80 protein-coding genes and 1 tRNA gene (1 of these 81 running past the window's edge) are annotated in these 53,042 nt (G+C 64.9%); 75 read left to right on the top strand and 6 right to left on the bottom strand.

Annotated features, from left to right (window positions below; all coding sequences use genetic code 11):
- The 7 genes from QCD75_RS13460 to QCD75_RS13425 form a co-directional block, all read left to right on the top strand.
- Positions 1–792, top strand: the 3' portion of a protein-coding gene (locus tag QCD75_RS13460) for an aminotransferase class V-fold PLP-dependent enzyme (RefSeq protein WP_301229393.1). Its footprint begins 675 nt before the window's first position; the window shows 792 of its 1,467 coding nt (coding positions 676–1,467); its start codon lies off the left edge, out of view; the stop codon is at positions 790–792.
- A 95-nt stretch (positions 793–887) separates the two neighbouring features.
- Positions 888–1,664: a class I SAM-dependent methyltransferase gene (locus QCD75_RS13455; protein WP_301229391.1), complete on the top strand. Its 777-nt coding sequence runs from the start codon at positions 888–890 to the stop codon at positions 1,662–1,664.
- A gap of 265 nt (positions 1,665–1,929) precedes the next feature.
- A complete protein-coding gene (locus QCD75_RS13450) occupies positions 1,930–3,147 on the top strand; it encodes an Nramp family divalent metal transporter (RefSeq protein ID WP_441005486.1) in 1,218 nt (405 codons plus the stop codon).
- A gap of 10 nt (positions 3,148–3,157) precedes the next feature.
- Positions 3,158–3,871, top strand: coding sequence for a metal-dependent transcriptional regulator (locus QCD75_RS13445; protein WP_301229387.1), 714 nt, complete (start codon positions 3,158–3,160; stop codon positions 3,869–3,871).
- The gene (locus tag QCD75_RS22220) at positions 3,858–4,430 is read left to right on the top strand and encodes a Fluc/FEX family fluoride channel (RefSeq protein WP_367400658.1); all 573 of its coding nucleotides are present in this window, start codon (positions 3,858–3,860) and stop codon (positions 4,428–4,430) included. Before QCD75_RS13445 ends, QCD75_RS22220 begins: the two co-directional genes overlap by 14 nt.
- 62 nt (positions 4,431–4,492) lie before the next feature.
- On the top strand, positions 4,493–4,864 hold the full coding sequence (locus QCD75_RS13430) for a hypothetical protein (RefSeq protein ID WP_301229385.1): 372 nt from the start codon (positions 4,493–4,495) through the stop codon (positions 4,862–4,864).
- Positions 4,865–4,913: 49 nt separating this feature from the next.
- Positions 4,914–5,048 carry a hypothetical protein gene (locus QCD75_RS13425; RefSeq protein ID WP_282381717.1) on the top strand — a complete coding sequence of 45 codons (135 nt, stop codon included), beginning with the start codon at positions 4,914–4,916 and terminating at the stop codon, positions 5,046–5,048.
- A 101-nt stretch (positions 5,049–5,149) separates the two neighbouring features.
- Here QCD75_RS13425 and QCD75_RS13420 read toward each other — a convergent pair whose 3' ends face one another.
- From QCD75_RS13420 to QCD75_RS13400, 5 genes are all read right to left on the bottom strand, one after another.
- Positions 5,150–7,417 carry an ATP-binding cassette domain-containing protein gene (locus QCD75_RS13420; RefSeq protein WP_301229381.1) on the bottom strand — a complete coding sequence of 756 codons (2,268 nt, stop codon included), beginning with the start codon at positions 7,415–7,417 and terminating at the stop codon, positions 5,150–5,152.
- A 10-nt stretch (positions 7,418–7,427) separates the two neighbouring features.
- On the bottom strand, positions 7,428–9,065 hold the full coding sequence (locus tag QCD75_RS13415; RefSeq protein ID WP_301229379.1) for a serine/threonine-protein kinase: 1,638 nt from the start codon (positions 9,063–9,065) through the stop codon (positions 7,428–7,430).
- Positions 9,066–9,068: 3 nt separating this feature from the next.
- Positions 9,069–10,589 (bottom strand): zinc ribbon domain-containing protein, encoded by a 1,521-nt coding sequence (locus QCD75_RS13410; RefSeq protein WP_301229377.1) that lies wholly within the window; start codon positions 10,587–10,589, stop codon positions 9,069–9,071.
- A 417-nt stretch (positions 10,590–11,006) separates the two neighbouring features.
- Positions 11,007–11,381 (bottom strand): ImmA/IrrE family metallo-endopeptidase, encoded by a 375-nt coding sequence (locus QCD75_RS13405; RefSeq protein WP_301229375.1) that lies wholly within the window; start codon positions 11,379–11,381, stop codon positions 11,007–11,009.
- A gap of 16 nt (positions 11,382–11,397) precedes the next feature.
- Complete coding sequence (locus QCD75_RS13400; protein ID WP_301229373.1) at positions 11,398–11,862, bottom strand: helix-turn-helix domain-containing protein; 465 nt, start codon at positions 11,860–11,862, stop codon at positions 11,398–11,400.
- Positions 11,863–12,159: 297 nt separating this feature from the next.
- Here QCD75_RS13400 and QCD75_RS13395 point away from each other — a divergent pair, with 297 nt between their 5' ends.
- The 39 genes from QCD75_RS13395 (at position 12,160) to QCD75_RS13205 (ending at position 30,265) form a co-directional block, all read left to right on the top strand.
- Positions 12,160–12,369 (top strand): hypothetical protein, encoded by a 210-nt coding sequence (locus QCD75_RS13395; RefSeq protein WP_301229371.1) that lies wholly within the window; start codon positions 12,160–12,162, stop codon positions 12,367–12,369.
- Complete coding sequence (locus QCD75_RS13390; RefSeq protein ID WP_301229369.1) at positions 12,366–12,821, top strand: HNH endonuclease signature motif containing protein; 456 nt, start codon at positions 12,366–12,368, stop codon at positions 12,819–12,821. Before QCD75_RS13395 ends, QCD75_RS13390 begins: the two co-directional genes overlap by 4 nt.
- Positions 12,821–13,039: a hypothetical protein gene (locus QCD75_RS13385; protein ID WP_301229367.1), complete on the top strand. Its 219-nt coding sequence runs from the start codon at positions 12,821–12,823 to the stop codon at positions 13,037–13,039. The genes QCD75_RS13390 and QCD75_RS13385 overlap by 1 nt, the downstream gene beginning before the upstream one ends.
- A gap of 94 nt (positions 13,040–13,133) precedes the next feature.
- A complete protein-coding gene (locus QCD75_RS13380) occupies positions 13,134–13,373 on the top strand; it encodes a hypothetical protein (RefSeq protein ID WP_301229365.1) in 240 nt (79 codons plus the stop codon).
- Between the two features lie 133 nt (positions 13,374–13,506).
- Complete coding sequence (locus QCD75_RS13375) at positions 13,507–13,704, top strand: hypothetical protein (protein ID WP_301229364.1); 198 nt, start codon at positions 13,507–13,509, stop codon at positions 13,702–13,704.
- The gene (locus tag QCD75_RS13370) at positions 13,701–13,823 is read left to right on the top strand and encodes a hypothetical protein (protein WP_301229362.1); all 123 of its coding nucleotides are present in this window, start codon (positions 13,701–13,703) and stop codon (positions 13,821–13,823) included. The genes QCD75_RS13375 and QCD75_RS13370 overlap by 4 nt, the downstream gene beginning before the upstream one ends.
- Entirely contained in the window at positions 13,820–13,960 is a 141-nt protein-coding gene (locus QCD75_RS13365) for a hypothetical protein (RefSeq protein WP_301229360.1), read from the top strand. The genes QCD75_RS13370 and QCD75_RS13365 overlap by 4 nt, the downstream gene beginning before the upstream one ends.
- Entirely contained in the window at positions 13,957–14,235 is a 279-nt protein-coding gene (locus QCD75_RS13360; protein ID WP_301229358.1) for a hypothetical protein, read from the top strand. Before QCD75_RS13365 ends, QCD75_RS13360 begins: the two co-directional genes overlap by 4 nt.
- Positions 14,232–14,471, top strand: a complete 240-nt coding sequence (locus QCD75_RS13355; protein ID WP_301229356.1) for a hypothetical protein — start codon at positions 14,232–14,234, stop codon at positions 14,469–14,471. Before QCD75_RS13360 ends, QCD75_RS13355 begins: the two co-directional genes overlap by 4 nt.
- Positions 14,468–14,611 carry a hypothetical protein gene (locus QCD75_RS13350; RefSeq protein ID WP_301229354.1) on the top strand — a complete coding sequence of 48 codons (144 nt, stop codon included), beginning with the start codon at positions 14,468–14,470 and terminating at the stop codon, positions 14,609–14,611. The genes QCD75_RS13355 and QCD75_RS13350 overlap by 4 nt, the downstream gene beginning before the upstream one ends.
- Positions 14,608–14,802, top strand: coding sequence for a hypothetical protein (locus tag QCD75_RS13345; RefSeq protein ID WP_301229352.1), 195 nt, complete (start codon positions 14,608–14,610; stop codon positions 14,800–14,802). The genes QCD75_RS13350 and QCD75_RS13345 overlap by 4 nt, the downstream gene beginning before the upstream one ends.
- The gene (locus QCD75_RS13340; protein ID WP_301229350.1) at positions 14,799–14,969 is read left to right on the top strand and encodes a hypothetical protein; all 171 of its coding nucleotides are present in this window, start codon (positions 14,799–14,801) and stop codon (positions 14,967–14,969) included. The genes QCD75_RS13345 and QCD75_RS13340 overlap by 4 nt, the downstream gene beginning before the upstream one ends.
- Positions 14,966–15,331 (top strand): hypothetical protein, encoded by a 366-nt coding sequence (locus tag QCD75_RS13335; RefSeq protein ID WP_301229349.1) that lies wholly within the window; start codon positions 14,966–14,968, stop codon positions 15,329–15,331. The genes QCD75_RS13340 and QCD75_RS13335 overlap by 4 nt, the downstream gene beginning before the upstream one ends.
- A gap of 91 nt (positions 15,332–15,422) precedes the next feature.
- Positions 15,423–15,647 (top strand): hypothetical protein, encoded by a 225-nt coding sequence (locus QCD75_RS13330; RefSeq protein WP_301229347.1) that lies wholly within the window; start codon positions 15,423–15,425, stop codon positions 15,645–15,647.
- A 2-nt stretch (positions 15,648–15,649) separates the two neighbouring features.
- Entirely contained in the window at positions 15,650–15,910 is a 261-nt protein-coding gene (locus QCD75_RS13325) for a hypothetical protein (protein ID WP_301229345.1), read from the top strand.
- A gap of 165 nt (positions 15,911–16,075) precedes the next feature.
- Complete coding sequence (locus QCD75_RS13320; RefSeq protein ID WP_301229343.1) at positions 16,076–16,207, top strand: hypothetical protein; 132 nt, start codon at positions 16,076–16,078, stop codon at positions 16,205–16,207.
- A 230-nt stretch (positions 16,208–16,437) separates the two neighbouring features.
- Positions 16,438–17,190 carry a YqaJ viral recombinase family protein gene (locus QCD75_RS13315; protein WP_301229341.1) on the top strand — a complete coding sequence of 251 codons (753 nt, stop codon included), beginning with the start codon at positions 16,438–16,440 and terminating at the stop codon, positions 17,188–17,190.
- Entirely contained in the window at positions 17,187–17,738 is a 552-nt protein-coding gene (locus QCD75_RS13310) for a hypothetical protein (RefSeq protein ID WP_301229339.1), read from the top strand. The genes QCD75_RS13315 and QCD75_RS13310 overlap by 4 nt, the downstream gene beginning before the upstream one ends.
- The gene (locus QCD75_RS13305; RefSeq protein WP_301229337.1) at positions 17,735–18,961 is read left to right on the top strand and encodes an AAA family ATPase; all 1,227 of its coding nucleotides are present in this window, start codon (positions 17,735–17,737) and stop codon (positions 18,959–18,961) included. Before QCD75_RS13310 ends, QCD75_RS13305 begins: the two co-directional genes overlap by 4 nt.
- Positions 18,958–19,443 (top strand): single-stranded DNA-binding protein, encoded by a 486-nt coding sequence (gene ssb, locus QCD75_RS13300; protein ID WP_301229335.1) that lies wholly within the window; start codon positions 18,958–18,960, stop codon positions 19,441–19,443. The genes QCD75_RS13305 and ssb overlap by 4 nt, the downstream gene beginning before the upstream one ends.
- 100 nt (positions 19,444–19,543) lie before the next feature.
- Positions 19,544–19,852: a glutaredoxin domain-containing protein gene (locus QCD75_RS13295; RefSeq protein WP_301229333.1), complete on the top strand. Its 309-nt coding sequence runs from the start codon at positions 19,544–19,546 to the stop codon at positions 19,850–19,852.
- Positions 19,849–20,124 carry a hypothetical protein gene (locus QCD75_RS13290; protein ID WP_301229331.1) on the top strand — a complete coding sequence of 92 codons (276 nt, stop codon included), beginning with the start codon at positions 19,849–19,851 and terminating at the stop codon, positions 20,122–20,124. Before QCD75_RS13295 ends, QCD75_RS13290 begins: the two co-directional genes overlap by 4 nt.
- Positions 20,121–20,318, top strand: a complete 198-nt coding sequence (locus tag QCD75_RS13285; RefSeq protein WP_301229329.1) for a hypothetical protein — start codon at positions 20,121–20,123, stop codon at positions 20,316–20,318. Before QCD75_RS13290 ends, QCD75_RS13285 begins: the two co-directional genes overlap by 4 nt.
- Positions 20,318–22,837, top strand: a complete 2,520-nt coding sequence (locus QCD75_RS13280) for a DNA methyltransferase (protein ID WP_301229327.1) — start codon at positions 20,318–20,320, stop codon at positions 22,835–22,837. Before QCD75_RS13285 ends, QCD75_RS13280 begins: the two co-directional genes overlap by 1 nt.
- 334 nt (positions 22,838–23,171) lie before the next feature.
- Positions 23,172–24,248, top strand: a complete 1,077-nt coding sequence (dnaN, locus tag QCD75_RS13275) for a DNA polymerase III subunit beta (protein ID WP_301229325.1) — start codon at positions 23,172–23,174, stop codon at positions 24,246–24,248.
- On the top strand, positions 24,248–24,526 hold the full coding sequence (locus tag QCD75_RS13270; RefSeq protein WP_301229323.1) for a hypothetical protein: 279 nt from the start codon (positions 24,248–24,250) through the stop codon (positions 24,524–24,526). Before dnaN ends, QCD75_RS13270 begins: the two co-directional genes overlap by 1 nt.
- Positions 24,523–24,960, top strand: coding sequence for a hypothetical protein (locus tag QCD75_RS13265; protein WP_301229321.1), 438 nt, complete (start codon positions 24,523–24,525; stop codon positions 24,958–24,960). Before QCD75_RS13270 ends, QCD75_RS13265 begins: the two co-directional genes overlap by 4 nt.
- A complete protein-coding gene (locus QCD75_RS13260; protein ID WP_301229319.1) occupies positions 24,957–26,204 on the top strand; it encodes a DNA cytosine methyltransferase in 1,248 nt (415 codons plus the stop codon). Before QCD75_RS13265 ends, QCD75_RS13260 begins: the two co-directional genes overlap by 4 nt.
- A gap of 22 nt (positions 26,205–26,226) precedes the next feature.
- A complete protein-coding gene (locus tag QCD75_RS13255; RefSeq protein WP_301229317.1) occupies positions 26,227–26,640 on the top strand; it encodes an endonuclease domain-containing protein in 414 nt (137 codons plus the stop codon).
- A gap of 36 nt (positions 26,641–26,676) precedes the next feature.
- Positions 26,677–27,096 carry a hypothetical protein gene (locus QCD75_RS13250; protein WP_301229315.1) on the top strand — a complete coding sequence of 140 codons (420 nt, stop codon included), beginning with the start codon at positions 26,677–26,679 and terminating at the stop codon, positions 27,094–27,096.
- Between the two features lie 188 nt (positions 27,097–27,284).
- Positions 27,285–27,701, top strand: a complete 417-nt coding sequence (locus QCD75_RS13245; RefSeq protein ID WP_301229313.1) for a hypothetical protein — start codon at positions 27,285–27,287, stop codon at positions 27,699–27,701.
- Entirely contained in the window at positions 27,698–27,937 is a 240-nt protein-coding gene (locus tag QCD75_RS13240; RefSeq protein ID WP_301229311.1) for a hypothetical protein, read from the top strand. The genes QCD75_RS13245 and QCD75_RS13240 overlap by 4 nt, the downstream gene beginning before the upstream one ends.
- On the top strand, positions 27,934–28,125 hold the full coding sequence (locus QCD75_RS13235) for a hypothetical protein (protein WP_301229309.1): 192 nt from the start codon (positions 27,934–27,936) through the stop codon (positions 28,123–28,125). The genes QCD75_RS13240 and QCD75_RS13235 overlap by 4 nt, the downstream gene beginning before the upstream one ends.
- A complete protein-coding gene (locus QCD75_RS13230; protein ID WP_301229307.1) occupies positions 28,122–28,268 on the top strand; it encodes a hypothetical protein in 147 nt (48 codons plus the stop codon). Before QCD75_RS13235 ends, QCD75_RS13230 begins: the two co-directional genes overlap by 4 nt.
- Positions 28,265–28,648, top strand: a complete 384-nt coding sequence (locus QCD75_RS13225; protein WP_301229305.1) for a hypothetical protein — start codon at positions 28,265–28,267, stop codon at positions 28,646–28,648. Before QCD75_RS13230 ends, QCD75_RS13225 begins: the two co-directional genes overlap by 4 nt.
- A complete protein-coding gene (locus tag QCD75_RS13220) occupies positions 28,645–28,830 on the top strand; it encodes a hypothetical protein (RefSeq protein ID WP_301229303.1) in 186 nt (61 codons plus the stop codon). The genes QCD75_RS13225 and QCD75_RS13220 overlap by 4 nt, the downstream gene beginning before the upstream one ends.
- On the top strand, positions 28,827–29,435 hold the full coding sequence (locus QCD75_RS13215; RefSeq protein ID WP_301229301.1) for a hypothetical protein: 609 nt from the start codon (positions 28,827–28,829) through the stop codon (positions 29,433–29,435). The genes QCD75_RS13220 and QCD75_RS13215 overlap by 4 nt, the downstream gene beginning before the upstream one ends.
- A 192-nt stretch (positions 29,436–29,627) precedes the next feature.
- Positions 29,628–30,104: an HNH endonuclease signature motif containing protein gene (locus QCD75_RS13210; RefSeq protein WP_301229299.1), complete on the top strand. Its 477-nt coding sequence runs from the start codon at positions 29,628–29,630 to the stop codon at positions 30,102–30,104.
- A gap of 88 nt (positions 30,105–30,192) precedes the next feature.
- Positions 30,193–30,265: transfer RNA gene (locus QCD75_RS13205), tRNA-Leu, on the top strand.
- Between the two features lie 313 nt (positions 30,266–30,578).
- Here QCD75_RS13205 and QCD75_RS13200 read toward each other — a convergent pair.
- Positions 30,579–30,929 (bottom strand): hypothetical protein, encoded by a 351-nt coding sequence (locus tag QCD75_RS13200; protein ID WP_301229297.1) that lies wholly within the window; start codon positions 30,927–30,929, stop codon positions 30,579–30,581.
- Positions 30,930–30,958: 29 nt separating this feature from the next.
- Between QCD75_RS13200 and QCD75_RS13195 the strand changes: the two genes are divergently transcribed.
- The 29 genes from QCD75_RS13195 to QCD75_RS13050 form a co-directional block, all read left to right on the top strand.
- Complete coding sequence (locus QCD75_RS13195; protein ID WP_301229295.1) at positions 30,959–31,186, top strand: hypothetical protein; 228 nt, start codon at positions 30,959–30,961, stop codon at positions 31,184–31,186.
- Positions 31,183–31,488, top strand: coding sequence for an HNH endonuclease (locus QCD75_RS22215; protein WP_367400657.1), 306 nt, complete (start codon positions 31,183–31,185; stop codon positions 31,486–31,488). The genes QCD75_RS13195 and QCD75_RS22215 overlap by 4 nt, the downstream gene beginning before the upstream one ends.
- 910 nt (positions 31,489–32,398) lie before the next feature.
- Positions 32,399–32,896 carry a hypothetical protein gene (locus QCD75_RS13190; RefSeq protein WP_301229293.1) on the top strand — a complete coding sequence of 166 codons (498 nt, stop codon included), beginning with the start codon at positions 32,399–32,401 and terminating at the stop codon, positions 32,894–32,896.
- A gap of 8 nt (positions 32,897–32,904) precedes the next feature.
- Positions 32,905–33,225 carry a hypothetical protein gene (locus QCD75_RS13185; RefSeq protein WP_301229291.1) on the top strand — a complete coding sequence of 107 codons (321 nt, stop codon included), beginning with the start codon at positions 32,905–32,907 and terminating at the stop codon, positions 33,223–33,225.
- Positions 33,226–33,235: 10 nt separating this feature from the next.
- Positions 33,236–33,637, top strand: a complete 402-nt coding sequence (locus QCD75_RS13180) for a hypothetical protein (RefSeq protein WP_301229289.1) — start codon at positions 33,236–33,238, stop codon at positions 33,635–33,637.
- Between the two features lie 10 nt (positions 33,638–33,647).
- A complete protein-coding gene (locus QCD75_RS13175) occupies positions 33,648–35,156 on the top strand; it encodes a hypothetical protein (RefSeq protein ID WP_301229287.1) in 1,509 nt (502 codons plus the stop codon).
- Positions 35,157–35,168: 12 nt separating this feature from the next.
- Positions 35,169–36,755, top strand: a complete 1,587-nt coding sequence (locus tag QCD75_RS13170) for a hypothetical protein (RefSeq protein WP_301229285.1) — start codon at positions 35,169–35,171, stop codon at positions 36,753–36,755.
- Between the two features lie 2 nt (positions 36,756–36,757).
- Positions 36,758–37,498, top strand: a complete 741-nt coding sequence (locus tag QCD75_RS13165; RefSeq protein ID WP_301229283.1) for a VG15 protein — start codon at positions 36,758–36,760, stop codon at positions 37,496–37,498.
- Between the two features lie 69 nt (positions 37,499–37,567).
- The gene (locus tag QCD75_RS13160; RefSeq protein ID WP_301229281.1) at positions 37,568–38,194 is read left to right on the top strand and encodes a hypothetical protein; all 627 of its coding nucleotides are present in this window, start codon (positions 37,568–37,570) and stop codon (positions 38,192–38,194) included.
- Between the two features lie 24 nt (positions 38,195–38,218).
- The gene (locus tag QCD75_RS13155; protein ID WP_301229279.1) at positions 38,219–38,590 is read left to right on the top strand and encodes a head decoration protein; all 372 of its coding nucleotides are present in this window, start codon (positions 38,219–38,221) and stop codon (positions 38,588–38,590) included.
- 11 nt (positions 38,591–38,601) lie between these two features.
- Positions 38,602–39,621, top strand: coding sequence for a major capsid protein (locus QCD75_RS13150; RefSeq protein ID WP_301229277.1), 1,020 nt, complete (start codon positions 38,602–38,604; stop codon positions 39,619–39,621).
- Between the two features lie 58 nt (positions 39,622–39,679).
- Positions 39,680–39,982 (top strand): hypothetical protein, encoded by a 303-nt coding sequence (locus QCD75_RS13145; RefSeq protein WP_301229275.1) that lies wholly within the window; start codon positions 39,680–39,682, stop codon positions 39,980–39,982.
- A gap of 5 nt (positions 39,983–39,987) precedes the next feature.
- A complete protein-coding gene (locus tag QCD75_RS13140; protein WP_301229273.1) occupies positions 39,988–40,383 on the top strand; it encodes a hypothetical protein in 396 nt (131 codons plus the stop codon).
- Positions 40,383–40,757: a hypothetical protein gene (locus QCD75_RS13135; RefSeq protein ID WP_301229271.1), complete on the top strand. Its 375-nt coding sequence runs from the start codon at positions 40,383–40,385 to the stop codon at positions 40,755–40,757. Before QCD75_RS13140 ends, QCD75_RS13135 begins: the two co-directional genes overlap by 1 nt.
- The gene (locus QCD75_RS13130; protein ID WP_301229268.1) at positions 40,757–41,056 is read left to right on the top strand and encodes a hypothetical protein; all 300 of its coding nucleotides are present in this window, start codon (positions 40,757–40,759) and stop codon (positions 41,054–41,056) included. Before QCD75_RS13135 ends, QCD75_RS13130 begins: the two co-directional genes overlap by 1 nt.
- A 77-nt stretch (positions 41,057–41,133) precedes the next feature.
- Positions 41,134–41,457: a hypothetical protein gene (locus QCD75_RS13125; RefSeq protein WP_301229266.1), complete on the top strand. Its 324-nt coding sequence runs from the start codon at positions 41,134–41,136 to the stop codon at positions 41,455–41,457.
- Between the two features lie 53 nt (positions 41,458–41,510).
- Entirely contained in the window at positions 41,511–42,176 is a 666-nt protein-coding gene (locus QCD75_RS13120; protein WP_301229264.1) for a hypothetical protein, read from the top strand.
- Positions 42,177–42,263: 87 nt separating this feature from the next.
- A complete protein-coding gene (locus tag QCD75_RS13115; protein WP_301229262.1) occupies positions 42,264–42,422 on the top strand; it encodes a hypothetical protein in 159 nt (52 codons plus the stop codon).
- Positions 42,423–42,452: 30 nt separating this feature from the next.
- Positions 42,453–42,794, top strand: a complete 342-nt coding sequence (locus QCD75_RS13110; RefSeq protein ID WP_301229260.1) for a hypothetical protein — start codon at positions 42,453–42,455, stop codon at positions 42,792–42,794.
- Between the two features lie 50 nt (positions 42,795–42,844).
- Entirely contained in the window at positions 42,845–43,240 is a 396-nt protein-coding gene (locus QCD75_RS13105) for a hypothetical protein (RefSeq protein ID WP_301229258.1), read from the top strand.
- A 21-nt stretch (positions 43,241–43,261) separates the two neighbouring features.
- Positions 43,262–47,341: a peptidoglycan DD-metalloendopeptidase family protein gene (locus QCD75_RS22375; protein WP_441005484.1), complete on the top strand. Its 4,080-nt coding sequence runs from the start codon at positions 43,262–43,264 to the stop codon at positions 47,339–47,341.
- A 12-nt stretch (positions 47,342–47,353) separates the two neighbouring features.
- On the top strand, positions 47,354–48,331 hold the full coding sequence (locus tag QCD75_RS13085; RefSeq protein ID WP_301229256.1) for a hypothetical protein: 978 nt from the start codon (positions 47,354–47,356) through the stop codon (positions 48,329–48,331).
- Entirely contained in the window at positions 48,332–49,438 is a 1,107-nt protein-coding gene (locus QCD75_RS13080) for a Gp37-like protein (RefSeq protein ID WP_301229254.1), read from the top strand.
- Positions 49,438–50,373, top strand: a complete 936-nt coding sequence (locus QCD75_RS13075) for a hypothetical protein (RefSeq protein ID WP_301229252.1) — start codon at positions 49,438–49,440, stop codon at positions 50,371–50,373. Before QCD75_RS13080 ends, QCD75_RS13075 begins: the two co-directional genes overlap by 1 nt.
- A gap of 5 nt (positions 50,374–50,378) precedes the next feature.
- The gene (locus QCD75_RS13070; protein WP_301229250.1) at positions 50,379–50,795 is read left to right on the top strand and encodes a hypothetical protein; all 417 of its coding nucleotides are present in this window, start codon (positions 50,379–50,381) and stop codon (positions 50,793–50,795) included.
- Positions 50,796–50,799: 4 nt separating this feature from the next.
- Complete coding sequence (locus QCD75_RS13065) at positions 50,800–51,129, top strand: hypothetical protein (protein WP_301229249.1); 330 nt, start codon at positions 50,800–50,802, stop codon at positions 51,127–51,129.
- Entirely contained in the window at positions 51,126–52,010 is an 885-nt protein-coding gene (locus QCD75_RS13060; protein ID WP_301229247.1) for a peptidoglycan DD-metalloendopeptidase family protein, read from the top strand. The genes QCD75_RS13065 and QCD75_RS13060 overlap by 4 nt, the downstream gene beginning before the upstream one ends.
- A complete protein-coding gene (locus QCD75_RS13055) occupies positions 52,010–52,468 on the top strand; it encodes a hypothetical protein (RefSeq protein WP_301229245.1) in 459 nt (152 codons plus the stop codon). The genes QCD75_RS13060 and QCD75_RS13055 overlap by 1 nt, the downstream gene beginning before the upstream one ends.
- Positions 52,469–52,516: 48 nt before the next feature.
- On the top strand, positions 52,517–53,042 hold a 526-nt coding region (locus tag QCD75_RS13050), incomplete at its 3' end, for a hypothetical protein (protein WP_301229244.1).

The raw sequence follows: 53,042 nt of genomic DNA, 5'->3' as shown, positions 1-53,042 counted from the left end.
CTGGCGCCGCACCGGCGGATCGACATCGCCGCGGACGACGTCGACTATCTCGCCTTTTCCGGGCACAAGCTTTACGCCCCGTTTGGCGCCGGTGTGCTGATCGGCCGTTCCGACTGGCTCGACGCCGGCACGCCGCACCTGGCCGGCGGCGGAGCGGTACAGGACGCCCGGATCGATGCCGTCAGCTGGACCACCGGCCCGGCACGGCACGAGGGCGGTTCCCCGAATGTCCTGGGCGCCGCCGCCCTGGCCCGCGCCGCGCAGGTGATCGCCGGGCTGGACGTGGAGGAGTGGCACGCGCACGAAAACGCCATCCGGTCCTTCCTCGTCGAGGGACTCGCCGGCATCGACGGCGTCACCGTCCACCAGATCTTCTCCGACAGCGCCTCGTTCGATGCGCCCGCAGGAGCCGTACCGGACACGGGGACGGGCACGGGGACCATCGGCGTCGTGAACTTCTCGCTGGAAGGCTACGACGCGGGCCTGGTGGCGGCCTACCTGTCCGCTGAACACGGCATCGGGCTGCGCGACGGCCGGTTCTGCGCACATCCCCTGCTCCGGCGGCTCGGTCTGCCCTCCGGATCACTGCGGGCCAGCTTCGGCCTGGGGTCCCGGCTGGAGGACGCCGAGCGGTTGCTCGCCGGCATCCAGGAACTGCTCCGGTCCGGCCTCGGCTGGGACTACGTGGTGGACGCCGGACGCTGGGTGCCGTCCAACGACACCCGCAGCTACCCGCACTGGGCCCCCAACACACCGGGCACCGCCGGCGCGGCCCCCTGCACGCTGGACTAGCGCCCCGGCGGAGGACCCCTCCGGACAGGGACGCCGCGTCCCGCGTGCGGTAAATTCGAAAGGTACCCACCCGGACCTGTCGAAGGAGATCGCACGTGGCACGCGGCGGACCAAAACTGCACAGTGGCCCCAAACTGCATCACGAGCGGCGCCAGGAGCTGGGGCAAAGCTTCCGCGACGGCGGGGAACACTACGAACGCGTCCGCCCGGGCTACCCCGGGGATTCGGCCGACTGGCTGATTCCCGCCGGGGCCAGGGACGCCGCGGACGTCGGCGCCGGAACCGGGAAGTTCACGGCGCTGCTGGTCGCCCGCGGCCTGCACACAGTGGCGGTGGACCCCTCCGCCGACATGCTGGACCAGCTGCGCAGGACGCTCCCGAACGTCACCGCCGTGGAGGGCACCGCTGAGCACACCGGGCTGCCCGCCGCGGCGTTCGACGTCGTCACCGTCGCGCAGGCCTGGCATTGGTGCGACCCCCTCGCGGCCAGCACGGAGATCGCCAGGATCCTGCGCCCCCACGGCGTCCTGGGGCTGGTCTGGAACCAGCTGGACACGTCCGTCCCTTGGGTGCACCGGCTCTCGCGCATCATGCATGCCGGCGATGTGCACAAGGCGCACTTCAAACCGCCGCTGGGTCCGGAATTCACGGGACTGGAGAGCCACCTCACCCGTTGGGAAGACCCGGTGCGCACCGGGGACATCCTGGCGCTCACCAAGTCCCGCAGCTATTACCTGGCAGCCGGTGAGGGGACCCGGGCCAAGGTGCTGGGCAACCTCGACTGGTACCTGCACGAGCATCTGGGCCACAGCCCCGACGACGTCCTCCCGCTCCCCTACCTGACACAGAGCTGGCGGGCCGTCCTGGCCTGAGACCGGCAGGCCCGCCTGGGCGACCGCCGGCCATACCCCTCGACGTTGCCCGGAACAACACGTTGGCTTATGGTTTCGGTATGCCTAATAATTATTTGTAGGCAATTGAATACTCCGGTGCCGGCGTGAACCAGCCGCCACCGGCGGCGTCGACGTCGACGTCGACGCGCCAACCCCAGGGGAGCCCACCGTGCTGGACGTAACAGGCCACGAACCGCCGGCGCCGGACGCAGCCGTCCGGCGGACACCCGGTGGCCGCCGCGCCATGATCGGCCTGCTGGGCCCGGCGTTCGTCGCCGCGATCGCCTACGTGGACCCCGGCAACGTCGCGGCAAACCTCACGGCCGGCGCGCAGTACGGCTACCTGCTGGTCTGGGTGCTGGTGGCTGCCAACATCATGGCCGTGCTGGTCCAGTACCAGTCCGCCAAGCTTGGGATCGTCACCGGAAAAAGCCTGCCGGAGATCCTCGGCGAACGGCTCAAGCCGTTCTGGCGCCGGGCGTTCTGGGTCCAGGCCGAGATCGTGGCGGCCGCCACCGACCTGGCCGAGGTGGTCGGCGGCGCGATCGCGCTCTACCTTCTCTTCGGGCTGCCCCTCCCCCTCGGCGCACTGATCGTCGGCGGCGTCTCCATGCTCCTGCTGGCGGTGCAGGCCAGGAACCGCCAGCGGCCCTTCGAGTTCATCATCATGTTCCTGCTGGCCATCATCACGATCGGATTCCTGGCCGGCCTGTTCATCAGCCCGCCCGATCCCGCGGGCGTCGCGGCCGGACTGATTCCCGGGTTCCAGGGCCCGGACACTGTACTGCTGGCCGCCAGCATGCTGGGCGCCACAGTGATGCCGCACGCCATCTACGTCCACTCGGCCCTGTCCAGGGACCGGCACCGCCCGAACCCGCATCTGCACGTTCCCGCGCCGGCCATGGCCCGCCTCGTGAGGGCGACCCGCTGGGACGTCGTCGCGGCCCTCGCCATCGCCGGCATTGTGAATATCGGCATGCTGCTGCTGGCCGCCTCGACCCTGGGCGGCGAGCAGGGGACGGACACCATCGAGGGCGCTCATGCCGCGATCACAAACAACCTCGGCCCAGTCGTCGGCGTCATCTTCGCCGTGGGACTGCTTGCTTCCGGCCTGGCCTCAACGTCCGTGGGCTGCTACGCCGGCGGATCCATCATGCAGGGCCTGCTCAAGATCCGGATCCCGCTGATGACGCGACGCGTCGTCACCCTGATCCCGGCCGTTGTGCTGCTGAGCGTCGGCTTCGACCCCACCTGGGGGCTTATCCTCAGCCAGGTCGTCCTGAGCTTCGGCATCCCCTTCGTCCTGGTCCCGCTGGTGGTACTGACAAGCAACAAGGCCCTGATGGGCCGCTTCGCCGACGGGATGGCCCTCCGTATTGCCGCCGTCATCAGCGTGATCCTGGTCGTGGCGCTGAACCTGGTCCTGCTGTGGCTGACGTTCTCCGGCGCCGCCGGACGGTAGGCTGGGGGCTGTGAAGACCAGTCTGCCCTCCTCCTCGATCGAGGACTACGTCAAGGTCATCTACTCCTTCACGGAGTGGCAGGACAAGCCCATCACCTCCACCCAGCTGGCCCAACGCCTCGGCGTGGCCAACTCCTCGGTCTCCGAAATGGTCCGCAAGCTCAAGGACCAGGGCCTCGTGGACCACCAGCCCTACAGCGCCATCACGCTCACGGCCGACGGCGTCCGGCTGGCCCTGTCCATGGTCCGGCGGCACCGGCTCCTTGAGACTTTCCTCGTCCGGGAGCTGGGCTACCGCTGGGACGAGGTCCACGACGAAGCCGAACTCCTGGAACACGCCGTCTCGGACACGTTCATCGAACGGATGGCCGCCAAGCTCGGGAACCCGGTGCGGGACCCGCACGGCGATCCGATCCCCTCTGCCGACGGCTCCGTGCTGGTGCCCGCCGCCCGCCGGATGAGCGAGCTCGACGACGGGCACACCGGACGGATCACCCGGATCAGCGACGAAAACCCCGAGCTGCTGCGCTACCTTTCCGCCGAGGAGATCGCGCTGGACGCGGACGTCGAGGTTCTGGGCCGGAAGCCTTTCGGCGGCGCCCTGGTGGTGCGCATCGGCTCCGGCGGGACCCGGCAGGAAGTCGACCTCGCCGAGGAGGTCGCGTCGGCCCTCTGGGTCCACAGCGAGAGCGCCCATCCTGGCTGCAGCCTTGAGCGGAGCTAATGGCCGGCGTGCTTGGGCGGCCGTCGCCGTCGGCGGCCTGATCGGAACGGAGCTGCGCTACGGTGCCGGACTGGTGTTGCCCGAGGCAGCCGGCACGATCCCCTGGACCACCCTGGTGATCAACGTCGTGGGCAGCTTTATCCTGGCGGCCCTCACCACGGTCTGGATCGCGCGGCCGAAGACCGCCTTCTGGCTGCGGGCCGGGCTCGGCCCCGGACTGCTGGGTTCCTTCACAAATTTTTTCGGCCCTTCCTGGTTTGAGCACCATCCGGGGCGCCATCCGCACTGGCCCTGGGCGACCCTCACCGTCAACGCGGCGGGCTCGTTCATCCCCGGCGCCGCCCGGGGGATCACGGGACAGCTGGGGCTCGGGGCCGAGTGGCAGTCCGGCCGCTCGGCCGGGCTCGCCGGCGGCCTCACCACCTTCAGTTCCTGGACCACGGCCACGGTGCGGCTGGTGAGCGAGACGCGCTACCGCGCCGCCGCACTGAGCATTGCCGCGAACCTGGTCGCCGGCCTGGCCGCGGCGGCGCTCGGCCTGGCTCTCACAGGGCTGTGACGAGCCTTACTCCGGCGCCCTGGCGGGGGTTACGGGACCGTCCCATCCCGTATCGTTGAAGGATGGTTACCCGACGTGAAGCAGCCCAGGTCCTCGACATTCCGCTGGAAATGGCCCACCGTCACGGTATCCCGCCCCGGCTGAGCGACGCCGAGCTCGGCGACCTCCTGGACAACCCGCCGGCCTGGCTCGTGCAGTCCAAGGCCAACCGCACCGGCAAGCGCCCCGTCTGGGTGCAACTGACGTGCGCGGTCTGCGGGTTCTCCGAGGCAGCCCGGCCGAAGAAGTGGTGGCCTGAGTTCACCTACGTGTGCTGCGCCCACCACCCTCCGTACGAAATGCCCGGTGTGGCCGCCGGACTGGTCCGCAGCGAGTACGAGGGCGTGGGCAGCCGCTTCGTCGGCATCGTGGACGTTGCGGTACCCGGGGCGTAACGTAATATCACGGGGGCCATCCCGGCCCCTGCTGTGAGGGAGCGCCGACATGCCTGACAAAACGCCGCACCGGAGCATGGCCAAAAAACCGGTGAAAACCATCAAGGAAAAACGGGCCGAGAAGAAGTCCAAGAACGTCGCGGAAACGCACACGGACCCGGTCGCCCACATCAAGAAGCGCTGAGCGGAGCCCGCCAGCCGGGATACCCGGGCGCCAGACAAGGCCGCACATACGGAACCCTCAGCTGGCGGGCAGGTCCGGCTCGGCTGTAGCGTGACGCAACGTCACCGCCACGGGTTCCGGGTCACGGACCGGTGCAGCGCCCATGCCGCCAGAGCGAAGAACGCCAGCGACTGGAGACCGAGCAGCCCGAGGTCGGCGAGCCATTGTTCGGCGGTCGGGTCGTAGAGCGCATCCACCGTCGGTGCGGGAGGTTGCTGGAGTCCCACGGTGGCCGCCGTCGCCGCGTAGCCGAAGCGCGCCGGGAGCAGCCAGGACAACTGCTCAAGCCCGCCGCGTCCCGCGATCTGGAACAGCCCACCGCAGAGGACCAGCTGGCCCATGACCAAGGCGACGAGCGCGGGCATGGTCTGCTCCGTCGATGTCGCAGCAGCCGAGACCACGAGCGCGGCGACGGCCATGGTGATGCCGACCGCCGCCACCGCCGCTGCCACCTCCACCAGCCCGTTGCCCAGCACGAGGGCGTCGTCCGGTCCCGGAAGGCCAAGCAGCGCGAGCATCGTGAAAAGCACGCACTGGCAGGCGACCAGCCCGCCGAGGACCAGCGCCTTGCTGAGGAGGTACGCCCCGGGTGAGAGGCCGACAGCGCGTTCCCGCACATAGATCGGCCGTTCCACCACCAGTTCGCGGATGGCGAGTGCCGTACCCATCAGCGCGGCGCCCACCACGAGGACGATCAGTCGCTGCTGGACCTGCAGCAGATCGCCCTGGGCATCACTCACCGACAGCCCCGCTGCGCCAGGGAAAGCGTGCGCCATCAGCGCCAGCAGCACAGGCATGCCGACCAGAAGCACAACAAATAGCCGGTCCGCGGCGACGACGGCGAGGCTGCGCCGGATCAAGGTCCCCAGCTGGCGCACTGGGGCCGCGCGGGGCGGCGGGGGCGCATCGGCCGCCGGAACCGGAGACCGGACCGACGTGGTCCGCCCCACGTAGGCCTCCCTGGCCGGTGAACCGGCGTACCGCCCCACCCATGTCTGGTCTTCAAGTGCGGCAAACGCCGCGGGATAATCGTCCACCCCGAAGAAGGCAAGCACGTCCGCCGGCGGACCGAAGTACGCAACCCGTCCACCGCGGGCAAGGACCAGCACGCGATCACATTCGTCCAGGGCCAGGACGCTGTGAGTGACCACCAGCACGACCCGGCCAGCGTCAGCAAGGGCGCGAAGGCTGGCCATGACCTGCTTGTCCAACCCCGGGTCGAGCCCGGAAGTTGGCTCGTCCAGGAACAGCAGCTGGGGTGCCGTGAGCAGCTCAAGCGCGATCGAGGTCCGCTTTCGCTGCCCGCCGGAAAGCGAGTCGATCCGTTGATCGATCTGATTCGACAGGTCGACTTCGGCAAGGACCTGATCCACCCGCTCGTCCCGTTCTGCGGCACCTGTGTCCGGCGGGAGGCGCAGCTGAGCGGCGAACTGCAGCGCGCGCCGCACGGTGAGCTGTCGGTGGAGGATGTCCTCCTGCGGCACCAGCCCCACGAGGAAGCGCAGCTGGGCGTACTCGGCGTAGAGGTCCCGCCCGTTCCAGGAGACCCGCCCGCGAGTGGCCGGGCGCAGACCCGTGAGCGCACCGAGGAGGGTCGATTTGCCGGCGCCGGACGGCCCGATGACCGCCACGAGTGTGCCCGCCGGAACGGTGATCGACACGTCATCCATCAGGTGGGCGCCGCTCTTGGTCGTGACCTCCAGGTGCCGGGCGCTGAACACTGGACGCTGAGGTGGCGGCATGACCACCTCGGCGCCGTCCCACGTCAACGTGCTGGACCCGAGCCCGATCAGGTCACCACAATGGAGCGCCGTCGCACCGTGAACACGTTCGCCGTTGAGGAAAGTGCCGTTGAAACTGCCCGAGTCCCGCAGGACGGCGTGTTCACCGATCTCGATTGCGGCGTGGCGCCTGGAGGCAAGCGGGTCGTCCACCACGACGTCGCACGAACGGGCTCGCCCGATAGTCAGCACACGCGGCGTCGCTGGCTGCGGGGACGTTTCGGCGCTAAGGAACAGCTCGGGCCCGTCCAGGGCACCAAGGCGGAGCCTGAGTCCGTCAGGGTGGAGCTGCACCGGCCCGTCTATCGCCGCGTCCGCACCGACCACCCAGGTGCCGTTCAGGCTGGCCTCGTCGGCAACCCACCAGCCGCCGTCGCTGTGCCAAACGCGCAGGTGCTCGCGGCTGACGCGCTCGTCGTCGAGGGTGACGTCCGCGCGCGGGTCCCTGCCCACCCCGATCGTGCGCACGGGCGGGAAGCTCCATTCGCGCCCGTCCATACGCACGCGCAGCAACGTTCCGTCAGGAGCGGGCGGCAGATAATCCGACATGGTGTACCCCTCATTCTGTCCGGCGCAAAGACCGGGCAATCTCGTCGAAGACTTCGGTGCTCTCCTCGAAAAGCGACGAGGGAGCGAAGAACACGATGAGCTGCACCGGGTCGGTCTCCACGACAAGGACACGGACCTGCAGGGTGGCGGCGGACGACAGTGGCATTGTCCCCTCCATTGACTGCCCCGGGACCTCCCCTACTGTCACCGCGCCGCGGTCCAGCAAGTGCGCGTCCCGGCCAGGCAGGAGGGCCTCTGCGGTGGTAACCCTGGCTGCCGGCGGGTAGCCCTTCAACCCAGCGGGCCGATGATAGATGGTGAGGCCGACGACGCCGGCGGGATCGCTGGCACTCTGGGCCGCGGCGGCAGCCGGAGCGTCTGGTTCGCCGGCGAAGAGCGCGGAGAGGTCCGTGGCGGACAGCACGCTGACGGTGCTGTCGCCCGCCCTGCGCGTGCGCTCGGTCCAGCTCTTCGGAACTTCCAGCGTGTAGGGGACTCCCTCGGTACGAATTTTCACGCGCTCCTCCCTGGACAGCACCCGAGGCATGAGCAGGCCGGCGGCGAGGAGCAGGACGAGGAGGACACCCAGCCCGGCCAGCCGCAGGGCGCGTCCCTGCCCGGAGGCTCCGGCCGGGCGCCGGGACCCGGCGTGCCGTCCGATCCGGGGGGCGGACCCAGCGCTGCGGCCGTCACCGGCGGGCGGCCCGGCCGCGGTGAGAACATCCTCGACCGCATGGTCCGGGGCGGCTCCCGCCGGACGCGTGACGGCACTGGCCTCATCCCGGGATCCAGCCGGTGCGCCGCCGCCGGACATCATGGCGACCAGCGCACCGCAGGACGGGGGCCGGGCGTCCCGATCTTTTGCCATGCCAGTAAGGATGGCGGACTCGACAGCGGGCGAAACATCCGGCCGTTCCCGGGACAGGCGGGGCGGTTCCTCGATAATGTGCGCCCAGAGCTGGGCGGAGTCGTCGTCGTGGTCGAACGGGGGGTGGCCGGCCAGCAGGGTGTACGCAACGCACGCCAGCGCATATACGTCAGCACGACTATCGACGTCCCCTCCGCGGATCTGCTCGGGAGCGACGTAGTCCAAGGTGCCGAGGAAGTGGCCCGCCGTGGTGACGCCAGTGGCGGACGTTGCACGCTTAGTAAGGCCGAAATCGGTGAGATAGACGTGGCGGCGACCGTCCGCCCGGTCATCGGAGAGCAGGATGTTACCGGGCTTGACGTCCCGGTGGACCAGCCCGGCCGCGTGCGCGGCATCGAGGGCCGCTGCGGTATCCGACAGAATCCGCATCGCCTCGGGCAGCGGAAGCGGCCCGCGCGTGTCAAGTTCGGCCTTGACGTCCGTGCCGCGCACGTAGCGCATAGCGATGTACAGCAGCCCTGACCACTCCCCTGCGCCGTAAACGGGCAGGATGTTGGGGTGGTCCACGGAAGCTGCAAGCCGGGACTCGCGGATGAACCGCTGGCGGAACTTTTCGTTGGCTGAGAGCTCGGGGGCGAGGAGTTTAAGGGCTACGGGGCGGCCGAGCCGGACGTCGAGCGCCCGATAGACGACGCCCATGCCACCGCGGGCGATCAACGATTGAATTCGGTAGCCCGCGAGCTCAGTCCCGGGTTCCGGGTAGTCGTGCACGTGCGCCACAGGTCAGCCGACCGGACGACCGCAGCCGACACAGAACCGCGCTCCCGGCCGCACTGTCTGCCCACACTGGGGACAGAAGGACGTGGCCTTCACGGCGGCGGCGCGGAGCACTACCGGCTCCGCTAGTTGGGTCTGCTCCCCGTCAGCGCGCGGGGGTAAGCCGGCGTTCCTTTCCGGGTTCGGGTCCGCTGGCGGCTTCGTCCGCCCCTTGGCTGCCACGGTCGGCTCTGCCGAAATCCCCGACGCTGGCACGGCGGGTGCCACGGAATGACGGCCGGCGCCCTTGGATGGGGCTGCACCCTGCGCCGGCGCGGCCGCGGCGCGACGACGGTAGGCGATGGCCCCGACGCCAGCCAGAAGAACTCCCGACGTGAGCACAAGAGGCAGCACAAGGGGAAACGGGCTCTCCACCTTCGAATCAGCCCTCGCGGAATTCTCGGTCGCCTGCCCGCTCCTCATGGCTCTGGCCTGGTCCAGGCGGCTCGATGCAAGGGCGGAGTCGTAGTACGTCAGAGACTCCTCAAGTTCATTCTCCGCCGAACCGCCCGGGTTTCCCGAGGCGAGGTGGTCGATGCCCCGCCGGAACACGGCATCGAACTTCGATGGCGAGGGCTTCACCCCTGCTGCCTCCATCGCTGCCCGGATGTCCGCGGTGGGCACGAGTGTGACTGTTCCGTCCGGCTGGGGTGTCCCTGCGAGTCCCAGCATGCTGCCGGTCGTCCGATCGAGCACCGGTCCACCCGATACGCCGGCGTCAAGCGGCGCGCTCACTGCCTCCTGCGGACTGATCCGACCGGTTGCCGCGTCCACCGCCACTGGCAGCTCGGCGGGACCAGCGTTGATGGCGGGCTGCTCCGTGAAGCCGAAAATTGCGGCGTCTCCGGCGCCAGCACCGGGTGCGTCGAGCGAGGCCGTGGGTGCAGCGCCACCGCCACTGATCCGCAGCAACGCCACGTCGTTGGGCTTGGACGGTGCGTTGAGCAGTTCGGCCATGACCCCACCGGGTTCGGAGGTGTACGTGAGCACGTCATATTGGGGGGCGCGGAAGATGACACAGTGTGTCACCTGGTCGTAGCAGTGCTGCAGGTGCGGCCCCCAGTGGTGGTCGGGCGTGGTGCCCCGCCGGGCTGGGTTGCCGTCGTTGCCCACCACCGGTGCACCGAGGACATGCGTGAACAACTCGTTCGCGGCATAGACGGCCACCGCACCGTCATCGACGGCGAGGTTCTCCCACGTCGTGGCTACTATCCCGTCTGCCGAGACCAGAACGCCCGTCGCGAACCCCAGAGGGACTGTGGAACGGCCCCGTGAGATCTCGACTTCCCCTGTGCTGTGGTCGATGTGCGCGATCTCAGCGACCGCTCTAAGCTCGATCCGCACCAGCGCCGCCTTGGCATTCTCTGTCCCGCCGTGCAGTGCCTGCGGCGGTGAGGGGGACGGCGCCGGACTGCCCGCCGCCGTGGCGGTCATCGCAACGGCGATTCCGACCAGGGCCACCAGACGGGAGGCCCGCCTGTGCCGCACGCGGATCCGCTCCACCGATTCTCTGTTGACAGCTACAGTCCGCACTGGCGCCCGCCCACTTTCGGTCGGGGTTCCCCCTCACCCTAGGCGTGAGAGTAGCAGGTCGGGAGTTCGCCGGGAAGACATGAACTCTCGATTCACCTGGGTCGGCACCGCAGGACGGCGACCGCCCAGAAAAAACGAAAAGGTGGGGAAAGTGCCTTCTGGCACTTTCCCCACCTTTTTGTTTGTGGAGATGGGGGGAATTGAAAACCCGTTTAGCCACTTTTCGGCACATCAGTTTCATCTGTTTTCCGCGGAATCCAGCGGATCTTGCGCAGTCCTGTTCAGTCCTGTTCAGACGCTTGTTGCCACCGGCAACACATCCAGACCACAAAAAGGCCCCACTCTCGATCTTCCGAGAGTGGGGCTCTATCTTTATGCCGCCCGGCGAATCGCGGCTGTCCTGAGGGCATCAAGGTCGGCCCGCGTGAGCATCTTGAGGTAGGTCTCCAAGACGCCCGGAAGGACGCCCAAGCTGGACGCAACAGACGAACTTGACTGCTCCATGCCAGCGGCGGCCAACAGATCATCAAAGCTGATCAGCCGATGCGCCGCCCACCTGTCCGCCAGAAGCTCCTGCTTGCCGGTGACGCCGACATGCCCGTAATGGGCATGGCCAAGCTCGTGCATCAGAGTGCAATCCAATTGGATTGGGCCAAGGCCGGGGCGGAGAGTTATCAGCCGGCGCCGGTGGTCATAGACTCCCCACCATCCCGGCGGAGTCACGGCATTCCTGACACGGACCCCCATTTGTTGCGCCAGAGACCTAGGGCTCGTGCGGTACCTCGTCGTGTCCAATATTCGGCTCCCCCTTGTGGCTCGCCAAATCATAGGCATCCTGGTCCGACAGTTTCGAGTAGTCGGGGTCATCGGCCTCGCTGCCGATGCGTGGCCCGGGCAACCGCCGGCCGCGGATCTGGGAAGGGTTGTCGATGCGCCTGGCCAGCTCTTCCAGTAGCCGCTGGGTGCTGATTTCGTCTAGGCCGACTTTGACCTCATGTAGGTCCGCTTCGTCCTCCGTGATGAGCTCCGCCTCTGCCAGCGCGTGAAGGACATTTTGGTTGAATGCGCGCGCGAACTGAACCGCGAACTTCGGGTCAACATTGAGACCCTTCTTCCATCGTGTCATCGCGGACTGGTCGAAGTGGGCGCGGTCAGCCACTTCCTTGGCACTCATGCCATCGGTGACGTTGAGGACGTATTCATACCATCGCGTGTTCTTGCTTTGCATATGCGCAAATTTAGTTTGCTTGTTGCCAAGTAGTCAACATCCCGCCTTGCGGAAGAACCATCGATGCTTGGCCATCCTGCGTACGCGACACGCCCAAGGCAAGTAGTCGTGACTGTCTTTCTAGGTACAAAAACCCTCTACATCTCGCGGATTTGGGATGATCCAACCGGCGATTGTTAATTAACACTCCAAGTTGGAGTTGCGCATGAACAAGTAGCGAAGTACAGTCATGTCATTAGCAAGTTGGGGTTGCACAACTCCAATATGGCAATCAACAATCGAAGGGAGACGACCCACATGGCAAGGCTCGAAATCAATCTCAAGACGCTTGACCGACTCCGCGACGGGCAGCCCTGGGGAGCATTCGCCGAGCAGATCGGCATCGACGGAGGCACCCTCTCTCGCGTCCGGCATGGGCTATCCCAGCCCGGACCAACGTTCATCGCCAACGTCGTCACCGCGTTCCCTGTACGCATGGATGACCTCGTGACGGTCGTGGCAGCATGACCCGCCCCGGGCTCGCCGAAGATGCCCGCTTCTGGCTCAAGGTCGAGAAGACTGAAAGCTGCTGGAACTGGACCGCAGCCATCAAGGCGAACGGATACGGAGTCTTCAACTACGAAGGCGGGACGCGCGCCCACCGATTCGCCTACATCCTGACCCGGGGCCCTATCCCAGCCGGGATGCAGGTGGATCACCTCTGCCACAACAGGGCATGCGTCAACCCGGATCACCTCCGGCTGGCAACATCCGCAGAGAACAGCCAGAACCGCGAGGGCGCCACGGTCCGCAGCAAGTCGGGCCACCGCGGAGTGTCGTGGCACGCACAGACGCGGAGATGGATTGTTCAGGTCACCAAGAGCGGAATGACCCACCGGGAGTTCTTCACCAACCTCGACGAGGCGGTGGCGGCAGCCAAGGAACTCCGCAAGAACATCTACGCACCGGCGGCGGCATAGTGACAGTCCAGATATTCCGCACACCGGAGCAGGTAGCCCCCGAGCTGGGGATGCGCCCCACGGAGCTCCGCCGGTACGTCCGGGAATCCGGGATCTGCACCCGGCTCAGCAAGAACCGCATGATGCTCCACGAAGACGACGTCGCCAAGCTCGTCACCTGGGTCCGCGAACGCAACGCTCCCACCCCCGAAGAACAAGAGCAAGACCCCTTCGCCTAACCGGCCACCCGCACCACCTCGCCCGCCTCAGGGCACACCCCACCCCGCACTAACCTCACCCGGTGTTTCTCTGCCGGAGAAAGGGCGATGACCTATGCCCAATTTGCTCCCGATTGTCATGCGAAAGACCAACGAACAGGGCTTGGACCTCACGTTCTCGCAGATGAAGAAGTCTGCCCGTCGCTTCGAGAAGCGTTGCGAGGGCTGGCTGTTGGAGGACGCCGAGGCCTACGTGATGCAGCACTCGGACATCACCGGCGAGACGGCCGTCAAGAATGTCCAGCAGGAACGCAACGAGGCATCAGCCGCCCGGCGCGTGGCGGTGGCCGCATGAACGGCGACAACTGCAAGATCAGGCCGGGCAGGTGGGGGCTGTATATCCACCACGACTGCACCGCTCACAAGCACGACACCTACCCCGAGTACATCCCCGGCACGTTCGCCAGTCGGAAGCCGGAGGACGAGGCATGAACGACCGGACGATTACCCGGGCCGCCCGCACCGGCACCCGAACTCAGCCTGTCGAGTCCAAGCCTCACCCGAAGAGTCTCCGCGGCAACTTGTCGCTGACGCCGGACGAAGTCGCCATCGCCATGGAGCTGGCCCGCAAGATCCGCACGAAACAGGACATCGCCGCCTACGCCGCAAGGAAGAGGACCTCATGAACGCCACACCGATCTACGACCAGATGCAGCGCGAGGCCCGTTCGGCGCGCGTCAACGAGTCGCTGGACACCGCCGACGCCCACACCCTCCGGAGCATGGTCGGAGTGATGTGCGCATGAACGAAATCCACGTCACCCCAGCAGAACTGGCGCAGTCCCGGCGATTGGTTTCCATGTTCCGCGGCATGGGCGCATCGGACTACGAGGCTTGCATGTTGACCGCGCAGCTCCAGATTGCACAGCGAGGCACGCCATGATCGCCGCGGCACTGGAAGACAGTCACGAGGCGTGGGCCGAGGATGCGATGGCCACGATCATCGGCCTGTCCCTCGACATGGACGAGTTCACCGCGGACGACCTCCGCCGGGAGATGCGGACGGCGCCGCACCCCAACGCCCCGGGCCTCGCATTCGCCGCGGCCCGCAACGCCGGACACATCGAGTCCACCAACAGCACCGTATCCAAATCACGATCGCGGAAGAACGGGTCACTGAAGACCTGGACGCGCCGAACCAAGGAGCAGTCAGCATGATCGAGTTCAAGAACCCGCCCAAGAACCCCGGCCGAGGCATACACCCGGAGACGCAGGCCATCTTGGATGCCCTCCAGTCCCGGCCCGGAGAGTGGGCCCTGATCAAGACCGATGTGAGCGCCGCAGCCGGCACCAACTGGAAGAAGCGAGAGGGCTTTGAGGTGCGGTCATCTTCCATTGGGAAGCCTAGGGGCAAGTGGGACATCTACGCCCGCTGGATCGGGGTGACGGCATGAACGCCCCAGTCATTATCTGCCTGATGCTGTGCGTCGGCTTTGGCATCTACGCCTTGTATGCCCGCGGCCTTGACCGTGCCGATGAGTACCACCTGATGCACGGGCCCGCGTCCGGCTGCGTCGAATGCGAGGAGAAATGAGCATCCCCGGTTTTGAGTCAGCCCAGCGCGCTTGGGAGAACTTGCTCCCGCCTGACGACGAAGAGCAGTGCGAGGACGGCGACTGCGACGAGTGCATGGAGTGCTTGGCCGCGATCGCGCAGGACCAGGCAGACGCGTACGCCGAGGGCCAGTGGGAAGAACACCGCCTCGAGAGCAGGTACGGATCATGATCGACCTCCAATCGGCCGAGTGCATCGTGAAGGCCGCTACGCGCTGCCGAGAGGTGCTGCTCGAACGCATTGCCGCCGACCCAACCAGCCCAATCGTCCCGGATCTCCAAATCATCGCCGACGCCGCACTGGAGCTATCCACCGACAACGAACGAAGGACCGCATGAGCATCACCGAAGAACCCTCTTACCTTGCTTTCGCCCGGGCGGCGGCCCGCCGGAACGAGAGCGTGTCCGGCACCGTCGTCCGCGAGCTCGTGGCCCGGATCGACCGTGACGCGGCGGCCCTCAAGGCCGCCCAGCCCCGAACGATCACCACAGCCGCAGAACTCGACGCGCTGAAACTCCCCGCGATCATCGACAGCCCCAGCGGAGGTCCGATGAAGGTCGAGCACTACGTCGGTCCCGGCCGCCAGAAGTACGTCGAGCCTCTTTTTAGTGACGACGACGAAGCTGATGAGTCCTACAGCATCACGTTCTTCGCTGAGTTCGGTCTTCCGGCAACAGTCCTGCACGAGGCCACCCGATGAGGGCGGCACGGTGGACGTTCCGCCGCCGCCTCGCCTGCTTCTTCGGTGAGCAGCTGGTCCCCGGCCGGCACTACCAGTGGAAGGCAAGGGCATGAGCGACTGCACCTGCACCGTGACCGATCCAAGCACCTGGACCACACACGGCGGCGCCGTTGAGCCCGCGTCAATGATGGAGCCGGACCCGGAGTGCGCCGCCCACTTCCCGAACCGGCCCGGCTGCCCCGAGTGCAAAGTGCAGTCCGACCACACGTGGTGGTGCAGCATCGCCCCCGCGGTCCTGCCGGACGGGACGCGACCCTACTACTGGAGAGACTGACCATGAACGCTTATCAGGCCCAGCGGATCCGGTTCGGTATCCTCGCGGCCCGGCACATGCTCGAACGTGACCGGCTCACAAGTTGGCAGGTTGACGACCTGGAGGGGATGCGCGATGTGGGTTGGCGCTACCAGGATGCACTAGAAGCATTTGACCGGGAGTTCGAGAGTGCCACAGAGCGCGCGCTTGATCTCAAGAGGCGCGCGGCACTAAGGGCGCACGGACGCAAGGCCGCAGCTCTCAGGAAGAAGTGGCTCGCATGACCTACAACCCACGCGGCGGATGCAGTAACCAAGAATGCATCTGCCAAACCCCCGGCCCCATTTGCGCGAGATTCGAGTACTACTTCACCCACTACTGCATCCGCTGCGGATGGGCACGCGCCGATCACAATAGGCCAGCGCTAATCCACAAGGGAGGTAAGCCGAATGCCCGCCGCTAACGACGACGCACCCGACCGCGAACTTGTCGCCGCCATCCACACCCGCCGCCTCATCCGGTGCAGGCGCGTCGACAAGGTCCACGTCGAAGGCGGGGCATGCCCATCATGCGGGCTCTAGGGTGCACATGCCCACGATCCGTCTACGACCCGCGGCGGCCGCGGCCAACTGACCCTGAGTGCGGACTGCACGGGGAACCGGAAACGACTGACTAAAGAAAATCACCTCGCAAGGCGCCTAATATGGGCGCCTTTTTCGTACCTACCTATGGGGAGAACACGTTGAGCCTGAAAGTTTACGAAGACCTAGAGCAAGGGTCGCCCGAGTGGCTAGCTGAACGGTGCGGCCTAGTGACCGCATCCGTCGTCGGCCTGCTCGTCACTTCCCGGCAGCCGTCGGCGATAGAAACCGACTGCCCGGAATGTGATGCATCGGCGGCCGAACCATGCATCGGGAAGCGCTCACCGGGCCCGCTGAAAACACTCCACCCGGCCCGCGCAGCAGCGGCACGCGAACTGGACAAGGTGATCACCGTAGACCGCACCAGTGACACGGCGCGCGGCCTCGTACTGACGCTCGCAGCCGAACGGATCACCGGCCACGTCGAACCCGTACAGACTTCGCGGGCCATGGAGCGCGGAACCCTGGACGAGCCCTACGCCAGAGACGCCTACTCCGAACACCACGCACCCGTCACCGAACTCGGGTTCATGGTCCGAGACTTCGAAGGCTTCAAGATCGGGTACTCACCGGACGGACTCGTTGGTGAAGACGGCCTGATCGAAATCAAGAGCCGGGCCCAGAAAATTCAGCTCAAAACCGTCCTCGCCAATGAGGTGCCGGCCGAGAACATGGCGCAACTCCAAACCGGGCTGCTTGTCTCCGGCCGGGCATGGATCGACTACACCAGCTACTCCGGAGGCATGAAGCTCTGGACGAAACGCGTCTACCCCAACCCTGAATGGCGGGAAGCGATCATCGAAGCCGCGGCCTGGCTTGAGAAGGAAGCCACCGAAATGGTGAGCACCTATCTGGCCGCCACCGCTGACATGCCCATGACCGAACGAATCGACCACTACCTCGAACTGGAGTTGAAGCTTTGAAAATCACCGCAGAACCACGCTCGGACCAGTGGAACGCTGACGATTTCACCGGCGGGCCCCGCACATTCACAGTCTCCGGAGTGAAGGACGGCGCTGCCGAGCAGAAATATGACATCGAGCTCGTCGAGGGCGAAGGCCGCGCCTGGCGTCCACCGCTGGGCATGCTCCGTGTCCTCATGAACGCATGGGGCGATGAAGCGGATGCATGGATCGGCCGGCGGGTGACGCTCTTCAAGGATGCGAACGTCCGGTTCGGCAAGGAGGTCCCCGGCGGCATCCGGATCTCGCACCTGTCACACATCGGCACCAAGCCCCTGAATGTGCCTATCACGGTGGCCCGTGGACAGCGCCGGACGTACACCGTGCAACCCCTGCCTGATGCCGCCCCGGTGACGAGCTCGCCCGACAAGGACTGGAAAGCCCTCGCAGACGGAGCCGCCGGCGACCCCACATCACTCCGGGCCATCTGGGATGACGCCAAAGCATCCGGCGCCGACGACGCCACCCTCACCTACATCCGCAACTCCGCAAAGGAACCCAACGCATGAGCAAGATAATCCGACTCGAATCCACGAACTACAAAAGGCTCAAGGCTGTTGAGATCGCCCCGGACCCGGACGGGAACCTCGTCATCGTGGCTGGCAAGAACGGGCAGGGCAAGACGTCCATCCTCGACTCCATCACCGCGGCCCTCGGTGGCGTGAATGCGAAGACCACGCCGAAGCCGATCCGGGATGGCGAGGACCGGGCCGAGATCGTGCTGGAGACCGAAGACCTCATCGTCACCCGCCGCTTCACCCCGTCCGGGTCCACGCTCACCGTCAAGTCCCCCGACGGCGCCGTCTACCCGAAAGGCCAGGCGAAGCTGGACGACCTGCTCGGCAAGCTCTCCCTCGACCCGCTCGCGTTCACGCAGCTGTCCGACCGTGACCAGCTCGCCACCCTCCTCGACCTCGTCGACCTCCCCTTCGACCTGAACAAGCTGGCCGCCGAACGGGCTGCATCATTCGACGCACGCACCGACATCAAGCGCGAGGCGAAGAACCTGCAGGCGGCGGCCGCCTCGATCCCAGTCACCCCCGAGATGGCGGACCTGAAGCCCGTCAGCGTGAACGATCTGCTCACCGCCTACCGCAACACCGAAGCCGAGCAGCTGCGGCTCAACCGCACGGACCAGGCCGTCGACGCCCTGAAGGCGGCGGAAACTGCCACCCTTGCGAAGCTGGCCGACATTCGCCGCGAACTCGCCGAAGCCGAGATCGAGCAGATCCGCGCAGCTGACGACATGAGCGACCGATCGCTCGAAGTGATCCAGTCGCAGATCGACAACGCCGAGCAGATCAACGCCGACGTGCGCACCTTCGAATCCTGGATCCGGGCATCCGACGCATGGAGCGCGGCGCAGCAACGGGTCGAAGATCTGACAGCCAAGATCGCCGAGATCGACCGACAGAAAACTGACGGGCTGGCCAAGGCAAGCTTCCCCGGTGGACTCCCGCTCGGATTCGATGAGACCGGAGTGCTGCTCAACGGCATTCCGTTCCGCCAGGCGTCGGGCGCCGAGCAGCTGCGGGCCAGTCTCGCCATGGCCATCGCCCTCAACCCCAAGCTGCGCGTCATCCGCATCGCCGACGGATCTCTCCTCGACTCCGACAACCTCGCGCTCGTCGAGGCCGTTGCCAAGGAGAACGACTTTCAGGTCTGGATCGAAATGGTCGGGGACGGCAACGGCCGCGGCATCATCATCGAAGACGGCGAGGTCAAGGTATGAGCCAGGAAACATACCTCACCATCAAGGGCCGGCTGACCGCTGACCCCGAGCTGCGGTACGCGCCGTCTGGATCCGCCGTCACGAACTTCACCGTCGCAGTCCGGGCCCAGAAGTTCGACAAGCAGGCCAACGAGTGGAAAGACCAGCCCACCAAGTTCTGGCGCTGCTCGGCATGGGACCAGGGCAAGCTGGCCCGCGCCCAGAACATCGCCAACCTGCTCAAGAAGTCGGACAACGTCATCGTCTACGGCGAGCTGGTCACCCGCGAGTACGAGACGAAGGAAGGCGAGAAGCGTTCCGTCGACGAGATCCGAGTCGAGTCCATCGGCAAGGACCTCACCTTCCATGGACAGGCCTACGCGGCCAACGAGGCGCCCGAGCAGCAAGACGGCGGCAACTGGGGCGGCAACGAACCGGCCGTCGGCGGCGGCTGGGGAGACCAGCCCACCAACCAGTCCACCAGCCCCGGCGGCTGGGGATAACCCACCACCACCACCCAAGGCCCCATGAGGGCCTTTTTTCATGCCCCGCGGCGCCCGGCCACTCCCCCGGCCGGGCGCCGCACCACCCCGAAGGAAACCCATGAACCACGCACAAGAACTCCAGTCGCGCGAAGGTGTCGCCACGGTGGTCTATACGAAACCAAACTGCGTCCAGTGCACGCAGACCTTCCGCATGCTCGACCGAGACGACGTCCACTACCTGAAGGTCGACATCACCGAGGACCCGACGGCCCGGGACTTCATCACCCGCGACGTCGCCGACGGCGGCCTCGGCTACCTCCAAGCGCCAGTCGTGTTCGTCTCAGCAGTCGAAGGCGACGCGCACTGGTCAGGCTTCCGGCCGGACCTCATCGAGGCAAATATAACCAAGCGCGCTGATGCTGCATGAGCGCCCGCGGCGAACTGACGACGCTGATCCTCGGCAAGACAGCCCCTCGTGCCGCCGACGCCATCCTCGCCGCCGGGTACACCAAGCCCCGCACCGTGACGACCCGGGACGAAGTCGCCGCGCTCCCCGAGGGATCGGTCCTTATCGACTCGGCCGGCGATGTCGCGCAGCTTCGCCACGGCCTGTGGTGCAGCTACGAAACCGCGGCTATGACGCATGGCCGCATGGCAAAGTACACGCCCGCCACAGTCCTGTACGAGCCGACCGCATGAGGGACAACTGCTGCGCCCTCTGCAAGGGCCCGCACGGCATCTGCCTCTCCCGGCACCGATGCGAACACCACCGGGAAGCGCAAGCCCAGGACGACGCCAACCACCGCGCCACACGCACCATCCGCGACCCCACCGGCGACACCGCCATCCGCAACATCACCCGCGAACGACGCGGACAGAACAGGAGGACATAGTGAGCGACTACACCGAGTTCCTGAAAGCCAAAGCCGACTTCGAACGCGACTACGGGCAGCCCGTACCAGCCACGGCCGTTAACCCCATCCTCAAAGACCACCAGCGCGACATCGTCCGCTGGGCTGTTGAGGGTGGCCGCCGGGCAATCTTCGCCGCGTTCGGCATGGGCAAGTCCGTCATGCAGCTCGAAACGCTGAAGCTCACCCTGGCGCACGCTGGCGGCCGGGCCTTGATCATCGCCCCGCTCGGCGTCCGCGGCGAGTTCATCCGCGACGGCCACATGCTCGACATCGACGTGACCTTCATCCGCCGTGCCGAGGACATGGCCGGGGACGGCATCTACATCACCAACTACGAGACCGTCCGCGACGGGAAGCTCGACATCGACCTCTTCACCGCCGTCTCACTGGACGAAGCCGGGGTGTTGCGCAGCTTCGGATCCAAGACCTACCAGACGTTCCTCAGCCTCTTCGCCAACGTCCCCTACCGGTTCGTGGCCACCGCCACCCCATCCCCGAACCGGTACAAGGAACTCATCCACTACGCCGGGTTCCTTGGCGTCATGGACACCGGCCAGGCACTCACCCGATGGTTCCAGCGCGACTCCACACAGGCGAACAACCTGACCCTCTACCCGCACAAACGGGAAGAGTTCTTCATGTGGCTGAACTCGTGGTCGATCTTCCTCCAGAAGCCATCCGACCTCGGCTACTCCGATGAAGGATACGACCTGCCACCGCTGGCCATCGACTGGTGCGAGGTCCCCGTCGACCACTCCACCGCCGGGGTAGACCGTGACGGCCAGGTGCGGCTCTTCCGCGGCGGCGCCAAGGACCTACAGGGCGTCGCGAAAGAGAAGCGCGACAGCCTCCCGGCCCGCATCGGGAAGCTCCTCGACATGGTCACCAAGCACCACGCCAAGGACGACGGGCAGATCATCCTCTGGTGCGACCTGAACGACGAACAGTCCGCCATTGAGGCTGCGCTCAAAGCCGCCGGGATCACCTACTCCAGCGTCCACGGCTCACTCGACACCGACGAAGCCGAACGCCGCCTCGACATGTGGCGGGACAAGGAAACGTACGCCCTCATCGGCAAGCCCGTCATGCTCGGCCAAGGCCTCAACCTGCAGCAGGCGAACGTCGCGATCTTCGCCGGCGTCACCTACAAATTCAACGACACCATCCAGGCATGCCACCGCATTCAACGCTTCGGACAGAAGCGGCCCTGCACGGTCCACCTGATCCACGCCGAATCCGAAGGCGAGGTGGTGACCGCCCTGAAAGACAAATGGGCGCAGCACAGAGAGTTGACATCCACCATGACCGACATCATCAAGACGTACGGCCTCGCCCGGAACTCCATCACCGAAGCGCTCACCAGATCCATGGGAGTCGAGCGCATCGAGGCGGCCGGGGACGGCTGGACCCTCGCCAACAACGACTGCGTTGACGAAGCCACCAACCACATGGACGAAAACAGTGTGGACATGGTCGTCACCTCCATCCCCTTCAGCAACCACTACGAATACACGCCCAGCTACAACGACTTCGGACACACCGACGACAACGACCACTTCTGGGCGCAGATGGACTTCCTCACCCCGCAGCTGCTTAAGGTGCTGAAGCCTGGCCGGATCTACGCCTGCCACGTCAAGGACCGCATCAACTTCGGCAACGTCACCGGCGCCGGCATCCCCACCGTCAGCCCCTTCCACGCCGAGGCGCTCTTCCACGGCATCAAGCACGGCTTCGACTACATGGGCATGGTCACCGTCGTCACCGACGTCGTCCGCGAGAACAACCAGACCTACCGCCTCGGGTACACCGAGATGCGCAAGGACGGAACCAAGATGGGCGTCGGTTCGCCCGAGTACATCCTGCTCTTCCACAAGCCCCAGACCGACCGGTCCAAGGGCTACGCCGACGACCGGGTGGTCAAGGAAAAGGAGGACTACTCGCTGGCCCGCTGGCAGGTCGACGCGCACGCCAACTGGCGCTCGAGCGGAGACCGGCACCTCACCCCCGACGAGCTGGCCGCCCTACCAGTGGAGCAGCGGTCCAGGCTGTTCACCGACCAGACGCTCCGGGAAGTGTACGACTACGAATCCCACATCAAGGTCGGCGAAGCACTGCAGGGCAAGGGCGCACTCCCGGCCACGTTCATGTCTCTGATGCCCGGGTCATGGGCCCCGGATGTTTGGCATGACGTGAACCGGATGCTGACCCTCAACGGGGACCAGAAGCGCCGCAACGTCCAGATGCATGTTTGCCCGCTGCAGTTCGACATCGTGGACAGGCTCATCGAGCGGTACACCAACCCCGGCGACCTCGTCTTCGATCCGTTCGGAGGCTTGGGCACGGTGCCTTTGCGGGCGTTGAAGCTGGGCAGGAAGGGGCGCAGCTCCGAACTGAACGCCGGGTATTTCCTCGACTCGGTGAAGTACCTCGAAGCGGAGGAAAACAAGCAGGCCTTGCCGACCTTGTTCGACCTCGAAGGACTCTCGGCAGCGTCATGACCTACGTGTACCGGGATCCTGGCCGTTTGCGCGGGCGCCCGGTGCACGTGCCAGAGGACGTGCCGGAGCCAGCCCCGGCCGCCGTCGTCCAGCCCATCGAACTATCCCCGACCCCGCGGCCGCCGGTCAAGGCATGCCGCCCACCGGCCAAGCCAAACCCACGTCCACTGCCGCCGCCAGTTTGGGGCGGGGCTGCCGGGCTCAAACTCGCCGCGGCCGAATCCGCCGCCCTCGACATTCGCACGACGTTCCTCGCGGAGTCCGGCGCAACATCCGAATGGATCCGCGAATTCAAGCGGACCCGAAACATCCACTGATTATGGGAGAACCATCCATGAAGTTCACACTCACCGCCGACGCACTCGCCGACGCCGCCGCATTCGCATCCAAGGGCATCAGCCCCCGCCCGCCCGTCCCGGTCCTCTCCGGCCTCCTCATCGAGGCGCAGGAAGGCGGGCTCCGCATCTCCGGGTTCGACTACGAGAAGTCCGCCCGCACCCAGGTCGCCGCCGACGTCGCCGAGGCTGGAACGGTCCTCCTGCAGGGGAAGATGTTCACGGACATCATCCGGAAGTTCGGCCGGAAGACCGTCACCGTCGCAGTGGACGGCAACAAGGCAACCCTGACCGCGGGTAGCGCCGTGTTCACCATGCACGCCATGCCCGTCTCGGAGTTCCCGCCCATGCCCCCGCTTCCGGCGGCCGTCGGCGCGATCGACGGCGACGTGTTCGCCGCAGCTGTCGGTCAGGTCATCGGCGCCACGTCCAACGATGACACCATCAAAGTTCTCACGGGCGTCCACATTGTCTCCGAAGGCGACGAGCTGACCCTCCGCACCACGGACCGCTACCGCCTCGCCGAAGCTGTCATCCCGTGGCGCCCCACCGGTGACGACATCGACGTGCTCGTGCCCGGCAAATGGTTGGGCGACCTCGTGAAGACACTCGCCGGTGAGGCAACCATCGTGTCCGACGGCAACCTAATCGGCATCCGCACCGGGAACCGGGCCACGACCTCCATCAAGATGGACGGCGACTTCCCCAAGATCAAGGCACTGTTCCCCGACACCTCGCACACCGAGGTCAAGGTGAACCGGGCCGAGTTCGCCGAGATCCTCGCCCGGGTCTCGCTCGTCGCCGAACGCAACACGCCGGTCAGGCTCACCGCGTGCGATGGCGAACTCATTGTCGAAGCCGGAACCGGCGAAGACGCGCAGGGCCGCGAAACCTTGCCGTGCGAGATCGACGGGACCAACATCGTCGTGGCAGTCAACCCCATGTACCTCGCATGGTCCCTGTCCGTCAGCCCGGCCGCCGATGTGGTCCTCGAATTCCAGGAGAACCTCGGCAAGCCCGTCCTCCTGTCCGGCCACGACGGAATGCGTCACCTCATCATGCCGGTGAAGCTCTGATGGCCGCCCCCACCAATGACCGGAAGTTCCGGCCGCAGTCAATAAGCGTATCCACCTACGTCGACGTCGACATTGACGAGGACTTCCTCGAAGAGAACGGCTACCACCACGAGGAAGACTGCCCATCAACAGTCGCCGGGTTCGACGGAGCAGACCTGGCCGCCGACCTCCAAGCATTCTCCGACTGGCACGACCAAACCCACGGGCTGAGCCTCTGGGCCATGTGCGTCGCCGAACCATGCAAGCACCTCACCGACGATTTCAGGAGCACACCATGACCGAACTCGCAGGCCAGGAGACACTCCCCGCAGACTTTCCCGCGCCCGTCATAACCGCCGACATCCTCATCAACAAGAGCATCACCGAAGGACTCGCCCAGCTGGAGTACTTCCGCATCCACCTGAGCATCTTCGACGAGGCCGGCAACCGGCGCCAAGAAGAGGACGACGCCCAGAAGAACCTCCGCATCGCCAAAGGCAACATGCACCTCTTCTCCTACCTGCTGGACTCGGTCATCGCCGACGTACTCCAGCAGATCCAGGGCGTCAACCGCACGTGGGCGGACAAGGCTGCCGCCGAGCTCGAAGACAAGCTCGAAGGCGGCGACTACTACCCCGAAATGCTCTGGGAATGGGCGCGCGCCCGCGGGCTCGACCCCGAAACCATCACCGAAAAAGCCAAGGCGCGAATCCAAGACAAGGACACACAATGAGCGAGATCACCGTATCCGACTTCTTCTGCGGCGCCGGCGGTTCCAGTACCGGGCTTTCCAGCATCCCGGGCGTTGTCGTCAAGCTTGCCCTGAACCACTGGCAGCGCGCGATCGAGTCCCACGCCTACAACCACCCTGACACCGATCACGCGTGCGCCGACATCTCGCACATCCGACCCGAGTTCATCCCCCGCACGACCATGCTCTGGGGATCTCCGGAGTGCACTAACTTCACCGGCGCCAAGGGAGTCAAGCGCGAGATGTGGGAGGGGCAGAATGTCCTCTTCGGTGAGCCCATCCCGGATGAAGCTGCCCAGCGGTCCCGCGCCACGATGTACGACATCCCTCGGTTCGCGGAGATCCACGACTACGAGATCATAATGACCGAGAACGTCGTGGAGGTCACGGCATGGCGCCCGTTCCGCGGCTGGTTGCAGTCCATGCACGACCTCGGGTACGAGCACCACATCATCTCCATGAATTCGATGCACGCCCAAGCATTCGGGCCCGGCGCCCCGCAGTCCCGGGACCGCGTCTACATCGTGTTCTGGAAGAAGGGCAACCGCAAGCCGGACTTCGACCGGCTCCGGCCTTACGCCGAGTGCCCGGATCACGGCCGGGTCCAGTGCATCCAGTCGTGGAAGACACCGGGGCGCGCAGCTGGAAAGTACCGCCAGCAGTACAGCTGGAGATGCCCCCATTCCTCATGCCGTAACCAGATCCTTGAGCCTGCCGTGAGGCCCGCCGCGGATGCCATCGACTGGACGTTGACCGGCAAACGGATCGGAGACCGGCCCAAGCCGTTGGCCGCCAACACCCTGGCACGCATCGCATCCGGCATGCAGCTGCACAAGGCGGCCGATAACTTCCTCATCGAGTACTACGGCGAAGGCGGGTCCCGGCGCACGGACGTCCCTTTCTCGACGTTCACCGGGCGGGACCGGCACGCGCTCATCGTTCCGCTGCGCAAGCACGGCGTCGCAAAGACCCTGGACAAACCTCTCGACACCATCACGGGCGGCGGGAACCACCACACGCTCATCGAATACACGGATCCGCTAATCGATGACGCCATGTTCCGCATGATCCAGCCACACGAACAAATGTGGGGCATGGACTTCCCGAAGGACTACACGATCCTCGGAACCAAGACCGAGCGGACATTGCAGGCTGGCAACGCAGTTACCCCGCCGGCGGCCCGCGACATCGGCACCATCTGCGCAGAGAGCTTGATATCAGCATGAGAACAGATATGGAGGGATTCAAATGGAGTCCAACAAGCGCACACGCCGCGCCGTCGTCACCCATTGTTCAAAGTGCGGTGATGAGCTCACAGAAGCCAATGCCACGCGCCGCGCTGGCAGCCATGTTTGGCGGTCCCACTGCGACCCGTGCCGCGCCGTCCGCAGGCGCGCGCTTCACGACGCACAAGAGGCGGCTAAGCGCATCATGCTCACCCGCGACGTTTGCGACATCTGCAAACGGCCGGAGACGGCAAAGCGCAACGGCGTCGTGCGGCTCCTCAACAAGGACCACGACCACCAGACCGGCGAATGGCGCGGCCTGCTCTGCTCGCGATGCAACCAAGCCATCGGGATGTTCGGCGACAACGTCCACATCATGCGGGCAGCCATCGAATACCTCAACAACCCACCGGGACTCTTGCTGCTCGAGGACTGACGCGGCATAGGGGCGGAAGTCCAGAAAGGAGGACAGATGGCGAAGGACAGGCGACCGTACTTCACGATGACGAATGAGTACCCAAGACATCGGAAGATCCGCGGACTGTCAGATGCTGCATTCCGGCTTCACGTGACCCTGATTGCCTTTGCGAACGAGGAAAAGCGTGACGGGCTGGTGAGCGACGGCGACCTACTTTCCAAGGGGGTCAAGGTCAAAAAAGAGCTGATCGGGGCCGGTCTGGTAGTCGCGGTGGCCGATGGAACATTCGCACTCCATGACTATCTGGAGCATCAGAACTCAGCCGATGAGATGGAGAGGTATCGGGCCGAGCAGAAGGAGCGTGGGCAGCGTGGCGGCATCAAGTCAGCGCACACCAGGTACCACGTGAAATTGGGCAAGATCGACCCGAATTGCCAGCTCTGCCCGGCCATCGAACCTACCGAATATGGGTAAGCGGAATCTAAGCGGGCGCTTAGCTTTTGCTTAGCAAAAATCTAAGCGGAACCTAAGCACCATTTAACCAATACTTAGCTCGCCTTCGTTTCTGGCTGGCTTTTAGAGAAGTGATGAAAAAAGTTTCCAACCAATCGTCGCCTTAGGTGATGCGCGAGTTGCTGGATTTTTGGCTGAAAGGAATTCCATTGACCATCACGGATCAGCAGGGCCGCGCTGTCGCCTACCTGCTCCACGAGATCCGCCCGGACTGGGGTGTCGCCTCGCTGGTGTCACTCATCGACAAGCACCGCGACGTCCCAAGCCTGGGCGCCCTCCTCATCGCCGCGACGACGAAGGCCATGGAGCGCACATGCCAGACCCCGGCGCCGATCTTCCACCCCGGCCCGCACTGGCCGGCCGCAGCCAGGGCCCACCTGCCCAAGCCCGAACCCTGCCCCGACCACGTAGGCGAATCAGCCCACAGCTGCCGCTGCTGCATCGCCGACACCAAAGCCGGGATCAGGCCACCCGGCATGATCGGCAAACACCACACACCCACAAGCGAAGACGACGAAGCCCCGGCAAACGCTGGGGCTTCACTCGTTGAAGGAGACCAAGCATGAGCGACACCGAACTGCGCGCCGATAACGAGCGCCTGACCACACTCAACGACAAGCTGGCCCGCCAGGTCATCGGCATGGGGGAAAAGCTCGAAGCCGGGCGGCGTGAGCTGCTGGCCACTGGCTGGGACGCATGCGCGAAACTGCCAACCCGGCCGGACCTGAAAGACAACCCATACCGTCAGCCCGTCATGGACTTCTCCGGCGCGCTGATGTGCACGACGGACGGTGACGCGTGAGCAAGTTCAAGCTAGGCGATCCGGTCCGCGTGATCGCCCGCAACACCCGCCACTTCGACGCGGTCGGGACTGTCGTGGACGTCAGTGCCCAGCATTATCCGTTCCAAGTCGGCGGCCTCGAAGGCTCCCCGCTCTGGTTCGGACCCCACGAACTCACCCTCGCCGAACACCAACCGGAGGACTCATGAGGAAGACCTACCCGCGGCTCAGCGTCCGCGTGAATGCGCTCGGCACGTTCGACGTCTACCTCATCAAGGCCGCACCAATCCCCGGCGTCTGGGTTTCCGGCGGCCTAACCATCCCCGCCGCACTCTGGTGGGTCAAGCAATGAGCGGCCGCACCCGGGCATCAGCCAAGAAGGCCGGATCCAGTTTCGAACGGTCCACCGCCGACTACCTCGCCGCCGTCGTGGATGACCGGATCGACCGCAGGGTCAAGAACGGTGCCAAGGACCGCGGGGACATTGGAGGGATCCGGCACATGGGCGGCCGTGTCGTCCTCGAATGCAAGAACGCAGTCCGCATCAACCTCGCCGGATGGGCCGCCGAAACCGAGATCGAACGCGGCAACGACGACGCACTCGCCGGCGCCATCGTCCACAAACGCCACGGCAAGGGCGACCCCGCCGACCAGTGGGTCACCATGACCCTCGCCGACTTCGCCGCACTACTCACCGGCAACCGCAACCACATCGACCAGGAGGACGCATGACCGACCACAGCATCAGCCTCGAGCACACCGCCGAGGACAAGAAGACTGGCATGACCCTCGGCGCCCTCTGGGTCTTTGCGCAGGAAGCCCTCAATCACGGCATCGACCCCAGAGAGCCCATCAAAGTCACCACCGGATGGCGCATGCAGATCCAGAAACTCGAAGCAGGAGGACGCCAGTGAGCCTCAACGACAACATCCACCAGCTCACCCGCGAGCACCTCAAGATCGGCCCGGACGGCGCACTCCGCCAGGCACCCGCACTGCTCGCCGAACTCCGCAACGCCGTCACCCCAGGCAACACCGGATCGGCCGGCGGCGCATCAGGCCCGCCAATCCCCATCAACCCCGAAGCCGTCGACATGCTCGCCCGCATGGCCGGCGACGCCAAAGCCGACTATCGCGAGATCACCGGCAACCCCTGGCCCGGCGACCTCGAAACACTCCTGCAGCACATCGCCGCCATGAGCCTCGCCGCGGACTGGCACGCCTACCTCGAGCGCCTCACCCTCGAATGGGTCAACCAGATCACTGCGTTCCTCTGGCCCATCAAGCCGCGGCGAAAGCTCACCGGGAAGACATGCCCCGCATGCGGGCTCGCCCTCCACGGCGACGAGCGCGCCGTCTGCCTGTCCCTCGGATGCTGGGACGACGACGGCAACCTCGCCAAGATCGGGGCATGGGATATCGAGTGCGGATCGTGCGGCGCCGAATGGGCGGGCGATCAAGTCGCGTGGCTGCTCAGGGCGCTAGACACGCCGATAGAAGACGTGGTGCACGTGAGTTAATTCCGGTAGAGTGTGTCATGTCTCGCCAGAAGTGGCTGAGAAACCAGGTCGGTCCAAGTGACTGGCCTTTTTTGTTGCCCAAAAGCGCCCGCCGTGACCCCCATACGCGACGGGCGCTTTTGCGTACCCAAAGAAAACTCCCGCGATGCCTGGCAGCATCCGGGAGCCCGACCGACCGTCTTAGGAGTCGATATGGAAACGATAGCACTTACGCATAAGGACCTCGAAAGGTTCTGGGCAAAGGTCGACAAGTCCGGCGACTGTTGGATCTGGCAAGCGGCCCTCGTCCAAAAATACGGCATGTTCCGGGTCACCCTGAACGGCAAGCAGTTCATGAAGAAGGCGCACCGAATTGCCTACGAACAGCTGATGGGCCCCATCCCGGACGGGCGCGGCCTTGACCACATCTGCCATGTCGAATCTTGCGTGAATCCAGCCCACCTCCGCCCCGTCACTGCAAAGCAGAATGCCGAGAATCGGACTGGCGCGAATGCCGGGTCGACGTCCGGGGTCCGCGGCGTGCATTGGAGCAGCGCGCGAGGACGATGGAATGTGGTCGTCGGCCACAACGGGAAGCATGTTCAGGGCGGGTCCTTCCAGTCCATCGAAGAGGCCGCCAAGGTTGCTGCCAGGCTAAGAGCAGAACTGTTCACTCACAGCGCGGCATAGAATCCCCAACGACTGGCGCGGGGTGAACCATCCAGTCAAAACAACTTCATAGCGCTGGCCAGTAACCCTCTCAGGACTGGCCGGGCATGGGTCTCTAGTCCAACGGCAGAGACAGCAGCTTCAAAACCTGCACAGTCCCGGTTCGAATCCGGGGGGACCCACGGGGACCCCATGTCGCTCCCATGAGTACGACCGCCGGCCTATTCACCCGGCAGGACTGGACCGCACAGGCGGCGCAGGGATCGCGACCCAACCAGCCCACTGACGGCCAAAGCCACTGACCAACCATCGCGGAACGCAGATGAGCCAGTAACCGTCCCCACTCTCCTGCATGGAGGCTGTCCCAGGTTGCCGCTGGGGAAAACCCATCCGCTGGATGACGGACCGAGCGAAAGCTCATGCCAAGGTCGCGAAGAAACGCCGGAGGGTCAGCCGAAGAACGAGGCGTCGGTACACGCCTACTCCATGCAGGAGCTACACCGTCGCCTTAGCGGCCGACCTCACCTTCGCTGCGAACGCCTGGGCCTTCGCCTGATCGCCACGCTTGACCTCAAACGTCCACGCGAACTCAGGCCCCTCGACCAGCAGGTACGACTCGCCGCCCGACTTCTTCTTCATGGCCAGCGAGATCAGACCAAAAGCAGCGAACCGAGTAAGCGTCACACGCTGGGACAAAGCCTCGCCCGACTCCACCACGGCCGTAACCCCCGCAAGGGGATACTCGCCCTTCTGCTTCGACTCAAGGCAGCGCACCTTGTCCTTGTACAGCGTGAGCATCCCATACGTCGCTACGGGCGCCTTAGCAGCCCACTCCTTTAGTCCCATGTCGGCGAGTCTAACCGGAGGCACAACCCATGCGCCTATACCGCGCGATCTGCGCTTGGCTCGAAGCCTCAGCCCGACTCATGGACGAGCCCGACGAGTACCACCCTGAAGGTGCCGGCGAAGCGCGAAGCGAACACGCCCACTCCTACGCCGCGCCACCCGAGCTCCACATACGCAGCAACCGAGAGCCCCTCTACGACGACGAAGACAAGGCACGACGGACAGTGCCCATCGGGTTCAGCCGGAACCGGCCATGAGCAACCCGCGTCGAGCGAACAGCTCCCTTCGCAACAAGCTCCGCGCAAGGGTCATCAGGGAAGAAACCCACTGCTGGCTCTGCTCGCTCCCCGTAGACAAGACGCTCCCACACGGCCAACCAGGATCACCCGAGATCGATGAAGTCATTCCGGTATCCAAAGGCGGATCGCCCTACGAGCGTTCCAACTGCCGACTAGCCCACCGCCTCTGCAACCAGAAGCGCGGCAACCGGCAACCGCAGCATGGCGAGAAGGCACCGCCAAGCCCCCTAGCGCCACTCAAGACCAGCCGCCGATGGTGACCAGCACGTAAGGAGCGCCCATGCCGACATCCTCATGCTCAGTCGATGACTGCGAGCGCACAGGCAAGATGCGCCTCACCTACTGCGAGAACCACTACCGCAAGTTCAAGAGGAACGGCACCCCAACGCCTGACCCAAGGGTTACGCATGGCAGCCCCAGCATGTACCGATATGGCTGCCGATGCACTCCATGCCGAGCCGGGCACGCCGCACGCTACCAAGCATGGTCCCGAGCCAACTTCGAGAAGACCGGCGAATGGCAACGAGGACGATGGATACCCGACGCCGACCGACACGCCATCTACGAGAGAGATGAATGGCAATGCCTCATCTGCCTTCATCCAATCGACCAAGAGGCCGAGCCGAACAGCCCATGGTCGGCGTCCCTCGACCACATCGTGCCAAGGTCATCCACACCATGCCCTGATCACTCCCCAGGCAACCTACGCACCGCTCACATGTGGTGCAACGCGGTCCGCGGAGACGCAACAGGCATCACGGACGACGAAATACGAGCCCAAAGAGACCTGCTCATCACCGCCTGACAGCCTGTGGACAACTTCTGGATACTCGGTGGATAACGCTTTTCCTTATCCCAGATCTCATGAAGAGGGGGTGGGGGGACACCCCTCCCGCCCCCGCCCCTAGCCCTCCCCAGGCATAGGGCGAAAATATCCCCCCGAGCACTCCACTCTCGGCCGCCGGGCACTTTTCTCCGGCCACCAGAGCGATTCTGACGGCCGCGCCGTCCGCCTCTGACGGAATTTGACCTGCCCGATATTTGGTTCAGCCGCCGTTGTGGCCGTCTTGAATCAACGGCCCTAATCCCTTATGTTTACTGGGTTTATCCGTTACAGCTTGGTAGACTTGGACCATGCCATCAACCATGTGCGGGTACTGCGGAGGACCCATGCACCTCCCCCGCGAGGGCGCGAAGTTCTGCACCTCGAAGTGCCGGGTGTACGCGCACCGAGCTGCGAAGCGCGCGCCGGCCTTTCCGGAGGCGATGACGAGCCGCCGACGCTGGGTGCGTCGAGATGCTGACAAGGTGCCGCTGACCGGCTCGGGTCGTTACGCCTCTTCCACCAATTCGCGCACCTGGGCGTCATTCGAGCATGTCTCGAAGTCGTCCGCTGGCGTGGGCCTGGGCTACGTTCTTGGTGACGGTGTTGGCTGCTGGGATTTCGACCACTGCATCGTTGACGGCGAGCTGACTGGCTGGGCCCGCGAGGCCATCGCCGCAATTCCTGATCCTCTGCTGATCGAGGTGTCCCAGTCCGGCGAAGGTGTCCATGTCTTCGTGGAAGCTCCGGAGGGTCCGGGCCGCCGTATCCGGGATGGCCGCAACATCGAGTTCTACTCTGCCGCCCGCTACATCGCGGTGACGGGAAACAAGCTATCGATCTAGGAGCAAACATGACGCAGGCGCCAACCATTGGCCGGATTGTCCACTACACGCTGACCGAGCAGGAAGCCGCCCACGTCAATAAGCGCCGGGCCGACGCCAAGAACCTGAACGGCGCCGGAGTGACGCTGGCCAGTCAGGAACTGGGCCCGCAGATCCACATCGGGAACAGCGCGAGCGCCGGCGACGTGTTCCCGGCCATTATCGTCAGGGTGTGGCCTCAGTCGTCTGTACAGCTGCAGGTGTTCCTCGATGGCAACGACACTCTTTGGGTAACGTCCCGGACCGAGGGCTCCGGCGACGGCCGCTGGTCCTGGCCGCCCCGAGTCTAGGAGGCCTGCCGTGGATGTTCCTGCTGGCCTTGGTGAGCGTGGCGCGGCCCTTTGGCAGGCGATGGCCACGCAGGATGTCCCCCGCAATGCGCTGGTGCTGGAGGCTGCCCGTACGGCTGACCGCCTGGACGAGCTGGACAACATCATTCAGGGCAAGGGCGTTCTGAACCTCATGCAGTTCCGCGTGCTGGATCGAGAAGTAGATGATGACGGCTCCGTGAACATCAACGTTGAGGTCAAGTTCAACGCGGTGCTGGCGGAGGCCAGGCAGCAGGCGACTGCGTTTGCCAACATCCTCACGAAGCTCTCCCCCGCGGATTCCAAGGCTGCCGCCCCACCGGTGCCAGTGCCGGCTGACCTGCCCGATAATGTCTCTCCGCTGCAGAGGTTGGCTAAGAAACTGAACGGCTAGGTGGTGGGGCGTGCTGATCGGTTCGCAGGTGGCACGCTTCAACACCGCGCCGTCTCCCCGCGGGTACAGCCTGGAGCATGCCGAGAACGCGCTCGAGTTCGCTGAGGGCTACGACTACGTTGTGGATCCTTGGCAGGCCGAGGCTGTGCGGGCTTGGCTGCGGACGGACGATGCGGGATGGCTGTCTTCCACGTGGGGATTGAGTGCCCCTCGCCAGAATGGCAAGAATGGCGCGTTGGAGGTTGTTGAGCTTTACCTGATGGTGGCGCTCAACATGAAGATCCTGCACACGTCGCACCTGCTGAGTTCGGCGCGTAAGGCGTTCAAGCGTCTCATGCATTTCTTCGGCACGAAGGTCAATGACCCGCACGCGAAGTTTCCGGAGCTGAACGCTCTGGTGAAGGAGATCCGCAAGACCAACGGCCAGGAAGCCATCGAGCTGCACAAAGGCGGCCTGATTGAGCTGGGCGCCCGGACCGGCGGTGCGGGCCGCGGTAGCTCCTTCGACGTCCTCGTGGTGGATGAGGGCCAGGAGTATGAGGAGGACGAGCAGGAGGCTCTTGAGCCGACTACTTCGGCAGCCCCGTCTGGTGATCCGATCACGATCTACATGGGTACTCCCCCGAAGGATCTGTCCGAGCGCGGCGAGCCTTTCGTGCGGGTCCGGAACGCAGCTGTCACCGGCGCTGATAAGCGGTCGGCATGGGTGGAGCATTCGGCCGCCGGCGACGTCGACAAGATGTCCGAGGCGGAACTGAGGGTCTTCACGGCGGACCGGAAGAACTGGGCTGACGCTAACCCTGCCCTGGGCGGGCGCATCAAGCTGCGGACGGTGGAGACGGAGCATCACAAGTTCTCCCCGCGGTCGTTCGCTCGCGAGCGCCTGAACATGTGGCCGACACCTTCGGTCGCCGGGAAGTTGGCGTTCACGAAGTGGGATGACCGGGCGATTGATGACCCGGACCCTGAGTGGCCGATCGCCGCGTACGGCGTCGACATGAATCCGGAGCGCACGAAGGTTTCGATCGGCGTCTCTACGTTCGCGGAGGGCGATGACATCCACCTCGAGCTGGCCGCCGACGCGCCATTCGATGAGGCCGGGACAATGGCACTCGTTGACTGGTTGTGGGAGCGCGCCAAGCGCCGCACCCCGATCGTCATTGATGCCTACTCCCCGGCCCGGGACCTCCTTGAGGCGCATCTGAAGCGGAAGAAGATGAAGGTCTTCATCCTCGGCGCCCATGAGTACACCCAGGCGTGCGCTGGGCTGCATGAGGCAGTCGAGAAGCACCCTGCGGTAACGCACTTCGGGCAGGAACACCTCGACCATTCGGCGAAGAACACCACGCAGGATCCGATCAAGAACCGCCCTGGCTCGTTCAAGTGGAATCGTACGAGCCTCGACGTCGACCTGTCCCCCATCGTTTCCGTGACTTGCGCCCACTACGGGGCGCAGAAGTTCGCCCGTCGTATCCCGAAGTCTTCTGAGAAGAAGGTTCGCGGAGCAATCGTTTTTTAGGAGGTGGCCCGCTTGGCTGGTCTGGAGTTGGTGCGCCCTCTGAGTGATTTTGAGGCGGCGGCGTTCAATCGGATGTTGACGGTGGTTCGTCGCAAGACGGATCGTAACCGCTTGCGGACGTCGTACTTCGATGCGAAGAAGCGTCTGGACAAGATCGGGTTCTCGATCCCGCCGCACATGCAGGACTTCCAGGTTGCCATCGGCTGGGCCAACAAGGCCGTGAAGGTGCCGGCCCGTCGGATTCGGCCGGACGGATTCACGCTGGGCCGCGCTTCAACGATGCTGGATGACATCGATGAAGTCTTCGGTGATAATCACTTTGCCGCGATAGAGCGCATGGCCATCGAGTCATCCCTGCAGCATTCGGTGTCTTTCGTTTTCGTGACTCCGGGCGATTCCGGGAATGGCGAACCTGATGTCATCGTGGCTGCCCGCACCGCTCTTGAGGCGACGGCGGAGATCGATACCCGCACCAACCGGGTGACCATGGCTCTTGAGCTCGTTGGCCGGTGGGAGGCGCTGCTCTACGTGCCGGGCGAAACCCTGCGCATTCAGTTCATCGAGAAGAAGTGGATGGTAACGCGGACGTACGTCGGTGTTGCAGGCCGAGTGACGTGCTCCCCGTACGTGTGGGGACGCTCTCTTGATCGCCCGTTCGGTTACTCGCGGATCACCCGGCCGCTGATGGGTTACATCGACATGGGATGCCGGACGATGCTTCGGCAGGAAGTCAATGCTGAGTTCTATGGTGCCCCGCAGCGCGCCCTGCTTGGCGCTGAGGAAGAGCACTTCCTCGATGCGAAGGGTAAGCGCATATCCCCGCTGGACGCTCTCATTGGCGGCGTCTGGGCCCTTCCAAATACCCGCGATGAGGAAACCGGCGATCTGGTCAAGCCGACGCTGCAGCAGCTCTCGCAGGCTTCGATGCAGCCGCACGGAGAAATGCTGAAGACTATCGGGCTGATGGTGGCCAGTGAGACGTCGATCCCGGTTGGCTACCTCGGCATCATCCACGACAATCCTTCATCCGCGGACGCGATCCGCGCCTCCGAAGCTGACCTGACTTCCGTCGTCGAGGGCGAGCTGGAAAGCATCGGGATGTCCCGCGTCGACCTCGCACGCAACGTCCTGGCCGTGAAGTACGGCGAATGGACGCCCGCCATGGAGGCCGAGCTTCGCGGCCTGAGGGCGCACTTCAAGGACCCCGGGACACCGTCGAAGGCCGCCCAGGCTGACGCCGGATTGAAGTTCACGCAGACGTTCCCCGAGGGTGACCCGGAGGTTGCGATGGAGGTCTACGGGTTGGGCAAGGATCAGATCGAGCGGATGAAAACGTATCAATCGAAACTGGCTGGCGGCACCCGCCTTGATGCTCTCATGGCGGCTGCGAAGTCCTCTGCATCGCCGGTATTCAGCGATGGCGCCGGCGCACCTGTGGATGAGCGACTTACAGAGGCGCAGGTGCTCAAGGCCAAGGCTGACGCGCTGGGCGTTCTTCGTCGTGCTGGCGTTGATGCAGCATCGGCCGCACAGCAGGCCGGACTTGAGGGCGTGACCTTCATCCCCGGCAACCTGATCACGATCCGCGAGGGCGCGTAGCCATGGTGGACCCCGCTTCCATTGAGCGCTACCGGACGGCGTCCGCTGAGCTTTCGGGCCGGGTGGAAGCCGAGTTGGCCGCCTATTTCGCGGCGCTCGATCTGTCCCGTCCGGAGGCGGCGCGCAACGCTCTGCTGGAGTTTATGCCTCTGCTGGTATCCCAGTATGGGGAGGTCGCCGGTGTGCTGGCGTTGGACTGGTATGAGGAGCAGCGGGCCGACTCTGGAGTGGCTGGCCGATTCCGGGCCACCCCTGCCCCGGCAGCTATCCCGAGCGTCCGTGTCGAAGAGAAGGTCAGGTATCTGGCCCGCCACCTCTGGACTCCTGAACCGGCGGCGATGCTATCGGCGCTGACCATTGCAACCGACAAATACGTGAAGCAGTCCGGCCGGAACACGATTACGTGGAATGCCGACCGTGAGGGCGCTTCATGGGCCCGGGTACCGTCCGGGCCGAAGACCTGCTCGTGGTGCCTGATTCTTGCATCGCGCGACGCGGTCTACGTTTCTGAAAAGTCGGCGGAGACACGGGCTGATGGCGAGACCTACCACGGATTCTGTGACTGCCAGGCGGTCCCGCTGCGAGCTGGCGACGATTACCCCGAAGGCTACCTGCCGGATGACTTCTACGACATGTATTCGGTGGCGCGTGACGCTGCCGGGTCGGGTGACATGAAGGACATTGCCGCGGCGATGCGCCGGGAGTTCCCGGGCAGCGTCACCGACGGCGTCCACACCCACTAGGTTCCCTTCCGTGCGATGCGGGCAGGGTTTTTCGCCGTGCGATGCGGCATTCACGAAGGAGCTTTCCCATTGAAAAAGCAGTTCCCCCACGGCATTGATATCACCGCCCCCGGCGGACTCACTGCGTTGATGGCGTTCCACCGGAAGACCTTCGGGGACGCCGTCATGGAAACCGACGAGGAAGCCGCCGCGAAGGCAGCGGCAGACGCCGAAGCAAAAGCGGCATCCGATGCCGCGGCAGCCGCTAAGGCTGCCGACGAGAAGCTCGGCGAGGGCGGCATCAAAGCTCTGCAGTCTGAGCGGGCTCGAGCTGAAGCCGCCGAGAAGCGAGCGACCGCAGCCGAAGCGAAGATCCAGGCGGCCGAGGACGCCAAGCTGTCCGACATCCAGAAGGCGCAGAAGGAACGAGACGACCAGGCGGCTGAGAACGCGAAGCTCAAGGCCACCAACGCCCGTCTCGCCGCATTGGCGGAGCACCCAGTACCCAAGGACTACCAAGACTTGGTGACCGGGACGGACGAGGCCAGCTACCTCGCCTCCGCCAAGAAGCTCTCCGAGCTGCATGCCCGTGCTGAAGGGAAAGCTCCGAAGCCGGATCCGGTTGACCGGTCCGGCAAGCGCACCGGCGACAACAACCCTGCTGGCGGTTCCGTAGCCGCCGGCCGCGATCTCTACGCGAGTCGCAAGAAAAAGTAACCCACTTTCCCCTTAGGAGGGACCATGGACATCGCTATCAAGCGGGCGTCTTTCGGCCAGGACGATCAGTCATGGCTTGGATCTGCGCACGGCACCGCCGCCGCGCAGAGCATCACCCTGGACGTTTCCACGTTCACCAAAGCAACGCACTACCCGGACGGCTACCTGAAGTCGGGACTGCCTCTTCAGAAGCTGCCCAGCGGCAAGTTCGGGCTTTGGCTCACGACCAAGACCGTGGCGGGATTTCTGTTCACTCCGGTCTCCGCTCCGGCCGACCCCGCGACGCCGGTCGGCGCTGCACTGCTTGAGCATGGCCGCGTCATCGCCGCCAAGCTGCCCGTATCCGTCGACGCTGGCGGGCAGACTTCTGCCGCTGGCCGGATCATCTTCGCCTAAGGAGGCGCACCATGGCACTTGTTCTTTCCAGTGATTACATCACTCCCACGGAGCTGACCGGATACGTCCGTGAAGCCCTGTCTGATCTGCCGCAGAACGCCTTCGGGCTTTCGGCCTACCTGCCTGATGTGGAGACCGATGACATCGACTTCCGCGTCACGACCGGTGGCGGCGGGCTGGCCCGCGTCGCAAAGTACCGCGCATGGGACACCGAGTCCCCGATCTCCGGCCGCCGGGGTGTTGACCGCCTCAGTGGTGAGATTCCCCCGATCTCGGAGAAGCGGCGGTTGTCCGAGTATGACCGGCTCAAGATGCGGAAGCTTGACGCCGGCATCGTGGACGCAATCCTCAACGACGCCGTGGATCTGGCCAAGGGCATCCACGCCCGCGTTGAGGTCGCCCGCGGTGAGGCACTTTCAGATGGCAAGGTGACCATCGCAGAGAATGGCCTCACCATCGAGGCTGACTTCGGCCGGAAGGCGACGCACACGCAGACCGCCGCCACCAAGTGGAACGTCGAAGGGTCCAACCCCATCGACGACCTGCTTGCTTGGCAGCAGATCTACGTGGCGACCAACGGCGTGCGCCCCGGCGCTACCCTCACCAGCCAGTCTGTGCAGTCCTCGCTGATGCGCAACTCGGCCATCCGGGCCATGACCCTGCCGACCGGTTCGACGCAGCAGATCGTGACGATCGACGCGATCAACGCGCTGTTCCAGTCGTTCGGCCTTCCGGCACTGAGCATCTACGAGGCCCAGGTCGAGGGCGACGACGGCAACGCAAAGTCGATCATCAACCCGGCTAAGGTGCTCTTCCTGCCTCCGTCCGACCGGAAGCTCGGCGAAACCCTCTGGGGCGTCACCGCCGAAGCGCTCGACTCCGACTACGGGATTGATTCCACCGATGCCCCGGGCGTCGTAGTGGGCTCCTACTCCGACAAGGACCCTGTCGGCCTGTGGACGAAGGCTTCCGCCATCGCCCTGCCCGTCCCGGCGAACACCAACCTGACGCTGGCCGCCACCGTCCTGTAACCGAGTCGGCGGCGGGCAGCAATGCCCGCCGCCTTCCCGGCCCTGACAAGGAGAGAACATGTCACGAACACTGAATGCGCACGTCACCCTCTGGGGACCCGATGGCGCGCTGGCCTCGCTGGCGCCCGGCGACGAACTGCCGGACTGGGCCGAGGGCAAGGTGGGCGATCACTGCCTGGTTCCCGACTCTCCGGCCGATGCGCTGGTTCCGGACGCGGACGAGGATTCCGAAGTGGACTCTGATCTGGACCCCGAGACCGAGTCTGACGAATCCGAGCGCGACGACGAAGAGCCTGAAGCTCTCGACGCCGTCCCCAATTTCACTGCCGCAGCTCCGCGCCGCGGCCGTACCCGGAAGTAGCCACCATGGCCGCCGACTATGCGACACTGGCGGATCTGAGGGCCCATTGGTCCGGGCTGCTTGCTGAGGATGAAACCGCCGCTACTCAGAAGCTCCACGAGGCGTCCGTTGAGGTCCGCGGCAACTACCCGGATCTTGACGCACGGATCCTCGATGGAATCATTGACCCGGACATCCCGCGACTCGTTGTGTGCCGGATGGTCAAACGGTCCCTCGACGTCGCCGATGAAGCGCCAGCGGCCGGGTTCGAGTCCTTCCAGTTCGGGACCGGCCCGTTCTCCATGGGCGGCAAGGTTCTGAACCCGGACGGCAATCTCTACCTGACGGCCGCGGACAAGCGGCTGCTGGGTAAGTCACGTCCGCGGCGCCAAGCCTGGACCATTCGCCCGGGCGGCGCCTGATGGGCGTCGCCTACGCTTTCCCAGGCGACTACAGCATGCCGCGGAAGTCGCTCGTCAGGAAGTTCCCTAAGTCCTGGCTGACTTCGGTGACTGTGCTGCGTGGCGGCGGCCGGGATGCGAAGGGCAACCCCTTGCCCACGACCGAGATCACGGTGACTGGGTGCCTTATCGCGCCGCGGGCGACTGCGGAGCCGGTTTACCGCGCCGACGTCGTCAGTTCCACCGCCGTGCTTTACCGGGACCCGGGCTTCACGTTCCTGCCTGATGACCGGATCCGCGTTCCCGCGGGCGCACGCATGGCTGGCACGTGGTCTGTGGATGGACGTGTGGGCGACTGGCCACACGGTGTCGAGGTTGGGTTGGTGCTGGCCTAATGGCGCTACAACGAGTGAGGGGCTCCCGCTCCTACAAGGCGGACGATACTGGGCTCCGGGAGCTCGGCACAACCTCGGCTATCGGTGACGCGACACTGGCAGCTGCTCAGCTGCTGGCCGGCAATGCGCAGGCAGTGGGCCGCGGCGAGTATGAGGCGGCGCCGACGACTGTCCTTGCTGGCTGGCAGAACGAGAAGCGTGCCGGCGCCGTGGTCCGTGAGTCCCGGCCGGACTGGAAAGACACGCGTGATGCGATCCTGCTGCGCGTGGCGGACTCGATGAGGGTGAGGGCCGAATAATCGAAGCACTCGTCTTCCCTGACACCCGCGACGCCCTGTTCGACCTGATCAACGACGCCACGCACCTCGGCGCACCGGTGACGGCGGTCTACCAGATCCCAGCTAATAGCTACGGCGCGATTGAGGGCCCGTTCCCGCTGGCCCTGATCTACGTCACCGGCGGCACCCGCGGTTTTGTTGATCGCGTTGACCGGGCAACGATCGAGGTCTACGCCCCGGGCCAGCAGGCGTTGAACACGCTGGAGTCCATCAGCGCGTCCATCGTCGGCGAGGCCATCGACACCCCATCCGGGTACGTCGACGGCATCGCGGCCGACATCACCCCCGCGGACGTTCCCTACCAGTCAGACACCCTCAACAAGGCTGTGGCGACCTTCCTGGTAACGTCCCGGCCCCTCTAAACCCCGTTCGGGGAATCAACTAACTCTGAGCCCTTGAAAGGGGTCTATTTCCCATGCCTACGCTCGACACTCAGCGCCTCGATTCCGACAACCGGAACCTTGTCCGCAAGATCCAGAAGGCCTTGGCCTTCATCGCCCCCAAGACCGTGCCGCTGCCGACCACGCTGTTCATGGCCGGCGGCTCACTCATCGACCTCAAGGTTGCGGGCTGGCTGCCGGTCGGCCTCGTCACCCCGGACGGGTACGAGTTCGGGCGGGATGTGTCCAAGGCTGACGTGTCCGCACTCGGCTACGCATCCCCGGTCCGCTCCGACGTCGAGTCGGTGGCCCGCTCGGTCAAGATGACCGCGCTGGAGACCGGCAAGAAGCACATGCTGGAACTCACCCTCGGCACGGACCTGTCCGCCGTCACGCAGACCCTCGCCAACGGCGAAATCGTCATTGATGAGCCGGACCTGCCCGTTGGCCAGGAGTACCGGATGCTCATCATCGGCTCGGACGGACCGGCCGCCGACAACTGGATCCTGGCCCGCGGCTACGGTTCGGTGAAGCTCGCGTCCACCGATTCCCAGAAGTGGGGCACGGGCGACGCCCTCCAGGATTCGCTCACGTTCGACGTGTTCACCGACGCCGTGGTCGGCGTCCCGGTGAAGCACTACATGGGCGGCACGGGCGCTGTGAAGAACAAGCTGGCCCTCGGCTTCACGCAGGGCTCCTAGCCCTTCCCCCAATCACGGTGCGCGGCGTTCTCCGGGTGTGGCGCCGCGCACCGTTTCCACCTGACACCCGAAATTTTAGGAGCCGATATGCCCCGCTTCATCAAGGATGGCCTGACCATCGAGACCGCCGTCGCTACCGAGGCCGCCGAGCTGCGCCGCGACGGGTTCGTGGAAGAGAAGGCCCGCACGGCCGATGTTCGCGAAGCTGACGCCGCCAAGGCTGACGCACCCAAGACCGCCAAGTAACCCCAACCCCTCACACCCGGAGGCAACACCATGGCCGTAGACAAGCCGACCGTCCACCTTTCCCTCACCGCGCTCCGCAAGGAGGTCGCCAAGCCGGATCCGTTCCGTGTGGCGCTCACCGGTTCGAAGACCATCACCTTCCCCGACCTGTTCGCCCTCGAATCAACCGAGGCCGAAGAAGTCTTCGGCGCATTGAATCAGACCGCGACCAACTGGGGCGCCCTCGAAAAGTGGCTTTCTGCTGCTGACGTGGCCGCGCTGAAGGCGGAGAAGCTCTCCATTCGCGAGCTGGGCGCCGTCGTCCAGGCCGCCATTTCGTACTACGAGCAGACGGTCGGCACTCCGGGAAACGGCACCGCCTCCGCGAGCTGATCGCCCGTTACCGCCCCCAGATCCGCGCTGATCTTCTTCGGGAGTTCGGCGTGGATCTGGCGGAGTGGTATGCGGCCGGGCGCTGGATCGGGTTGCTCGAGCTGATCGACAACCTGCCCACCGCCTGCAGGCTCAACGAGGCAATTGCGAACGACCCGGAAGCGGCGGCGTCATTGGCGCAGATGCGGCTAGACCGACCGGACGACGCCGAGGCGTGGTCACCCAAAATTTCTGAGTTCGACCTGAACATCACCATGCTGCGCGAGATCCTGCACGCCATCAAGGGACTGCGGCAGGTCAGCATCGCGGCGGCCGGCGGGAAGCCTGGCGAAGAGAAGCCGTTCCCTGCCCCGTACACCGAGATTGACCGTGCCATCGCGGCGGCGGAACGCGGCTGGGCCGAGATGTTCGTCCAGCAGTTCGGGTTCGATTCCGGCGATATCTGACATCTAAATATTGGAGGCCCCATGCCCGTCATCGGCGTAGCAGAAATCCTTGTCAAGCCGACATTCAAGGGCACCCAGGCTGAAATCGGCAAGATAATGGACGGGGCGGCAGCGGTAGCCGGCAAGTCGGCCGGCTCCAGCATGGGCAAGGGCGTGTCCAGCGGATTCGCTGAGGCCGCTGCAAAGCTCAAGGCCGAAGTTGCCCAACTCAACCAGGTCATCTCCAAGTCCCAGGCTCAGATCACCGCGTCGCAGTCAAAGATTGTCGCCTCGACGGAAGCTGAGACTAAGGCTCTGGGCACGGTTCGCGTGGCGGAGCTGAAGCTTCAGGAAGTCCGGGACTCTGGCACTGCCAAGGCTTCACAGATTGCTGCCGCTGAGGAGAAGCTGGCGGATGCTCGGCGGAAGGCCGCAGCGGCCACAGGGAGCCGTGAGGAGGCAGAGAAGAGCCTCGCCACGGCGACGGCTGATCTTGCGGCCGCTCAGCAGGGCGCAACAACGGCTTCCGCTGAGTTGGAGAAGAAGCTCAAGAACGTCGGCAACGAGTCAGAATCGGCCGAAAAGAAGACCAGCAAACTCGGCGACGCTATGGGCAAGGCGTTCAAGTGGGGCGCTGTCGCAATAGGCACAGCGGCCGTCGGCGGTCTGACTGTCGCGCTGACTAAAGGCTTCGGCCGCCTGCAGGCGATCGAGGAGGCAAAGGCGAAGCTGTCTGGATTGGGACACTCCGCTGAAGCTGTAACGGGCATCATGAACGATGCCATGGCCGCCGTGAAAGGTACGGCCTTCGGCTTGGATGAGGCCGCCACCGTAGCTGCCACGGCGGTAGCCGCCGGGGTCAAGCCGGGCAAAGAACTCGAGCGGACGCTGAAGCTCACCGGAGACGCTGCCACTATTGCGGGCGTCGGAATGGGGGAAATGGGGGCGATCTTTTCGAAGGTAGCTTCCTCAAACAAGATTCAGGGCGACGTGATCGCCCAGCTCAATGATGCCGGTATCCCCATCGTGCAGCTGTTGGGTCAGGAGCTCGGCACCACTGCTGACGAAACAATCGCTCTTGCCTCGGCCGGCAAGATTGGTTTCGACACCTTCCAGAAGGCGATGGAGAAGGGCCTCGGCGGGGCTGCTCTCGAATCGGGCAAGACTCTGCAGGGCGCATTCAAGAACACGATGGCCGCCGTCGGGCGCATCGGCGCGTCACTACTGTCGGGCGTCTACCCGAAGATTCAGGCGTTCTTCTCCAACGCCATCGAGTGGCTGAAGCCTCTGGAGGAAGGCGCGAAAGTCGCCGGTGTCGCCATCGGAGTCTTCCTGGACAAGGCCATTGCTGGCGCTCAGGGACTCTACGACCTAATCGTCAAGGGTGACTTCACGGGGGCCCTGACTAAGGCGTTCGGCTGGGAGGAAGACTCCCCGCTCGTGGACTTCCTGCTGAAGGTCCGCGACGGCGCGCAGGGGCTTTATGACCTACTCGTCGGCGGCGACTACACCGGCAAGCTTCAAGCGGCTTTCGGGTGGGAAGAGGATTCCCGATTCGTCGACTTCCTCCTGACCGTCAGGGAAATGGTCCTGAAAATCCCTGACGCCCTCAAGAAGGTAATCACTGTTGGCGGCGACGTCGCCAAGTTCCTCTGGGATATGCGCGAACCCATCGGGATCATCGCCGGGCTCATTGTGCTGGTCCTCATCCCGCACTGGGTCGCACTCGGCATCGAGGCGCTCAAGTCTGCCGGTGAGCAGGTCTTAGCTTGGACGAAGACCCAGATCTCCGCCACGAAGTCCGCATTCACCCACTCGTGGTCCGTAACCGTCCAGGTTGGCGGCTGGATCGCACTGGCGGCTTCGGCGCTGGCTAGTGCAGCCGTTGTCGTTGGCGCGTGGATTGCTATGGGCGCCCAAGCGACCATTCAGGCTGTCAAGATCGCGGCGGCATGGTTCATTGCCCTCGGCCCGGTCGGCTGGATCATCGGCGCCGTGATCGCTATCGGCGCTGCGCTCGTTCTGGCCTACAACAATATCGGCTGGTTCAAGGACATGGTAGACGGCGCATTCCGCTGGATCGGCGATGTCATCAGAGGCGTCATCGACTGGTTCACCGGCACGGCAATCCCCGCGTGGAACGACGCCATCAAGTCGGTTGGCGACTTCTTCAACTGGCTGTGGACGGACATCATCAAGCCCGTATTCGACGGTATCGCCGCGGTCTTCACATGGATCTATGAGTCGATCATCAAGCCTGTCTTCGACGGGATCAGCGCGGCTGTTGGCTTCGTTGGGGGCGTCTTTACCGCTTTCTACGAGACGGCCATCAAGCCAGTCTTCGACTCCATCGCCGTCATCGTGGGTGGCTTCTACCTGTTCTTCCGGGGCATCTTCCAGCTCGTCGCCTCGGTCATCGAGAACATCGTGGTCCCGCTATTCAAGTTCTTCTGGGACCGGGCAATGGAGGCTTTCGCAGGGATCGGCGCAACGATCGCGGATTGGTGGAACGGCGCTGTTGCGATCTTCAACACGGTAGTCGGGTTCTTCCACGACGTGCTCGCGGCGGCCTTCACCTGGCTGTACGAGTCCGTCATCAAGCCTGTCTTCGACGGGATTGGCGCGGCCATCTCTTGGGTCTGGGACAACGTCATGAAGCCCACCTTTGATGCGTGGGTGAACATGTTCACGGTGGTCCTTCCGGCAGTCTTCACGTGGCTGTATGAGAACGTCATCCGGCCGGTGTTTGACGGGATCGGCAACGCTATCAAGTGGGTTTGGGACTATGTCATCAAGCCCGTGTTCGACGCTGTTTTGGGCTTCATCAACAACACTCTGGCCCCTGCTTTCACGTGGCTGTATGAGAACGTCATCAAGCCCGCCTTCGATGGGATCGGTTCGGCGATCAAGTGGGTCTGGGACTACGTCATCAGGCCGGTCTTCGATACGCTGTCGGACTTCATTACGAGGGTTATCCCGAAGGCGTTTGAGGACGGCGTCGGGTTCATCAAGAAGTTCTGGGATGGGCTGCAGGAGATCGCCAAGGCCCCTGTCCGGTTCGTCATCGACACTGTCATCAATGATGGCCTGATAGGCGCGTTCAACAACATCGCCAATGTCCTCCCGGGCATCGACAAGCTGCCCCGCGTGGCCCTGCCTGCAGGGTTCATGAATGGCGGCTACACGGGCGACGGCGGCAAGGACGAGCCTGCCGGCATCGTCCACGGCGGCGAGTTCGTCTTCACCAAGGAGCAGACCCGCAAGGCGGGCGTAGCGAACCTTTACGCGATGGCCAAGTCACTCGCCGGCTACGCAAAGGGCGGCTTCGTCAACCCGCTGAAGAGCCTCATGGAGACGCAGGGCTACAACCGGATCCACAAGGGCGTCGACTTCGCAGCATCGGTCGGCACCCCGGTCTTCGCTACGGAGAACGGGCGCGTCTCGTGGTCTGGTCCTGGCGCCCGGGCCCCGGGCGTGTGGGGCGGCAACGAGGTCCACGTCGATGGCGGTTCCGGCATTCAGTCGTGGTTCGCTCACCTGTCGTCAATGGCCGTGAAGGTCGGCGACATGGTGCGCGCCGGGCAGCAGATCGCGCTGTCGGGCAACACCGGCATCACATCGGGTCCTCACCTGCACTTCGGCACCTTCGCCGGCGGCTGGCCCAACGACGTCAACCCTTACGACTACCTGTCCGGGGCTGGTGCTCCTTCTGGCGGTGGCTTCAATCCGCTGGCGGGCATCATCGACGGGCTGCTCTCGCAGTTCAAGACGGCGTTCCCCGCGGCGGGCATCATGGCCGATATTGCGGTGGGCATCGGCAAGAAGCTGTTCACGTCCGTCTCTGATCTCATCACGGGCGGCAAGGGGTCGGCGGCTGGGGATCCGGCGCTGTATGACCTGGGCGGCATCTTGCCTCCGGGTATCTCGCAGGTTGTGAACCGCACTGGCAAGCCCGAGGCGATTCTCAACCCGCAGCAGTGGTCGGACATCAGCCGCCTTGCCTCGCAGGGTGGTGGCCGGGGCGATGTCAATTTCCACGGCAACGTCGGCTGGGACCCGGACGAGGTCGCACACCGTATCGAAACGAAGCGCCGGGACACGTTCGCCGCTTTCGGAATCTAGGGAGGCTTTTCAGTGGGTATCGCTTACGCCATCCCTTACATTCCGCCGGCGCCCCCGGTCCCGCCGTGGCGAGGTTTCAGCCTCACATGGCGGGGCTGGGACGGTTCCGAATGGGATCTCACACGCCCGGCTTCGGGGTTGTTCCTGCAGCCGGGCGTGCGCGGCCTGCACCTTCCGTCCTTTGATCGGCTGTCGAGCTCTTCGCCGATGGTTGCAGGCTCCCGACACCGGGGCACGTCCACGAAGGACCGCGACGTGTTCTGGCCGCTGTACCTGTACTCGGATGAGGGTTCCGCCGAGTTCATGGAGCGGGACCGCGCTTTCTGGGCGTCGCTCGACACGGACGTGGAAGGGACGTGGACGGCGACCCTGCCTGACGGCAGCCGCCGGACGCTGGGGCTGCGTCTCATCAGCGCCGACGGCGACCTCACCCATGATCCAATCCAGCGCGGCTGGGCTAAGTACGCGATTAGCCTGCTTGCCGATCAGCCGTATTGGCTTGGCGACACGGTCGCACAGTCATGGGGCCAAGGCGATCTGCGGAACTACTACATCACCCCGGAGGACCGGACGACGTACGGCTACCCAGCCGACGCCATCCATTACCTATCCCAGGGCGGCGCGCTGGGATCGGCGACGTTCACGAACGACGGCGACGTGCCAGCGTACCCAGTGTGGACTGTTATCGGCCCGACGACTGCTGTCTCGTTCGGTGTTGGCGGGAACGACATCAGTGTTCCATTCGACATCCCGGCAGGCTACGCGGTGCAGATCGATACGGATCCGGTGAACGGTCAGGTGCTTTGGTATGGGCCTTGGGATGCGAACGCTAAGGCGCTCATTTCTTCGGTTGACCGGACGCCGGAACTTGACCCGGCGTCTGCGTTCGTCGCTATCCCCCGCGGGCAGGACCGGCCCCTGACTATCCAGATGACGGGCACCGGCACAGTGATTGCCGAGGTGCGCAACAAGTATCGGAGGGCATGGTAGATGGCTTCCGAGATCCCGTACGAGATCCTCGTTTACAAGGGCTGGGAGTTCCGGGGCTGGGTTGGGCGGCCGCTCGATTTGAAGCCGACCATCCGGCACAACATGAAGTCCACGGCCACATTCAGTATCGAAGCAGACCACCTGCGGGCGGCCGACCTCATGGGCCCGGGCGCGCGCGTCATGATCTACCGGCACGGCGAATTTCAGATGTCCGGGCCGGTGCGCCTGGCCGGCGGGCAGTTCACTTCCGCGGCGACGCTGAGCTTCACGGTGGAGGACGATGCCCGAATCCTGAACAACTGGCTGGCGTGGCCGAAACCTGCGGCGCCGCTCAACGGGCAGGACGTGGAGTACCGGTCCATCACGGGTCCGGCCGAGACTGTCGTGAAGACGGTCATGGCTGAGAACGCGGCACGGCTCGGCTTCCCGCTGACCGTGGCCCCTTCACTGGGGCGCGGCGCATCGGGCACGTACACATTCCGATTCCACCCCGCCTACGACCGGCTCTTCCCGGCGGTCGATCAGGCGGGCATCGGCGTGACGGTCCGGCAGGAAGGCGCCGGACTGCTACTGGACTGCTACACGCCCCGCGACTACCCGCACGAACTCTCCCCGGAGAACGGAACCGTCACCGGCGGCACTTACACTCTCGCGGCACCAAGCGCTACGCGCGTAGTCGTCGGCGGCCAAGGCGAGGGTGTTGCCCGCGAATTCCGGGGCTTCAAGGAAACAGCCCGCGAGACCGCATGGAACGACATCATCGAGGTCATGCAGGACGCCCGCGACTCATCCTCCGGCGACATCTACGCAGACCGTGCAGCCGAGGTCCTTGCCGACGGCGCACCGATGGCCGGCCTGTCGCTCGAGCTATCCGAAACCAAGCACTTCCGCTACGGCGGCGACGGGCTCCGCGTGGGGGACCGCGTGACTGCCCTGATCAACGGCCAGGCGTTCACGGACGTCCTCCGGGAGGCCCGTCTCTCGTGGGATAAGGACGGCGACACGGCAACCCCCATCGTTGGCGAACGCGCTGACGACCCGGACCTGAACCTCGCCAAAAGAATCCGCGCCCTACAGCGCGACAATGCAGACAGGAAGGCCCGCTAATGGCTTTGACCAGCGTCTTTTATGACGGTGTTGTGACCGAAACCGACCGGGCCAAGAACCGAACCGGGGCGCCTGATTATGGCGTCTACGGCGTCGGCGACTTTGAGGTGACCGCTCACCCGTCGATCCCGTACGCGGTGCTGTCGAAGGCGGGCCGGGCTCACGGGCACGGTGTCACGGACACGGCGGGGACTGACCAGGTTGTGCAGTGTGGCACGCTCGCATCCGGCACCCGCTGGGACTTGATCGTTGTTCGCCGCAACTGGCAGAACAGCTTGGGCGGTCCTTCCACCCTTGTTGCCATTCCGGGCGGAACCACGATGGAGATTCCCGCGGCCCGCAAGATTGGCCCCGGCGTCGAAGATGACCAGCCGATTGCGCTGGTCCAGTGGCAGGGCGGCTTGAGTGCTCCGGCAAAGATCGTTGACCTGCGCGTGTGGGCCGGCAACGGCGCGCTGTTCGCCAAAGACGATCTCGTGAAGACCTACATGACGAAGCCCGGCACGGAGATCAACATCAACGGCACTGTCTGGGCTTACCAGATCGGCGCCAGCAGCACTCTCGGGTGGTCGCAAGTCTCCTATTACGGAGCCATCCCACTCTTCGGCGCAGGCCCCGCACTGTCTGGCGACGCTGCGTCGGCCGCTGCGTTCTTCGTGCAGGGCGGCACATCGGTATTGAAGACCGACACTTCAGGCTTCGTGCAGCTTCCCTTCCCGAAGCCCTTCCCGAATGGCCTGCTGACGTTCGTTCCGTCCAACGGTGACATGAACCTCGACCGGGCCATCCAGGCGGCACTTACGTTCGGCGTGGCGGGCGGCTCACCGTGGGGCACCGGCAACAAAACTGGCGTCGTCGTGTCCGTCGAGCGCTACAACGGCGCGCCACAGGTCGAGGCAACCGTCCGCTGCAACTGGATCGCGATCGGCTGGTGAGCGGCATGAGCACAGCACTACTCGCCATCTGGCTCCGCATCCAAGAGCCCCGGGCACTGTCCGTCATCTACTTCTTCGCCTATCTGGCGGTGTTCGGACTTGGGCTCGCCGTCGTGAGCGACCCACCCCGAACCGTGCAGTCAAGCCTCGGACTGACGCTGGTGATCTGCTGGGCGTGGATGCTCATCATCGGCGGCGGGATCGGCGCAGCCACCGCCCTGCAAGGCGCATGGTTCCTCGAGCGCGGCGGGGCAATCCTGTGTATGTTTGCGATGGCCATTTACGGCGTCTCGCTTGCAGCTCTTCCGGTCTCCCAGCCAAGCCTCCGCATTGCCTCCCTCTGCTACGTGATCTTCTCCATCCTTGCCTTCGCCGCCCGCCTCGTAAAAACAAGGCGCTACGCCTTCGACCCTGAACGGTAGGCCGATGGATTCCGCACAACTACTGGTAGCCGCTTTCGGTGTCCTCGGCAGCAGCGGCGCGCTGGTGGTGATCGTGAACGGCGTCGTGAAGTACTTCAACGGGACCGCCGGCCGCGAGCGGATCCGCAACGTGGGCATGAAAGAGCAGCGCAACGAGGCATGGGCGGACGCCGAGAAAGAGCGCGCTCGTGCCGACCTCGAGGCGCACAACCGGCGCCTGATCATGGAGTACGCCTCCCAGCTGCGCCGCGACTGCACCGAGCACGGCGTCACAGACCGCGAGCTCCGGCCCTGGCCGACCCTGAAGAAACCACCCCCTGAGGAGAAGCCATGAGGCCAGTATCAGCAGAGTTTGAAATCAATCAGCCGTTCGGGTCCATGAAGACCGCGGGGGTGGCGCCCAGCTGGACGCCTGACACGGTCGGCTGGTACGTCCGGCTCTACGGGAACTATCAGCCGGACGGGCACGCCGGCGCGGACTTCAAATGCCCCGAAGGAACGCCGGTCCACGCGATGGCCGACGGCGTCGTCCTCTGGGCCGACTGGGGCACGAAACTCCCGGGCGATGACTCGAACGCCGGATACCGCAAACGCTGGTATCTCTACAAGGGATTCCCCGGCATCGTCACGGTCATCCAACACCAGAGCTGGATCGGCGTCTATGCGCACCTCTCCAAGGCCCCGCTGAACATAGGCGACCGAGTTACCGAGGGCCAGGTGATCGCCCTCTCCGGCGGCACCGGTGGAGTCGACCCACACCTCCACGTCGAGGCGCTGGTGGACAACACCTACAGCACCGGCGGCGGCCTCATTTACGGCCGGACCAACCCGGAACCGTTCTTCGGCAACGGCATGGCAGCGGCCGGAACCATTACCCCGCAAAGCACCACCCCGACAGCAGAGGAAGACGACATGTTCACCGATCAGGACCGGGCCGACCTCGCCCGCACCAAGCAGCTTCTACTGTCGTTCCAAGCGGCAATCACTGACCCCGTCACCGGCTACGTCGGCCAGGCGGCCCTCGCGGTCCTCCGGGGCGGCGCAGCAGCCCAGTACGTGAAGGGCGACGCCGAAGACACCATCTACTCCCGCGAAGCCAACGGCCTATTGCGGGGCATCCCCAAGGACGAATGGGACGTCGCCGCCGCCGCGGGGGCAACGTTCGTCCAGATGGCCCAGTCCGAGATCGACGAAGCCAAGCAGGTGGGCCAGTAATGCTGCTGACCTCCATCCTCCGCACCGTCGTCCCGGCCCTCTGGGGTTCACTGATCGCCTGGCTCATCGGGTTCGCCCCGCTGCTGTCCCCGCTCGAGGCGCATCTGCTGGGCCTCTCCGACGTGATCCTGCCGATCGTGACGGCGGTCATCATCGCTACTTGGTACGCGTTCTGGCGATGGCTGGAACCGCGCCTCCCTGACTGGCTGACCCGGGCCGTCCTCGGCTCCGCACAGGCCCCCACGTACGGCAAGGATTCCGCCTCTGCCCAGCACACCGCCGCCGCGAACCTGACGATCTCCCGCACTCAGCTCGAGGGCTGGCACAACACGGCGCCGCTGACCGGATCTGACTGGCGCAACTTCGCGGAGTCCCTGCCGGCATCCGAACAATCCACCGCGCTGCTGGCCGTGGCCGACGCTCTCGATCGCGCGCCGGGCCCAGACCACCGCGCCTGACCTGCCCTCCCCCACCCCGAAGACCATGAAGAAAGCAGGGCATCCCCGATGACCGACTATCCCCTCGACATGCAGCTCGTCGTGGACCCGCTCAACCCTGAGAACGTGGTCCGCGGCGGGTCCATCTACTTCTACGACCCGTCCGACCTCGCCGGCGCGTCCCCGATTACGATCAAGGACGCGAACGGGCAGCCCCTCCCGAACCCGCTCACGTCCAACGACTACGGCTTCATCCCGCCGACCATCGTCACGATTCCCAAGGTCAAGTGGAAGTCCGGCAACTTCGAGGGATTCTTCTTCTCCTACGATGGACTCCGCAACGAGGCCATCGCTGCGAAGGTCGCTGCCGAGTCGGCCGCATCCAACGCGGGAGCGGCCGCGACGGCAGACGTCGCCAACCGAATCGCGGCCGGCCAGTTCAAGGGCAACCCTGGCGCGGATGGCTCCAACGTCCTTCCCACGGACGCCGCCATCGCCGCCGCCGTCAACGGCACAGGGACCGCCACCAAAGCGGCACTTAATGCCACCTTTGTCCCCAAATGGAAGGCGAACACGGCGTACCTCGCGGGGGCGC

Origin of the sequence: Arthrobacter sp. PsM3 (assembly GCF_030433895.1) — a bacterium.
GTDB lineage: Bacteria > Actinomycetota > Actinomycetes > Actinomycetales > Micrococcaceae > Arthrobacter.
This window is presented reverse-complemented; position numbering and strand designations above follow the sequence as displayed.

Bases quoted from the DNA above. Each gene is read 5' to 3' on its own strand.
- QCD75_RS13375 (WP_301229364.1), top strand. From the start codon at position 13,507: ATGAACGACCGGACGATTACCCGGGCCGCCCGCACCGGCACCCGAACT.
- QCD75_RS13365 (WP_301229360.1), top strand. From the start codon at position 13,820: ATGAACGAAATCCACGTCACCCCAGCAGAACTGGCGCAGTCCCGGCGA.
- QCD75_RS13070 (WP_301229250.1), top strand. From the start codon at position 50,379: ATGAGCACAGCACTACTCGCCATCTGGCTCCGCATCCAAGAGCCCCGG.
- QCD75_RS13130 (WP_301229268.1), top strand. From the start codon at position 40,757: ATGGCGCTACAACGAGTGAGGGGCTCCCGCTCCTACAAGGCGGACGAT.
- QCD75_RS13225 (WP_301229305.1), top strand. From the start codon at position 28,265: ATGAGCGGCCGCACCCGGGCATCAGCCAAGAAGGCCGGATCCAGTTTC.
- QCD75_RS13290 (WP_301229331.1), top strand. From the start codon at position 19,849: ATGAGCGCCCGCGGCGAACTGACGACGCTGATCCTCGGCAAGACAGCC.
- QCD75_RS13270 (WP_301229323.1), top strand. From the start codon at position 24,248: ATGGCCGCCCCCACCAATGACCGGAAGTTCCGGCCGCAGTCAATAAGC.
- QCD75_RS13355 (WP_301229356.1), top strand. From the start codon at position 14,232: ATGATCGAGTTCAAGAACCCGCCCAAGAACCCCGGCCGAGGCATACAC.
- QCD75_RS13055 (WP_301229245.1), top strand. From the start codon at position 52,010: ATGCTGCTGACCTCCATCCTCCGCACCGTCGTCCCGGCCCTCTGGGGT.
- dnaN (WP_301229325.1), top strand. From the start codon at position 23,172: ATGAAGTTCACACTCACCGCCGACGCACTCGCCGACGCCGCCGCATTC.
- QCD75_RS13065 (WP_301229249.1), top strand. From the start codon at position 50,800: ATGGATTCCGCACAACTACTGGTAGCCGCTTTCGGTGTCCTCGGCAGC.
- QCD75_RS13350 (WP_301229354.1), top strand. From the start codon at position 14,468: ATGAACGCCCCAGTCATTATCTGCCTGATGCTGTGCGTCGGCTTTGGC.
- QCD75_RS13240 (WP_301229311.1), top strand. From the start codon at position 27,698: ATGAGCGACACCGAACTGCGCGCCGATAACGAGCGCCTGACCACACTC.
- QCD75_RS13390 (WP_301229369.1), top strand. From the start codon at position 12,366: ATGACCCGCCCCGGGCTCGCCGAAGATGCCCGCTTCTGGCTCAAGGTC.
- QCD75_RS13420 (WP_301229381.1), bottom strand. From the start codon at position 7,417: ATGTCGGATTATCTGCCGCCCGCTCCTGACGGAACGTTGCTGCGCGTG.
- QCD75_RS13250 (WP_301229315.1), top strand. From the start codon at position 26,677: ATGGCGAAGGACAGGCGACCGTACTTCACGATGACGAATGAGTACCCA.
- QCD75_RS13230 (WP_301229307.1), top strand. From the start codon at position 28,122: ATGAGGAAGACCTACCCGCGGCTCAGCGTCCGCGTGAATGCGCTCGGC.
- QCD75_RS13265 (WP_301229321.1), top strand. From the start codon at position 24,523: ATGACCGAACTCGCAGGCCAGGAGACACTCCCCGCAGACTTTCCCGCG.
- QCD75_RS13345 (WP_301229352.1), top strand. From the start codon at position 14,608: ATGAGCATCCCCGGTTTTGAGTCAGCCCAGCGCGCTTGGGAGAACTTG.
- QCD75_RS13120 (WP_301229264.1), top strand. From the start codon at position 41,511: ATGCCTACGCTCGACACTCAGCGCCTCGATTCCGACAACCGGAACCTT.
- QCD75_RS13195 (WP_301229295.1), top strand. From the start codon at position 30,959: ATGCGCCTATACCGCGCGATCTGCGCTTGGCTCGAAGCCTCAGCCCGA.
- QCD75_RS13330 (WP_301229347.1), top strand. From the start codon at position 15,423: ATGAGCGACTGCACCTGCACCGTGACCGATCCAAGCACCTGGACCACA.
- QCD75_RS13155 (WP_301229279.1), top strand. From the start codon at position 38,219: ATGGACATCGCTATCAAGCGGGCGTCTTTCGGCCAGGACGATCAGTCA.
- QCD75_RS13185 (WP_301229291.1), top strand. From the start codon at position 32,905: ATGACGCAGGCGCCAACCATTGGCCGGATTGTCCACTACACGCTGACC.
- QCD75_RS13255 (WP_301229317.1), top strand. From the start codon at position 26,227: ATGGAGTCCAACAAGCGCACACGCCGCGCCGTCGTCACCCATTGTTCA.
- QCD75_RS13370 (WP_301229362.1), top strand. From the start codon at position 13,701: ATGAACGCCACACCGATCTACGACCAGATGCAGCGCGAGGCCCGTTCG.
- QCD75_RS13210 (WP_301229299.1), top strand. From the start codon at position 29,628: ATGGAAACGATAGCACTTACGCATAAGGACCTCGAAAGGTTCTGGGCA.
- QCD75_RS13395 (WP_301229371.1), top strand. From the start codon at position 12,160: ATGGCAAGGCTCGAAATCAATCTCAAGACGCTTGACCGACTCCGCGAC.
- QCD75_RS13400 (WP_301229373.1), bottom strand. From the start codon at position 11,862: ATGCAAAGCAAGAACACGCGATGGTATGAATACGTCCTCAACGTCACC.
- QCD75_RS13135 (WP_301229271.1), top strand. From the start codon at position 40,383: ATGGGCGTCGCCTACGCTTTCCCAGGCGACTACAGCATGCCGCGGAAG.
- QCD75_RS13335 (WP_301229349.1), top strand. From the start codon at position 14,966: ATGAGCATCACCGAAGAACCCTCTTACCTTGCTTTCGCCCGGGCGGCG.
- QCD75_RS13060 (WP_301229247.1), top strand. From the start codon at position 51,126: ATGAGGCCAGTATCAGCAGAGTTTGAAATCAATCAGCCGTTCGGGTCC.
- QCD75_RS13340 (WP_301229350.1), top strand. From the start codon at position 14,799: ATGATCGACCTCCAATCGGCCGAGTGCATCGTGAAGGCCGCTACGCGC.
- QCD75_RS13425 (WP_282381717.1), top strand. From the start codon at position 4,914: ATGCCTGACAAAACGCCGCACCGGAGCATGGCCAAAAAACCGGTGAAA.
- QCD75_RS13260 (WP_301229319.1), top strand. From the start codon at position 24,957: ATGAGCGAGATCACCGTATCCGACTTCTTCTGCGGCGCCGGCGGTTCC.
- QCD75_RS13145 (WP_301229275.1), top strand. From the start codon at position 39,680: ATGTCACGAACACTGAATGCGCACGTCACCCTCTGGGGACCCGATGGC.
- QCD75_RS13140 (WP_301229273.1), top strand. From the start codon at position 39,988: ATGGCCGCCGACTATGCGACACTGGCGGATCTGAGGGCCCATTGGTCC.
- ssb (WP_301229335.1), top strand. From the start codon at position 18,958: ATGAGCCAGGAAACATACCTCACCATCAAGGGCCGGCTGACCGCTGAC.
- QCD75_RS13150 (WP_301229277.1), top strand. From the start codon at position 38,602: ATGGCACTTGTTCTTTCCAGTGATTACATCACTCCCACGGAGCTGACC.
- QCD75_RS13450 (WP_441005486.1), top strand. From the start codon at position 1,930: ATGATCGGCCTGCTGGGCCCGGCGTTCGTCGCCGCGATCGCCTACGTG.
- QCD75_RS13430 (WP_301229385.1), top strand. From the start codon at position 4,493: ATGGTTACCCGACGTGAAGCAGCCCAGGTCCTCGACATTCCGCTGGAA.
- QCD75_RS13190 (WP_301229293.1), top strand. From the start codon at position 32,399: ATGCACCTCCCCCGCGAGGGCGCGAAGTTCTGCACCTCGAAGTGCCGG.
- QCD75_RS13165 (WP_301229283.1), top strand. From the start codon at position 36,758: ATGGTGGACCCCGCTTCCATTGAGCGCTACCGGACGGCGTCCGCTGAG.
- QCD75_RS13295 (WP_301229333.1), top strand. From the start codon at position 19,544: ATGAACCACGCACAAGAACTCCAGTCGCGCGAAGGTGTCGCCACGGTG.
- QCD75_RS13220 (WP_301229303.1), top strand. From the start codon at position 28,645: ATGACCGACCACAGCATCAGCCTCGAGCACACCGCCGAGGACAAGAAG.
- QCD75_RS13075 (WP_301229252.1), top strand. From the start codon at position 49,438: ATGGCTTTGACCAGCGTCTTTTATGACGGTGTTGTGACCGAAACCGAC.
- QCD75_RS13325 (WP_301229345.1), top strand. From the start codon at position 15,650: ATGAACGCTTATCAGGCCCAGCGGATCCGGTTCGGTATCCTCGCGGCC.
- QCD75_RS13305 (WP_301229337.1), top strand. From the start codon at position 17,735: ATGAGCAAGATAATCCGACTCGAATCCACGAACTACAAAAGGCTCAAG.
- QCD75_RS13110 (WP_301229260.1), top strand. From the start codon at position 42,453: ATGGCCGTAGACAAGCCGACCGTCCACCTTTCCCTCACCGCGCTCCGC.
- QCD75_RS13380 (WP_301229365.1), top strand. From the start codon at position 13,134: ATGCCCAATTTGCTCCCGATTGTCATGCGAAAGACCAACGAACAGGGC.
- QCD75_RS13115 (WP_301229262.1), top strand. From the start codon at position 42,264: ATGCCCCGCTTCATCAAGGATGGCCTGACCATCGAGACCGCCGTCGCT.
- QCD75_RS22215 (WP_367400657.1), top strand. From the start codon at position 31,183: ATGAGCAACCCGCGTCGAGCGAACAGCTCCCTTCGCAACAAGCTCCGC.
- QCD75_RS13320 (WP_301229343.1), top strand. From the start codon at position 16,076: ATGCCCGCCGCTAACGACGACGCACCCGACCGCGAACTTGTCGCCGCC.
- QCD75_RS13360 (WP_301229358.1), top strand. From the start codon at position 13,957: ATGATCGCCGCGGCACTGGAAGACAGTCACGAGGCGTGGGCCGAGGAT.
- QCD75_RS13285 (WP_301229329.1), top strand. From the start codon at position 20,121: ATGAGGGACAACTGCTGCGCCCTCTGCAAGGGCCCGCACGGCATCTGC.
- QCD75_RS13405 (WP_301229375.1), bottom strand. From the start codon at position 11,381: ATGGGGGTCCGTGTCAGGAATGCCGTGACTCCGCCGGGATGGTGGGGA.
- QCD75_RS13080 (WP_301229254.1), top strand. From the start codon at position 48,332: ATGGCTTCCGAGATCCCGTACGAGATCCTCGTTTACAAGGGCTGGGAG.
- QCD75_RS13200 (WP_301229297.1), bottom strand. From the start codon at position 30,929: ATGGGACTAAAGGAGTGGGCTGCTAAGGCGCCCGTAGCGACGTATGGG.
- QCD75_RS22375 (WP_441005484.1), top strand. From the start codon at position 43,262: ATGCCCGTCATCGGCGTAGCAGAAATCCTTGTCAAGCCGACATTCAAG.